At 55.6% G+C, this 57,671-nt stretch carries 38 protein-coding genes and 1 tRNA gene; 23 read left to right on the forward strand and 16 right to left on the reverse strand.

Annotation, left to right across the window (positions count from 1 at the left end):
- Positions 1-359 precede the first annotated feature (359 nt).
- From P273_RS09845 to rfbB, 4 genes are all read right to left on the reverse strand, one after another.
- Complete coding sequence (locus P273_RS09845) at positions 360-1,709, reverse strand: DUF2142 domain-containing protein (RefSeq protein WP_081709311.1); 1,350 nt, start codon at positions 1,707-1,709, stop codon at positions 360-362.
- Positions 1,710-2,666: 957 nt separating this feature from the next.
- Positions 2,667-4,880 (reverse strand): hypothetical protein, encoded by a 2,214-nt coding sequence (locus P273_RS0107045; protein ID WP_155804721.1) that lies wholly within the window; start codon positions 4,878-4,880, stop codon positions 2,667-2,669.
- Between the two features lie 270 nt (positions 4,881-5,150).
- Positions 5,151-6,611: a bifunctional dTDP-4-dehydrorhamnose 3,5-epimerase family protein/NAD(P)-dependent oxidoreductase gene (locus P273_RS0107050; protein WP_029676276.1), complete on the reverse strand. Its 1,461-nt coding sequence runs from the start codon at positions 6,609-6,611 to the stop codon at positions 5,151-5,153.
- Positions 6,612-6,726: 115 nt separating this feature from the next.
- The gene (rfbB, locus tag P273_RS0107055) at positions 6,727-7,746 is read right to left on the reverse strand and encodes a dTDP-glucose 4,6-dehydratase (RefSeq protein ID WP_024627753.1); all 1,020 of its coding nucleotides are present in this window, start codon (positions 7,744-7,746) and stop codon (positions 6,727-6,729) included.
- 84 nt (positions 7,747-7,830) lie between these two features.
- Between rfbB and P273_RS0107060 the strand changes: the two genes are divergently transcribed.
- Complete coding sequence (locus P273_RS0107060; protein WP_029676277.1) at positions 7,831-8,784, forward strand: glycosyltransferase family 2 protein; 954 nt, start codon at positions 7,831-7,833, stop codon at positions 8,782-8,784.
- 50 nt (positions 8,785-8,834) lie between these two features.
- On the opposite strand, the gene P273_RS0107065 is transcribed toward P273_RS0107060, so the two are convergent.
- From P273_RS0107065 to P273_RS0107075, 3 genes are all read right to left on the reverse strand, one after another.
- On the reverse strand, positions 8,835-11,354 hold the full coding sequence (locus tag P273_RS0107065; protein ID WP_253269593.1) for an RICIN domain-containing protein: 2,520 nt from the start codon (positions 11,352-11,354) through the stop codon (positions 8,835-8,837).
- Positions 11,355-11,521: 167 nt separating this feature from the next.
- On the reverse strand, positions 11,522-13,513 hold the full coding sequence (locus P273_RS0107070) for a DUF6541 family protein (protein ID WP_155804722.1): 1,992 nt from the start codon (positions 13,511-13,513) through the stop codon (positions 11,522-11,524).
- A 60-nt stretch (positions 13,514-13,573) separates the two neighbouring features.
- The gene (locus P273_RS0107075; RefSeq protein ID WP_024627757.1) at positions 13,574-14,275 is read right to left on the reverse strand and encodes a metal-dependent transcriptional regulator; all 702 of its coding nucleotides are present in this window, start codon (positions 14,273-14,275) and stop codon (positions 13,574-13,576) included.
- Between the two features lie 176 nt (positions 14,276-14,451).
- On the opposite strand from P273_RS0107075, the gene P273_RS0107080 reads away from it, so the two are divergent.
- The 4 genes from P273_RS0107080 to P273_RS0107095 all read left to right on the forward strand — a co-directional run bounded on the left by P273_RS0107080 (position 14,452) and on the right by P273_RS0107095 (position 19,611).
- The gene (locus P273_RS0107080; protein ID WP_024627758.1) at positions 14,452-15,894 is read left to right on the forward strand and encodes an Nramp family divalent metal transporter; all 1,443 of its coding nucleotides are present in this window, start codon (positions 14,452-14,454) and stop codon (positions 15,892-15,894) included.
- Between the two features lie 320 nt (positions 15,895-16,214).
- Positions 16,215-17,657: a catalase gene (locus P273_RS0107085; protein WP_024627759.1), complete on the forward strand. Its 1,443-nt coding sequence runs from the start codon at positions 16,215-16,217 to the stop codon at positions 17,655-17,657.
- A 126-nt stretch (positions 17,658-17,783) separates the two neighbouring features.
- Positions 17,784-17,871 (forward strand) — tRNA-Ser (locus P273_RS0107090).
- 405 nt (positions 17,872-18,276) lie between these two features.
- The gene (locus tag P273_RS0107095) at positions 18,277-19,611 is read left to right on the forward strand and encodes an MATE family efflux transporter (RefSeq protein WP_024627760.1); all 1,335 of its coding nucleotides are present in this window, start codon (positions 18,277-18,279) and stop codon (positions 19,609-19,611) included.
- Between the two features lie 260 nt (positions 19,612-19,871).
- Here P273_RS0107095 and P273_RS0107100 read toward each other — a convergent pair whose 3' ends face one another.
- Positions 19,872-21,305, reverse strand: a complete 1,434-nt coding sequence (locus tag P273_RS0107100) for an MDR family MFS transporter (RefSeq protein ID WP_024627761.1) — start codon at positions 21,303-21,305, stop codon at positions 19,872-19,874.
- Positions 21,306-21,368: 63 nt separating this feature from the next.
- A complete protein-coding gene (locus P273_RS0107105) occupies positions 21,369-21,818 on the reverse strand; it encodes a MarR family winged helix-turn-helix transcriptional regulator (RefSeq protein WP_024627762.1) in 450 nt (149 codons plus the stop codon).
- 524 nt (positions 21,819-22,342) lie between these two features.
- Here P273_RS0107105 and P273_RS0107110 point away from each other — a divergent pair.
- The gene (locus P273_RS0107110) at positions 22,343-22,780 is read left to right on the forward strand and encodes a MarR family winged helix-turn-helix transcriptional regulator (protein WP_051354168.1); all 438 of its coding nucleotides are present in this window, start codon (positions 22,343-22,345) and stop codon (positions 22,778-22,780) included.
- On the forward strand, positions 22,777-25,050 hold the full coding sequence (locus P273_RS0107115; RefSeq protein ID WP_024627764.1) for an ATP-binding cassette domain-containing protein: 2,274 nt from the start codon (positions 22,777-22,779) through the stop codon (positions 25,048-25,050). The genes P273_RS0107110 and P273_RS0107115 overlap by 4 nt, the downstream gene beginning before the upstream one ends.
- Positions 25,051-25,076: 26 nt before the next feature.
- Here the strand turns inward: P273_RS0107115 and P273_RS0107120 are convergent, their stop codons facing one another.
- Entirely contained in the window at positions 25,077-25,847 is a 771-nt protein-coding gene (locus tag P273_RS0107120; protein ID WP_024627765.1) for a GNAT family N-acetyltransferase, read from the reverse strand.
- A gap of 348 nt (positions 25,848-26,195) precedes the next feature.
- Between P273_RS0107120 and P273_RS0107130 the strand changes: the two genes are divergently transcribed.
- The gene (locus P273_RS0107130; protein ID WP_024627767.1) at positions 26,196-26,816 is read left to right on the forward strand and encodes an isochorismatase family protein; all 621 of its coding nucleotides are present in this window, start codon (positions 26,196-26,198) and stop codon (positions 26,814-26,816) included.
- Between the two features lie 18 nt (positions 26,817-26,834).
- Here the strand turns inward: P273_RS0107130 and P273_RS0107135 are convergent, their stop codons facing one another.
- Positions 26,835-27,581 (reverse strand): SDR family oxidoreductase, encoded by a 747-nt coding sequence (locus tag P273_RS0107135; protein WP_024627768.1) that lies wholly within the window; start codon positions 27,579-27,581, stop codon positions 26,835-26,837.
- A gap of 438 nt (positions 27,582-28,019) precedes the next feature.
- Here P273_RS0107135 and P273_RS0107140 point away from each other — a divergent pair, with 438 nt between their 5' ends.
- From P273_RS0107140 to P273_RS0107165, 6 genes are all read left to right on the forward strand, one after another.
- Positions 28,020-29,345, forward strand: a complete 1,326-nt coding sequence (locus P273_RS0107140) for an MFS transporter (RefSeq protein WP_024627769.1) — start codon at positions 28,020-28,022, stop codon at positions 29,343-29,345.
- Between the two features lie 180 nt (positions 29,346-29,525).
- On the forward strand, positions 29,526-29,972 hold the full coding sequence (locus P273_RS09850) for a (deoxy)nucleoside triphosphate pyrophosphohydrolase (protein ID WP_081709312.1): 447 nt from the start codon (positions 29,526-29,528) through the stop codon (positions 29,970-29,972).
- A 72-nt stretch (positions 29,973-30,044) separates the two neighbouring features.
- Positions 30,045-33,185 carry a DUF3427 domain-containing protein gene (locus tag P273_RS0107150; RefSeq protein ID WP_024627770.1) on the forward strand — a complete coding sequence of 1,047 codons (3,141 nt, stop codon included), beginning with the start codon at positions 30,045-30,047 and terminating at the stop codon, positions 33,183-33,185.
- Positions 33,186-33,377: 192 nt separating this feature from the next.
- Positions 33,378-34,118 (forward strand): SDR family oxidoreductase, encoded by a 741-nt coding sequence (locus tag P273_RS0107155; RefSeq protein ID WP_024627771.1) that lies wholly within the window; start codon positions 33,378-33,380, stop codon positions 34,116-34,118.
- Between the two features lie 112 nt (positions 34,119-34,230).
- Positions 34,231-34,599, forward strand: a complete 369-nt coding sequence (locus P273_RS0107160; RefSeq protein ID WP_024627772.1) for a TIGR02328 family protein — start codon at positions 34,231-34,233, stop codon at positions 34,597-34,599.
- Between the two features lie 89 nt (positions 34,600-34,688).
- Positions 34,689-35,393, forward strand: coding sequence for a hypothetical protein (locus tag P273_RS0107165; protein WP_155804724.1), 705 nt, complete (start codon positions 34,689-34,691; stop codon positions 35,391-35,393).
- Here the strand turns inward: P273_RS0107165 and P273_RS0107170 are convergent.
- A complete protein-coding gene (locus tag P273_RS0107170; RefSeq protein ID WP_024627774.1) occupies positions 35,380-36,636 on the reverse strand; it encodes a sugar MFS transporter in 1,257 nt (418 codons plus the stop codon). The genes P273_RS0107165 and P273_RS0107170 overlap by 14 nt on opposite strands.
- Positions 36,637-36,841: 205 nt before the next feature.
- Between P273_RS0107170 and P273_RS0107175 the strand changes: the two genes are divergently transcribed.
- A complete protein-coding gene (locus P273_RS0107175; RefSeq protein ID WP_155804725.1) occupies positions 36,842-42,247 on the forward strand; it encodes a Spy0128 family protein in 5,406 nt (1,801 codons plus the stop codon).
- Between the two features lie 236 nt (positions 42,248-42,483).
- Positions 42,484-42,900, forward strand: coding sequence for a hypothetical protein (locus tag P273_RS0107180; RefSeq protein WP_024627776.1), 417 nt, complete (start codon positions 42,484-42,486; stop codon positions 42,898-42,900).
- 83 nt (positions 42,901-42,983) lie between these two features.
- Here the strand turns inward: P273_RS0107180 and P273_RS0107185 are convergent, their stop codons facing one another.
- Together P273_RS0107185 and P273_RS0107190 are read right to left on the reverse strand one after the other, a co-directional pair.
- Positions 42,984-43,754 carry an MIP/aquaporin family protein gene (locus P273_RS0107185; RefSeq protein WP_024627777.1) on the reverse strand — a complete coding sequence of 257 codons (771 nt, stop codon included), beginning with the start codon at positions 43,752-43,754 and terminating at the stop codon, positions 42,984-42,986.
- Between the two features lie 239 nt (positions 43,755-43,993).
- Positions 43,994-47,488, reverse strand: coding sequence for an SNF2-related protein (locus P273_RS0107190; RefSeq protein ID WP_024627778.1), 3,495 nt, complete (start codon positions 47,486-47,488; stop codon positions 43,994-43,996).
- A gap of 160 nt (positions 47,489-47,648) precedes the next feature.
- Between P273_RS0107190 and P273_RS0107195 the strand changes: the two genes are divergently transcribed.
- The 4 genes from P273_RS0107195 to P273_RS0107210 all read left to right on the forward strand — a co-directional run bounded on the left by P273_RS0107195 (position 47,649) and on the right by P273_RS0107210 (position 52,414).
- Positions 47,649-49,121 carry a DHA2 family efflux MFS transporter permease subunit gene (locus P273_RS0107195; protein WP_024627779.1) on the forward strand — a complete coding sequence of 491 codons (1,473 nt, stop codon included), beginning with the start codon at positions 47,649-47,651 and terminating at the stop codon, positions 49,119-49,121.
- 101 nt (positions 49,122-49,222) lie between these two features.
- Complete coding sequence (locus P273_RS0107200) at positions 49,223-50,458, forward strand: FtsX-like permease family protein (RefSeq protein WP_024627780.1); 1,236 nt, start codon at positions 49,223-49,225, stop codon at positions 50,456-50,458.
- Positions 50,455-51,450: an ATP-binding cassette domain-containing protein gene (locus P273_RS09590; protein WP_024627781.1), complete on the forward strand. Its 996-nt coding sequence runs from the start codon at positions 50,455-50,457 to the stop codon at positions 51,448-51,450. Before P273_RS0107200 ends, P273_RS09590 begins: the two co-directional genes overlap by 4 nt.
- An 82-nt stretch (positions 51,451-51,532) precedes the next feature.
- Positions 51,533-52,414 (forward strand): hypothetical protein, encoded by an 882-nt coding sequence (locus P273_RS0107210; protein ID WP_024627782.1) that lies wholly within the window; start codon positions 51,533-51,535, stop codon positions 52,412-52,414.
- On the opposite strand, the gene P273_RS0107215 is transcribed toward P273_RS0107210, so the two are convergent.
- Positions 52,393-53,058 (reverse strand): HD domain-containing protein, encoded by a 666-nt coding sequence (locus P273_RS0107215; RefSeq protein ID WP_024627783.1) that lies wholly within the window; start codon positions 53,056-53,058, stop codon positions 52,393-52,395. The genes P273_RS0107210 and P273_RS0107215 overlap by 22 nt on opposite strands.
- Before the next feature lie 233 nt (positions 53,059-53,291).
- On the opposite strand from P273_RS0107215, the gene zwf reads away from it, so the two are divergent.
- From zwf to pgl, 3 genes are all read left to right on the forward strand, one after another.
- The gene (gene zwf / locus P273_RS0107220; protein WP_229133471.1) at positions 53,292-54,773 is read left to right on the forward strand and encodes a glucose-6-phosphate dehydrogenase; all 1,482 of its coding nucleotides are present in this window, start codon (positions 53,292-53,294) and stop codon (positions 54,771-54,773) included.
- A complete protein-coding gene (locus P273_RS0107225) occupies positions 54,770-55,777 on the forward strand; it encodes a glucose-6-phosphate dehydrogenase assembly protein OpcA (RefSeq protein WP_024627785.1) in 1,008 nt (335 codons plus the stop codon). The genes zwf and P273_RS0107225 overlap by 4 nt, the downstream gene beginning before the upstream one ends.
- Positions 55,778-55,857: 80 nt before the next feature.
- Positions 55,858-56,649: a 6-phosphogluconolactonase gene (gene pgl / locus P273_RS0107230; protein WP_024627786.1), complete on the forward strand. Its 792-nt coding sequence runs from the start codon at positions 55,858-55,860 to the stop codon at positions 56,647-56,649.
- A 39-nt stretch (positions 56,650-56,688) separates the two neighbouring features.
- On the opposite strand, the gene P273_RS0107235 is transcribed toward pgl, so the two are convergent.
- Entirely contained in the window at positions 56,689-57,456 is a 768-nt protein-coding gene (locus P273_RS0107235) for a FadR/GntR family transcriptional regulator (RefSeq protein WP_024627787.1), read from the reverse strand.
- Positions 57,457-57,671: the final 215 nt, after the last annotated feature.

Here is a 57,671-nt window from a genome sequence, read left to right on the forward strand (position 1 = left end):
GCATAGAGTTAATTGGAGTTGAATACGAAGAGTTGCCTTATCGCTTATTAAATTGGGAAGGTATTGAAATGACTGAGATCAGGTCGAAAGGTGTGCCTTTTGATAAGGCAGGAAGAGAAATGAATCTTTCTCAACCCACTCGCCCCAACATGGTTCGGCAAACGGCATAAAGTAGAAGCTTTGTCTGTAAATCCCGTCATCACACGGAAGTTGGCCCGATGGCTTTACGCACTTTATTCGTAATAGGGCTTCAATTAGACAGACCAGAAGTCACGAACTGATAAACCTCATTGTAACCTTTCTGAACCTCAGCGATCGAAGAGGAGCATCAGTGTTGAACTTCACGCAGGAATTAATAATCATTGAAATGCTAAACAGTGCGCCAAAAGCATTCCCACATATGACCACACCACAAAAACTACAACAACTTTTTTCATTACTCTGGGGCGGTTAAAATGTATCCCGATATTCGGCATGAGTAAAACCAACACGGAATATAGAGGAATGTAATATCTGCTCTGAAGACCTCCTATATATTTACCCAAAGAAGGAGAGCCCCATGAAGATTCCAAACCCGTTCCTGTTAGAGCAAAAAAGGCCAATACTATAAACACTTCAACCATAAAGCCGATTCGACCACCATGATGTATACCCGCGCATCCTTTGACAATCAGCAGACAACAAACGATAAGCACCGGAACTACAACTCCAGCCGGTAAAAGTGCATCCGGCCCGATGCCTGTAAACAATTGAACGTTTCGTTCGATATCGTGACTGTCTCCTGTTGTGTTAATAGGTTGGATGAAAGATATGAACAAGCTCCGGATCATCAGAAATGGATGCTGAAGAATCCTATTTTTAGCCAAATAGAATCCATGCCGGTCAATTACCGCACTAGGCGGTATTTGCGAAGTCAAATACATCCAAGTCATTGAAGCAGAAATTGTGCATGCAGTGGACAGAACCGCGACTGACCACAAAGTTTTAGCCTTGTCCCTGCCTTTTCTGGAAAGAGGCAACAACCAAACCAGCAGCACCAATATGACGCAGGTGATTTTTATGAAGCCCAGCAATATCGACATACAGCACAGAACTGCTAAAGAACGTGGCTTCAACGGATCAGCTTGTTGAAGGAGATAAAGCACATAGGCTACAAACACAATGCTGAAAGCATTTGTGACCGCATCGGCCGTTGGCCAGCAGATAGAGGTAAATACAATCGGCAAAAGTCCGATGCCCAAGAAGGCAGGGTAGTAGAGGCCTGAGATACGGATACCCACAGCAATGGTCAGAGCGCATATTATCAATGTGAACAGAGCTGCCAAACGCTGGTGCCCGCATCCTAGTACTGCTGGAAAGTAGACAAATGGTGAATTGATAGCTGTATTATTGAAAACACGAAAAACACCGTTTGAATCCAGGCCGCCATACCCACCACTGCCATCAGGATTCGGTTGAGCAAGAAGATGACCACTGACTATTTGAAGTACTCGATGCCAGTGATCTTGATAATCGGGCCATGAACGCCGCTTGTCAAATACAATCATTAACATACCGGAAGGAAGCGTTACTAGCAAATAAAACAAGGCCGGGCAACCAGCCCAACGTCTAAATCTACTCCAGCACGCCTTTATTTGAGAGCTAAAAGCTGTGAAGCTATTTGTCTGTTCCGTAATATTCTCCTCGAGAGTATTGGCAGGGACGAGCACACGCAGTCCTTCCAGATCAGCAACAAGTGTATTAGTGTCAGCTTATCAGGCCTAATCAATCTAAAAGAATATGACAAGACAATAGTTACTTTAAAAAAGCAGCGCCTGTTTGATTAGAACATCTCAGCATCGGATAGCCTTATTCCTAGCTTAATTATTTTCAAGCCGTGACCAGCACGATCATGCAAGCATATGATTCCAGCACATACTGTGGATTGTCTGAATCCCGCCTGGAATCTGGTCTACATCGTTTCGAGCATTTAACTTATCGGTGGCAGCTCTACAAATTGATTTTGCTGAAATATACAACCAATACTCAGGGCCTAATCTTCGCATCAGTATGGTGTATCAAAACAACAGCAGCATAAGCGAAGTATAAAATATCAGCGGTAATCTTACAAGCAGAAGTTTCCTGATAGTTGCCAATAATAGCGACATCCTTGATAGGGGCAGTATCAGCCAGTTCCCGATGACGCTTATATCGACGCGAGCCCTGAGGGGGCACCTGTTTCCTCAAAGGAGTCTGCATCCAGGATGTTTGCACGGTAGAAGACCTGTATGCCTGCATGAATGAGATTCCTGGCATATATGCTTTGCTTTCGTTACCAGTTACCAACGCCAGACTCAATCACATATTGAGAAAGAGATTCTCAACTCCTCAATGACAATTTCACCACTGGCATGTCTAACTTCATCCTGTCAGAGTACATCGGCGTTACATTCAGGAGTTATTGCGCAATCAGGGGTGGGGGCTCAATGATGAAGAATTCCCCTACACCGAAAAACACTGGCAGTCAGTTATGACCATTTCATTCAAAATTGTCAAGTAGATAATTAGCAGATTACACGACTAGCCGCTCAGCAACGTACAGCCTGTGCAATTTTGTGATTTAATCGCTTAATCGAAAAACGAGTTCGTGATCTTCTAATCAGGTGCATGCACTAAGCGTAATTCCATTAATTGACTTCCACCTCATAAAGATTCAGATGATTCTTTGCATCTATCTTGCGCAAGTATCTATGACCGTCTACAAATTCAGTAAGCTCACGGCCGGTCAACACATGCGTGACTCCAATTTTATGCAAATCCTTAATGGGAATGCTAACAATCATCTTGTCGGGCGTCACCAGCTTGAATGCAGGACTTCCCGTATTAGTAAAGTCAATATCTACATAGGCGTATCGGTTATAAACCCATTCACTTGTATGTTGCGGATCAATGACATGCCATCGCTCAAGTTGCGGATAGATATTCACAGAATTGACGGTAGGGATGCCATTGGCAATCAATGCCTGTCCATGAATAGAATCATCTGTTATGAATACCGCGGGTCGCCCTTCTGCTGAATTATGAATTCGCGAAACCTCTTTTAACGCCATATCAACAAATGGGCCCTCACGGATACTCTGGGAACCTTGCTGTATAGGATTAACACAGAATCCAGCAAGAGCCACAATCAAAATTGATGAAAGAAATAGTCGACTTGCGTATCCTCGTCCAGAAATCCATTCAAAAACAGCAAGCAGCATGATAGTCAGTAATGACATTAAAAAAATCAGATATATTTTACGCACCGGGTAAGCTGGCGACAATATTGTTGCGCATGTCAGCAAGGCGGCTAAGACAACAGCTAAAGCAGCATTACGCAAAAGACGTGTTTTAGCTGAATCTTTCTCGGAAGCAATCAACAACGCTCCATCATCCGCATTGTTATGCAGCAAGGACAAAGACCTGAACAAAAGAATCAAATCAATGAATCCCAAAGCAAATTTGACCCTGCCTGTCGTCGTTCGTCCCATCAGAGTGATGCGGCAAAGCCAATCAGGAAAACCGAACAATCCGTAAATCATGAAAATTAAATCACAAATAAGCATAAGTATAATCAGACCGTCGCGTTTTTTTAAGAGGGTCCAAATACTTAGAATCAGCCCGATTGGAAACAAAGTAAAGAACACAGCCCGTTCTGGAGCATTGGGAATAACCTGATGCTCTTCCAAGGGCATAAACAAATTCGCGGTATAATCCATGAGGCATGGAAATAGCCCCTGTCCATGGCTAATACGCGATCCTGGATAAACGGTTGAGCTCTCCATCAAAATTGCCTGCCGGGATGTATAGATAACCAACAGGATACAAGCGATTAGAGCCGCAAATGCCACAGTTATAGGAGCAATCATGGATAACAGCGAACGCTTCGGGAGCCGCACATCACGATGACGACAGACAATGAGCCAGATGACGAGCAATCCATAAACATAGGCCAATGGAATCTGCAGAGGTGGGTACAAGACCAGCGAGAAACCACCGAGGCAGTATACGGTGGCCATTGCCAGAAGCCATATATAGAGCTTTGAATTGGTATGTAGATACTTTCTGAAAAGAAGGACTGCGGCTTGACCAAATATCAGCACCTCGGCTGTGCCGTTGACGGCAAACCACCATTGAACTATTGGCGCCAAACCTATGAGAGCACCATAGGCCGCGGCTAATTGACGATTATCCTCGGTTAGCCATCTGCCGAATTCATAAGAAACAAGCAGAAGGACAACTAACCTCGCGCACCAAAAGAAAGCCAATCCACTATCGCTGCCAAAAAGCATAAAGCCCCATAAAAAAGGTCGAAAGAAGGTGGCCAAAGCCCATGCCGGTTGTGCATAGATCATGGTCATATCGATCGATCCGGCCTCAGGTATGGACGATATCCGTGAATACCCTGAATGTGCTTGTGAAAAAGCCAGCGGAGTAAATACAGACCATTCATCAGAACGAATTGACCGGGGCATGCCAAACAAAGTACCCTTATAAGGCTCACTGCCGATATAGTTGGATATGAATGCCAGTGAAGATCCACTGATACGCAAGAGTGTAAATATAATGATGACCGAACACCCGATCCACCAGCGGTAAGCATGCAGGGCATGCAGAAAACGACGCGCATGAAAATTGAGTATGTATAAGGTGACGAATGCCAGCGTTATCAAAGCTACAAGACGAAGAGCATGTTCGGGTTGACCATGGCCAGAAAAGATCCCTGTAGGCTTATGTGTACGATCTACGTGCGCAACTTCTAAAAACATCTCCAAATAAGTTGCAATAAGCACAGCAATACCGAACACGCCAAGCCTGTGAACCAGCCCATCAACCCTAAATGCTGATAATCTTGAGCTCATAGGTTTCTTCTCCTTTAAAAGCGTTCAAGAGCATGGTTCCAACTTATCTATAGGTTGTAACCATAAACGTGCAGCTACTGCTTGGATGTGACTGTGGCCAGTGGATACAGACGAGCATACGAGCTACCGTATAAGATTATACATTTTATCTGCATCCTTATTCCTTGAAGAACTGTACGACTTGTTTTCTTGGAATATCGATCAGTTTATTATTTCCTTGGCATCTGTTGGAACGGGATGCCAGTTAATGAGAGAGTTGCTTGCAAAGCGTCAACGCCGCGCTCTAGTCAGCCGCGTGACGTAATCCTCAAGTTCCTTCTGCCAATCCCGAGGGCTGTAGCCGATCGATTCAATTTTGTCCAGATTCAAGGCGCTATGAGTCGGCCTGGGCGACACGGGATTCGCTGAGCCGGAATAATATGCCTCTGTGCTCACTGGATGCACAGCATTCCCATTGCCGTTGGCCAGATCGAAGACCGCTCTGGCGATATCAGCCCACGACTGGACTTGACCGGCCCCTGTGAGGTTATATGTTCCATAAGGAGCCTGGCAATCCAAGAGATGAAATATCGCTTCTGCCATATCCTCCGTAAAGGTCAGACGACCAAATTGATCATTCACAACCGTCACATGATCCAAAGCATCAGAGGGATCGGCAACACGGTTGGACAGTCCGATCATAGTTCGTACGAAATTATGACCCTGCCCGATAACCCAGCTGGAACGAAGAATATAATGCCGGGGCGCATTAGCTACGGCGATATCACCAGCAGCCTTGGTCTGGCCATACACGCCTAATGGCGCCAGTGCCTCATTCTCATCATGCATATCCACTTGGCCGTCAAAAACATAGTCACTGGAAATATGAATCAGCGTGATATTGTGTGCGGCCGCGACTTTTGCCAGCAGAGCTGGCCCCTGAGCATTTGCTTTCCAGGCGGATTTTCGTCCTTGCTCACTTTCTGCCTTATCAACAGCGGTAAAAGCTCCCGCATTGATAATGGTTCCATACAGATCCCAGTTATAACGTTTATACGCTTGAGCATCCGAGAAGTCGAAATCATTGATATCGGCGAAATCGAAACCCTGAAGATGATGATCTTCGACGTATTTGTGCACTGCTTGGCCCAGTTGCCCATGAGCTCCTGTCACCAAAGTACGTCGCGGTGTCATGGCAATGGCATCACGGAGCATGGGATGCCGCAAATCAGCCTCGCTCCGTTCGCTTTCATCCAATGGAATCGGCCAAGCAATATTGAGTTCTGGATCAGCTAAGTTGACGAATGTATAATTCTTCTTCTGCTCGGCAGACCAATGAGCGTTAACCAGATAGGTGTATACGGTTCCGTCTACCAAAGCTTGGAAGCTGTTGCCAACCCCTCGGGGAACATAAATTGCCTTCGATGGATCGAGCCTGGTTGTATACACCTGCCCATACGTATCCCCCTGGCGCAGATCCACCCAAGCGCCAAATATCTCACCAGAAGCAATGGAAATATACTTGTCCCAAGGCTCTGCATGAATTCCCCTGGTCACTCCACGCTTGGCATTGAAGCTAATATTGTTCTGAACCGGGCCAAAATCCGGCAGACCCAGCTGCAGCATTTTCGCACGCTGCCAGTTCTCTTTGAACCAGCCACGGTTATCACCATGCACTGAAAGGTCAAAGACCAGCAATCCCGGGATGTTGGTTCGCTCTACACGCAGTTCTTTTTCAAATTCCAAAGACATTGGAAACCCACTAAGCCTTTCCTGCCGCTCTGAATCGGCATTTCCCTGCGAATTAAATAGTTGACAAGCTGAGCAAACTATCCACGCTTACTGAGCTCGTTTGCTCACTCTATTGTCATTGTCCCTGTCGCTTGTACCTGGCTTCTGTTGCAGCTTTTGCTGGCTCCCACCACTCCCGGTGATTTTCATACCAAGCGATAGTCTGTCTCAGTCCATCCTCAAAATCGGTATGTTCGGGCCTCCACCCGAGCTCGGTGCGTAGTTTCGTGGAATCGATGGCATATCTCCGGTCGTGACCAGGCCGGTCTTTGACATGGTCGAAGGCATTCTCTGGCTTGCCCATAACGCGAAGGATATCCTGCAGAACTGTGATATTGTCACGCTCTCCATCGGCGCCGATCAGATACGTCTGCCCCATTCTTCCCTTAGTCAGAATCGTCCACACAGCTGAAGAATGATCCTCTGTGTGAATCCAGTCCCTCACGTTGCGACCATCCCCATACAACTTGGGACGGATACCCTCCAATATGTTGGTGATCTGACGCGGGATGAACTTTTCCACGTGCTGATATGGACCGTAATTGTTTGAGCAATTGGACAGGGTCACACGTAACCCAAATGTGCGATACCAAGCCCTGACAAGCAGATCAGAAGCAGCTTTGGTCGACGAATAGGGTGATGACGGGCGATAGGGGGAATCCTCGGTGAATCTGGCAGGATCGTCCAAGGCGAGATCGCCGTATACCTCATCCGTGCTTATGTGATGATAGCGGATGCCATACTTTCGGGCAGCTTCCAGCAGACGGTATGTGCCAACGACATTCGTCCTGACAAATGGCTCAGGGTCAGCGATGGAGTTGTCGTTGTGGGATTCAGCAGCATAATGCACAATCGCATCATGCCCAGGAACAATTTGATCCAGCAACGCCGCATCACAGACATTTCCATGAACGAACTCAACTCTGTCCTCAGGCAAACCTTTAATATTATTAATGTTACCGGCATAGGTCAGCGCATCCAGAACGGTAACATGTACGTCAGGATGATGATCCACCACATAATGCACAAAATTAGAACCAATGAATCCGCATCCACCGGTGACGATGATGTTGCGCGGAACAAACATAGTAGTCATAACCGCCATAGTACTTCAAGGGGATGAATGACTGACGCTTGTTCCTATCCAGCCTTGTATCCGAATGCCGGTAGACTCTATATTATGACGATTCCGGCAAAACATACTGCCTCGGTGGCTGTACTTCTTCCATGCTTCAATGAACAGCCCACCATCGGCAAAGTGATTGATGATTTTCGGGCAGCGCTCCCTTCGGCGACCATTTATGTGTATGACAACAATTCCACTGACGACACAGCACGAATCGCCACGCAGGAAGGCGCAGTAGTCAAGAAAGAACCACGCCAAGGCAAAGGCAACGTCATCCGTGCCATGTTCGAAGACATCGATGCCGATGTTTATATCATGGCCGATGGCGACGATACCTATCCAGCTGAAGCGGCTCCGTCCATGGTCGATAAAATTCTCGAAGGTTATGACATGGTCATCGGAGACCGCCTAAGCTCGACATATTTCGAAGAGAACAAGCGGCCTTTCCACAACATAGGAAACAGGATGGTTCGTGGAGCAATCAATGGGCTTTTCCACGCTAATATCACCGATGTGATGACAGGCTACCGCGCATTCTCATTCACCTATGTCAAGACCTACCCGATTCAGTCCGAAGGCTTCGAAGTCGAAACGGAAATGACCATCCACAGCTTAGATAAAAACATCCGTATCTACGAGATGCCTATACAATATCGAGATCGGCCGGCCGGATCGGTGAGCAAACTGGATACAGTAGGCGACGGCATCAAAGTGCTATCCACTATTTTCCGCATGATCCGCGAATATAAACCTCTGCCGTTCTTCGGTGGTTTAGGGACCGTCGTTGGCCTTATCGGATTTGGTTTTCTTTGCTCAGTCATGATTGAGTTCTGGCACACTGGTCTGGTGTCCCGCATCCCCACACTGATTGGATCCGTATTGCTCATACTTACGGGTCTTTTGTTGTTCATTACCGGAATCATTCTCGATGTGATGGCTAAGAATGATCGAAAACGCTACATAGAGAACAATAATCTCTTTGCATGCTTGCGGCGGCACTTTGGATGAGTAATTTTGGGATTATTCGTTCCTGCAAAGAAAATTTGCATATTGTTGCTCTACCTGGTGAACTTCCACCGCTGAGCTCCTGTAGAGTTGCTCGCATACAGCTGCAGAGGGTTGCCGTTGGTGATACGCCCTGATGGAATATCTATGAGTTTATCGGTGCTTAAAGCTGAGATAATGCTATAGACGCCATCGGATTCCCGTCTGATGATCCACTTCTGGGCATCGGTGCCGTTGGCGCGATATTGTTGGACTCTTGCACCATTGCTCGAAGCTGCTCCAGCCACATCGAGCACCTTCCCAGAACGTTCATTCACAATAGTGCGATATCCTGATGCGTCCTGGGTCACGGACCACTGCTGGGCACCAGTGCCGTTGTCAGAATATAGCTGTACTGTCGCTCCATCTTCATAAGAGCCTCCAGACACGTCAATGACATACGAGTCATTAACCTTCGAACATATGCGATAGCGTCCGTCCGGCAAATCATTCCGATGCGACAAAGCAAGCCGATCAGATCCAGTCATCTCTTTTGTAAGTTTCCATTGCTGAGCCTTCGAACCGTTTTGGGTGTATATTTGCAGTCCTTTTCCAGCCATTGCCAGACCCGAGGGAACATCCAAAGCCTTATTCGAGGCACTGCCTATGAAACCAAACGATTGTCCACCGAAATCTCTGATCATCCACCGCTGAGCCTGCGTACCATTACCAGCATACTGCTGAACTTTCGCACCGTTACTATTGCGACCACCCTGCACTTCTACCTGTTTGCCGCTCGCAGCATTCTTGATAGTATAAACACCATTGCCCACCTGCGTGAATGCATAAAGCTGTGCATCGGTGCCATTCCAGTCATACAGCTGCAGACCAACGTCATTGTTGTGGGAAGCACCCGGCACATCAAGGACAAGATCTGCACCTGCCGCCGATTCCAGCCTGTAGTGCGATGAGACATCCACTGATGTCGTGGACGCCAGTTGGAAGCGCTGACAATCACTACCATCAGGCGAAGAAAGAACGATGGTCGAACCATCCGCAAAGGAACCAACAGTCACATTAAGCACCCAATTGCCTAGTGCTGACTGCAAATAATAGGCATTGCCAGCATCGCGCAAATACCAGCGCTGCGCAGCAGTACCATTGAAGTCATATTGCCACACAGTGGCTCCGTTATGAGCTTGGCCACTGGAAACATCCAGCACCTTGCCGGAATTCACATTGGTAATTACGTAGCTTCCGTCACCCTGCCGCCTGAATTCAAACTGTTGGGCTTTAGTGTTGTTATAGGAATATATCTGCAAGGGAATTTCTCGGCTGAGACTGCCGCCGGCTATATCGATACTTGAGGCATCACGTTTGTGCAGATTGATGTAGTATTGCCCATTAGGAAGATTGACGGATTCCAGACGATTCATATCAATGGAGGCCTCTGGAGTCAGTACTCCGCATGCATTAAGATCTACCGCTCCGCCGATACCCGAAATTCGTCCATTGTCAGCGTACTGCCAGCACCGACGATTTGCAGGAAAAGCAAATCCTGTTCGGGAACCATAACTGGCGACCCAGTTAGTCCTTTGATGAATCCGCACGCTGTTAAGCGCTGTATTCAAATAGCTGGTATACGAGTACACGGAGAGCCGGGCGAAACCTGATGCTTGTAGCTGTTCGTACCAAGCTTCGACAATGCTGTCGTAGACTGCTGGGCTAGTGGGCGGCACATGACCTTTCCAGGCCCAGTGTTCAAGGTCATAATATATCGGCATGCTCAAGTCAGAAGGCTTTACCCCTGCCTGTCGAAGCAGATCTGCAGTGCCTTCCCCTTCTTGCCGGGCAGTAGCGGCATCATAGGCATATGAATACAGGTAAAGGCCGAAAGGTATACCCAACCTTTTGCATTCGTTGATGTTACGACGAGCCTTGTTGTCAAGACCATTTCCCCATCCGTACCCTAAGCGGATGATGGCCGCCTCGACTCCAGCGCCTCGAGCCGCATTCCAGTCAATATCCCCCTGCCATTGGGAAACATCAATGACTCCTTTGGCCTGCTGTGCGAACAAGGTGCCATCGGCCTCGAAAAAGGCCTGTGAACCTCCGTATGTTCCCCAATGAGCGCCATAGCCATTGTTTTGTAATGACAGAACACCGATCTGGGCAGATTCAGGCACGCCGACAGAAGGAGCTATTGATGACCTCTCGAAAGATGCAGACGCATGGTTATCATGCTCAATCCCCTCTCTAACCTCGCTTACCTTATGGGGAATGAACCCTGTTCCACCTGTTCGGTAGAGAGGATCAGCCGGATGAGCATTCGTGCCGATAATTTTCGGATCACCGACTGTCTCACCTGTAACGATATTCTTCACTTCTCCATTTGTTGTTACTGCAAAATTTTTGGACACCATGGTCGCATTGTCCGGAATATTGTCAGCGACCGATCCCGCCGACTGGCTGTCGTTCATCCCAGACACCCCATTGCTGCCAGAATATCCATACTCAACATTCTGCTGATGAACGGTATCGTTTAATCCCTGAAAGGCAGAAGAAGAAGTCGGCGCAAATATCATTCCTAACATAAGGAACAATGCACACCATCTAGACATCATTTACAGAGCCTCCCAAGCCAATGGGCCAAGCGTCACTAAATGTCCCTTATCGAACATAGCGCATGCGCGACACCATAGATGCGAATACCCAAATCCAACTACACTTTGACCGCTACATCTATCTCAATCATACTTCATCAATGACAGGAGAATCTGTATAACGCCCAGTCTTCGTGAGCCTCTGGTGGCGCAACATATTTCTGCACTTTATGCATAGCACCCGACTGTACATAATCATCTATCAGACGTTTATTATGAAAAGGATTGTACTGAGCCCTATAGGTGAACATCTGCAGACTAGGTGCCTGCGGCCCCATATCCAGGAAATATTTGGGATCGGATCTGGCTGATTGATGACTATGGCTGGTATAAGAAGGATCTACTGGACAAACAGTTTCCAGAAGCTGCTTATCGTCTCCTGAAGCAAACGCTTTTTCTACATCTGCAAAAACTTTGCCATTTTTGGTGTCCATAGGGTTATATACCGGATATAGCATATTCAGCCCGTAGAGGGTCATGCCGTACATGGACCCATTCAGGGGATCAGCAATGATCACTCCACGCGTGCCAACAGCCGCACGAACACGTGTTAAAACAACATATTTGTTACGGGTGAGCTGCTCGTTCCAAGCCGTCTGCCAATTGGTATTACCTCTCGCGATATCAGCTTGCAAAGCCCTGGTACCATTGCCGGTGTTGGCCATTACCAGTAGGAGACCGAGCATTGCGCAAGTCACGGTTCGCAATAACTCGATAAAACCCGGAATTTTATATAGTTCGTCGGAACTTGGCTCGATGCCAATTCGATGGTTATGAGCATTGACCGCCTGGGCAATTAGTCGTGGACCGTGGGCATCAATTGACAGAAGCAGGCAGCGGCACCCGAAGACAAGAAGCGGAATCGTTGCCAGGGGAATCATTGTCAGTGGTCTAGTTTCACCTCGATACCAAGCCGCAGTGATGACGTTAGCCAATGGTCCAGATAGGGCAGCGCTGCATACGAAAATGACACCAGTCAGCACATATGAGCAGACCAGAGCCAACCCATCCTTGAGCCTGTCTCCCGACCATAGCAATGCAGCAATGACTGCCAGCCCTACGCATAATGACATCACCCAGCCGCTAACGCCTGGCAGATAATTGGTTACGACAATCCGTAAGGACTCACCTACGCTACGCGTAGGACGAAAGGTATGGAACCATGTTGCGGGTTGGGAGAAGTTCTTGCCGTGGTCACGGTGGGATACATACCAGTAAAAGGCAATTCCAGCGAAACCTACTGCGCAAAGCATAGATAGCACCGACTGCCAACTTGATTTGAATAATATAAAGAATCCCATAAGTACCAAGTAAGTAAAAGCTATACGTGGATGAGCAAGCAACACGACGAGCCAAAGCACGAGATTCACTACAAGCCAGCAGGCTATATTATGCAGTGAACGGTCGGACACCGTTGTAGCCGCATCAATCAGCTGCCATCCCGCATACAACAAAAATGGAAGTAGCGACATAGCTAAACCATAGGAAAACAGAGGCCCAGCATTGAAAAGCCAGTAGGGATGAGCTGCCGAAGAGACCGATAGACCAGGGATGAGCAGGGCCAACATGGCTTTATACCTGATTCTCAGATCTTTAAAGAAGCAGGAGCACCATAGCAGCATCCCGACGGGAAATACAAGACCTGAAGTGACGATCCAAACCAAATTGACCGCTGCGAATAGCCCCATTCGAATTCCAAGTGATTCACTCAACCGCATCAATCCATAGACGATCAGATGAAATAGCGGAGGATAAAAGCCATCGTTGGGGTTAAGTCGAATCGCTGCAGAAAGCCCATCATTAAGCAGCTTTCTGACGAAATAGTAATGCGAAGGCGCATCAATAGCATGTATAGGCTGGGTCCATACTGCAGAATCTTTCGGAAACCAAGCAAGCACTATTAACAGTGCAACAAGCGTGCCACAAAAACAAGCTGTGGGCATCGCCCAAGCACGGAATGCAGCAAGAATCCGCGGACGCATCACATCACTGCAAGAGGAGCAAACTGGTCCGCGCTCTTCAGAGAAATCAGCTGTACCAGTCGAAGATATTCGTTGGAGCTCCTGCCGGTCATCCGTACATGGATACATCCCGTGATCCTTCATCTTGTATCGTTGACGTATTCAAACTGGTATGAGCCTACACCTCGTTCACAAAAGACTGACCTGAATCAGGGCAGCATGCTCTGCAGACAAGACCAAGGGATCCTTCAACGAGACCTCGGAGTTGAAGCGTAAACCTGCAAGACTCACGACGAATCCATCATTTGTCTGCCGAGTCCCAATCTTTACCAAGCAACCAGGCCGTATATTGTGATCGCTGAGCGTACGAAGTATTTGTGGATCCTCGTCGCTGACTCGTTGCACCCTTACCGTCGCCCCGTCGGCTACATCCGAGAGAGGTCTGATGGTTGTTGGCATAGGCGGCAGATCTCCGTCAGCCGACGGTATAGCATCACCATGCGGATCCGCAGTGGGGTGTCCCAGATATTCGTCGATGCGGTCCACCATCTTGTCAGAGACGGCGTGCTCAAGGCTGTCCGCTTCCTCATGCACCTCATCCCAGCCGTAGCCGAGGACCTGCACCAGGAAGGTCTCCAGCAGCCTGTGGCGTCGGACCATAATGACCGCATAGCGACGACCGGTCTCGGTCAGCTCCACCTTGCCATAAGGCCTGTGAGTGACCAGACCGGCATCGACCAGACGCCCCAGCGCACCCGAGACCGTCGACTGTTTCATGCCCGTCCTTTCGGCCACCGCAGTGGGCTGGACAGGGCCCTTGTCCCATTCCTGAAGGTCCCAGATGACCTTGAGATAATCCTGGGCGCTGGAAGACAGTTCGGCAATTCCCATGTTCCACAGTCTATAGCACAGATCCATGGCGCGACCCGCGAGCAAACCCTGCAGGCATATTTTGAGATTGTCACAGATCACCTCTGGTATTCTTCATCAAGCGCCATTAGACTTCGAAGGGTCGAAGTCTATAGACAGCCGCGCGACCGCCATGGTCCAGAATCAAGGAAGGTGACATGCCGAACACTCAGACCCGACCCGCCTCAGGGTCCGCCAGCCCAGCCGGATCCGAAGTCAGGACTCCGCCGTCCAGTCGGCAGCACCAGTCCCATCCCATTATCGAGACGGCCAACGGGCGCTCCCTGGAAGAGATCAACGCCACAATCTCCGTGCCCAACTCAACCTCCTCCTTCTGGAAGAATCTGGCAGCCTTCTCCGGCCCGGGCGCTCTGGTGGCAGTCGGCTACATGGATCCAGGCAACTGGATCACCTCCATCGGCGGCGGCGCCCAGTATGGCTACCTGCTCATGAGCGTCATCCTCATCTCTAGCCTGATCGCCATGATGCTGCAGTACATGTCGGCCAAGCTGGGAATCGTGACTGGTCTGGACCTGGCCCAGGCCACCCGCCAGCACACTAGTCGCCGGCTCAGCTTCGTCCTTTGGATCTGCACGGAACTGGCTGTGATGGCCACCGACATCGCCGAGGTGATCGGCGGAGCCATCGCCCTGAAACTGCTCTTCGGCATTCCTCTGATCCTGGGCGTGACGCTGACAGTCCTGGATGTGCTCATCCTCCTGCTGCTGACCAAGATCGGCTTCCGGCGCATTGAGGCCATCGTGGCTACGCTGATCATGGTCATCATGGTGGTCTTCCTCTACGAGGTCTTCCTGGCCAAGCCTGACATGCCCGCGGTCTTCCGTGGGTTCATCCCTGACAAGGCCATCCTGGGCAACGGCCAGTTGACCATGGCTCTGGGCATCGTGGGCGCCACGGTCATGCCTCACAACCTCTACCTGCACTCATCCATCGTCCAGACCCGCGACTTCGACCGGAGCGACGACCGTCAGGTTGCCAACGCGGTCCGTTTCGCCACCTGGGACTCCAACATCCAGCTCACGGGCGCCTTCATCGTCAACTGCCTCCTCCTGGTGCTGGGTGCCGCCATGTTCTTCGGCCACGGCGAGGGGCTGGACACCTTCACCGCCCTCTACAACGCCCTGGGCGACAAGACCATCGCCGGGCCGGTCGCCTCCGGCCTGCTCTCCACCCTCTTCGCCGTAGCCCTGCTGGCCTCCGGTCAGAACTCGACCATCACCGGCACTCTGACTGGGCAGATCGTCATGGAGGGCTTCATCCGCATGAGGATCCCTCTCTGGCTGCGCAGGCTGGTCACCCGTGTGATCTCCATCATCCCCGTGCTGATCTGCACCATCGCCTTCGGCGGCAAGGAGTCCGCCCTGGATAGTCTGCTGGTCTACTCCCAGGTCTTCCTGTGCGTGGCCCTGCCCATATCCATGATCCCCCTGGTCTGGTACACCTCCTCCAAGAAGATCATGGGCAAGTATGCCAACCCTCGATGGATGGCCTTCCTGGCCTGGATTGTCGTGGCTGTCCTGACCGGGCTCAACCTCCAGCTGGTCATCCAGGATGTGGGCGAATTGATACAGATGCTCTGAGCACCAGTGCTCTGATGAGAGCCGTCGCCGTTTGCCGATTGAATGAGGCATCGTCGGCGGCTCTCTTGCAGTTCCGCCCGCAACAGACACATCACTCTTTGTCGTCATCAACATCTTGCTCGATTAGTGACATATCTGACTCTCGCTCAGCGCGCATATCCACCAACTCCATCCCCTGTCAGATACGGTGGAGAATAGCAGGATTTTATCAAGAGTCCTGCTATCAGCGACCGGACAGTCGACCAGAAGCAGGGTCGCAGACCAGGCCCGCATGGAACTGCCGATCGCAAAATCATAGATGTCACAGGAATCGAGCAGATATGAACGATAAACTCACTACCAACGAAGGGCAGCCCTGGGCAGACAACAACCATAGCCAGACGGCGGGCACCCGCGGACCCATCCTCATGCAGGACTACCAGCTCCTCGAAAAGCTGGCCCACTTCAACCGCGAGCGCATACCAGAGCGCGTAGTCCACGCCAAGGGGGCTGGGGCCAAGGGAACCTTCACCTTGACCAAGGACATGAGCGCCTACACCAAGGCCGACGTATTCAACGGAGCCGGCAAGACCACGCCCATTCTGCTGCGCTTCTCCCAGGTGGCCGGCGAATCCGGCTATCCCGACACCCTGCGCGACGTGCGCGGTTTCGCCCTGCGCTTCTACACGCAGGAGGGCAACTACGACGTGGTGGGCAACAACACGCCCATATTCTTCGTCAACGACCCCCTGAAGTTCCCCGACTTCATCCACTCACAGAAGCGCGACCCGGCCACCCACCTGCGCAGCCAGGAGATGCAGTGGGATTTCTGGTCGCACTCCCCCGAGTCTGTGCACCAGGTCACCTATCTGATGGGCGACAGGGGCAACCCTGCCAGCTACCGGAACATGAACGGCTATGGAAGCCACACCTTCAAGTGGGTCAATGCGAAGGGCGAGCAGTTCTGGGTCAAGTACCACTTCCTGAGCGAGCAGGGCGTGAAGAACATGACCGACGAGACCGCCGCCAAGGTCGCCTCCGAGGACACGGACTTCCTCCTGCATGATCTTTACGATGCCATCGACCGGGGCGACTACCCCAAGTGGAAGGTCTGCGTGCAGATCCTGCCCTACCAGGAGGGCCTGGACTACAAGGACGATATCTTCGACGTGACCAAGGTGGTCTCCAAGAAGGACTATCCGCGCATCGAGATAGGCGAGTTCGTGCTGGACACCAACCCGACCAACTATTTCGATGATGTAGAAGAGGCGGCCTTCTCCCCCGCCAACTTCGTCCCCGGCATCGAGCCGTCGCCCGACAAGCTCCTGCAGGGCCGGCTATTCGGATACAAGGACGCCGAGCGTTACCGTCTGGGCGCCAACTACGAACAGCTGCCCATCAACCGCCCGGTCAACGAGGTCCACAACTACGAGCGCGATGGGTTCATGTCCCAGGGCCAGGATGGATCGGTCAACTACGAGCCCAACAGCAAGGGCGGCCCCGTGGAAGACAACGATGCCCGGATGCATGGCGATGCTGTCCAAGGGCAAACCGAGTACTCCCGTCCCTACGACAAGGACTATTACTCTGCAGCCGGCCGTCTCTACAGGCTGATGAGCCCGGAAGAGAAGGACCGACTGATCCAGACCATCAAGAACACTCTGGGCTCTGTCGATGACCAGGAGATCCAGGTTCTCGAGACCAGGCAGTTCTACCAGGCCGACCCAGATTACGGCCAGCGCGTGGCTGAGGCCCTCGGCCTTTCCATGGATCAGATCAAGTAATACAGCAACAGGGCGGGAACTGCCGGCGACACGTCTGAACTGGCCTGCAATCCCCGCCCTGTGTTACTATTTCCTAGTTGCCTTGATAAGGGTCACGTAGGCTACGGCCCCGTTCATTGCAGCCTTGGAGGATTCGCCTAGTGGTCTATGGCGCACGCTTGGAAAGCGTGTTGGGTTCACGCCCTCACGAGTTCGAATCTCGTATCCTCCGCCAGCAGAGTCTTGGACAGTGGCCCAAGACTCTTTTTGTATGCAGAATATCGGCATTGTCATCCTTTGCGCTGTCGATCCTGTTCCTTTCCCACTTTGCTTGGTCTTATCGGTTTGTTTAATATAGTGAGCTAAGCGATCTTGTTACCATACAGGGCCTCATCGCCTAAGTGCCGCGCAAGACAGGGATGTCCGGAGGCGACCAGAAGCTGCGAGCAGAGGCGAGACAAAGAAAGTTCAGGGCCATGCCTTTGAAGACTTACTGCAAATGCAGGCGAGGATACACTCAGGCCCGTGACCAGTTACAAGTTGGCACCCGTGCATCTTTGCAGCAGGTAGGCTTACTCAAGCGAATCGCCTGTCACTTCTCCACCAGGTTCGAGACCGGGGTAGAGCAGTGACTCGGCGCATGAGCGACACTATCAAAACATGCCTACGCAATGCGGCCATTGGAGTCCCCCTATTATTTCAGAGCATTCTTTTTAACGTCATGTTCTATTGCGACTCCTTCCTGCTCGGCTTTGTCGGCGAGCACGAGGTGTCAGCAGTCTCGGCAGGCTCTCAAGTCATCTGGTTGTATGAAGCCCTGATAACATGTCCAGCCTACGTCTGCGGGACTATAGTCGGCAGACTTGAAGGAGCAGGCCGAAGATCAGAGATACGCACTGCTATATCGAGATGTTTCGCCTTTACAGGTGCTCTTGTTTTGATCGTGGGTTCGGGACTCTTCATAACATCGCAAACCGTTTCTTTTGCAATGATTCATAATCCGGATGCCACAGACATGATGACCATCTATGTCAGGTGGGCCACGGTCGCATTTGCCTTAAGCACCTTGGGCACGGTCGCAGAATATGCCCTTCAGAATATGAAAGAGCAGAGAAAAGTATTATCTATCTACATCTGCGAATTCGCGATTAAACTGTCGGCTTCGGTCTTCTTCCTTTTCTATATGCATCTGAGAATTTTTGCCATTATCCTGGGAATGCTGCTATCAAAAATGGCAAGAGTCGTGATGTTGCTTTTCACGCTCTTTCGTAAGATGCGTGGATTGGCCTCCGCCAGGGGACATGCCTATGAATACTCGTGGCAATCCTATACGAAGCAATGCGTGCCACTTGGCCTCTCAGTACTGCTGTGGAACATATCCACCATCATCATCTCTTCAAGCTTCGGCAGACTCGATATTTCCGCATATACTGCATACGCGCTGTTGAACAACGCCGTGTACATCATCCTTATTCCCACCGAGGCATATACAAAGTCACTGGCAGTTCTGGTGGCCCGGCTGATAGGCGCCTCTTCCGGGCTCGGCTCGGAGTACGTCCATAGCAGACTGCAGGTTATGCGATCTGCAAATGTGATGATCGGCGTCATATCCGTTTGCATTTCGTACATCTATATAAGCGTCATACCTTTGATGCAACCAGGCATCAGCACAAGGGTGTGGTCGCAGGTGCATGTAATCGTTCTGCCCTTTTTGGGATATATAGCCTGCAAGAGCATAACTGATTCGATTACCGAGGGCTTCCTTCGCCCAGTATTGGATAACGCTTTTCTCTTCCTTGTCGAATTCCTGGCCTTGCCCTGCACAATAGTCGTTTTCTACGTCCTCAGCATTTCCCTGCTTGACGGATTCTGGTATCTCTTCGGGCTTGAGTTATTCAGGATGTTGCTGGTCTGTGCCCGAGAAGCAGTCTGGGTCCGAAAAGGGCTGCCAAATGCTACAAAAGACGATGGATAAGTCAATTCCCTTATTTTCGTCGTCTCTTATGCATACGTGTCTGGGGATCTGCAATGAATCTCTTAATTCTTGTATTCTCCGGCAACAAAGGTTCTCTTCGCCGATCCAGAATCCTGTTCGCATTATGCAATTATGCAGTTGGCGTTTCCAAGAGTTTTAAGTATCAAATTATGACCGATGTATGTATCCCTGCTCGTTGGCATTATGAGCCAATCGCTGTCAGCAATGGCCCCTGCTTTGAAAGCGAAAAGATATCTTTCTTACTCATTCTCAGTTTTATGCCGCTTAAGGAAAAGCGAGGCACACAGGCCGATTAGGGCTACGAGCATAAGGAAGATGAAGGCCCACTGGTAGCCCTGGTCGAGAGCTTGGGCTGGAGTGGCTCCGCTGAGACTGCCGCGCTGAGCGCCGATGGTGACGATCATCATGGCTGCAGCTGTACCCAGCGAGCCTCCCACCTGGCGGACAGTCGAAGCAGCAGCGTTGCCGTGGGCTGTGAGTTCTGCGGGCAGTGCGTTGATGCCCTCGGTGAAAGTGGTCATCATGACCAGTGCCACTCCTGCCAGGCGCAGAGCATAAGAGGAGGCGATCACAATAAGACTGGTAGTGGGGCCGAACCATATCATCGGCAAGGTTCCGGCCAGCAGCACTGTGTACCCCAAAAGGGAAATCTTCCTCGCTCCGATTCTTTGATAGATCAGACCAGAGAGAGGGTTGAATATGCCCATGACAATGGCTCCCGGCAGCATGACCAGACCAGAGGTGAGCGCGCTTGACCCGCGCGTATTCTGGAGGTACAGGGGAAGCACCAGCTCCACCCCTACCATGGCAATGTTGCTCAAGGTGCTGAGCAGACTGGTCAGGTTGAAAGTAGCGTTCGTGAAAACACGCAAATTCACCAGCGGCGACTCCAGACGCAGCTGGCGCCGGCAGAACAGGATTACTACCAGCACGCCAGCAAGCAGCAATCCCAAGTCAAGCACTGACGCACCACCCGCGTCCCCTATGGCGGACAGGGCATAAAGAATGAGCCCGAAACCTAGGCAGGAATATACCACGGAAGGCACGTCCAGCCGGGTTCTCACCTGGCGGTTGACCGTGTAGACCAGGAAAAACGACGCCACCAGGATCGCGGCACTCAAGGCGGCAAGCAGCACAAACAAGGCCCTCCAGGACCAGTGCTCCAAAACAAACCCCGAGAGCGTGGGGCCAACCGTGGGACCCAAGGCCACCACCAGACCCACCACGCCAAGGGCCACACCGCGCCTGTCAGGCGGGAAAAGCAGCAGTACCACATTCTGAATGAAAGGCATCAGCGATCCAGCGGCCACAGCCTGGATGATTCTGCCCACCAACAGCAGCGGGAAATGCCCTTCGGAGAAGATACAGACCAGGGAGCCAGTCAAAAAAATAGCCATCATGGCCATGAAGGTGTGCTTGGACCGGAAGTTAGAAAACACCCAAGCCGATACAGGTATCATCAGCCCCACCACCAGCAGATAGGAGGTACTCAGCCATTGTGCGGTGGATTGGGACACATGGAATTCCGCCATAATGGTTGGCAGAGCATTGTTAAGGAAAGTCTCCGCCATCAGGGCCAGGAAGGCCCCTGCCAAAAGCGTGCCCATCATCGCAGTACGACTTCCCCTAGCCCCGCCTTTGCTGCCTTTCCCCTTGCCGCCATCCTTATTCATACCGCATCCTCCCCGTCCTTCACCGGCTCGGTCCAAAGCCTGCATGCTCCGACTAAAAACAGATCAGGATTCCATGTTTCTAATGATCCGTTCCAGGTAGCTGACCAGCTGTCTGCTCTCCCGCTCATCGAACCCTTTCAAGGCAAGCTTGCCCGTGGTCTCTAATACATGCCGGATCTCGACCTGGTGGGCGTTCAGCTCCTTGCGCGCATGTCCGGTAAGCTCAAGAACCATCTGACGTCGGTCATCAGTCTGAGGCTTTGCCGTCAACCATCCTGCCTTGACCAGCCGTTTAACAACCCCCCGAACCGTGGGATGGCTCAAACGGAACCTGTCGCCCACCGTCTTCTGCGTCACCTCCAGGCCCTCATGCTCATACAGGTAATAGACCATGACAAATTGGGGACCAGTCAGATTGGGAAAGATGCTCTGGACACACTCATTCATGTGCTTTTCCAGCAGGGTGTTGGCTATTTTGACCAATCCCTCTGGCCGCTTCTCCGAGAGCTCCAAAAGATACCACCTCTCCAAAATGTAGCATGCTACATTCTTAACAAAGAAGGCCTAGCTGTCAAATCAAGGAAATACAAGAACCTATTCATCAACGTTCTTAATACAGGAGGCTCGAGCAAAAGAAGGGCCTTAGCTCAGCCTCTCCGACCGGTGGGCATGCTGGTTTACCTAGCATTTAGGCCTCAGTATCGTCGTTCTGCATAGCCGATTGGCTAAGCAATGCTGATAGGATGATAAGTTGACACTCCATCCCACCGCCGCTGTCAACAAATCACGAGCCTTTAGTCCAATAGACCTCCTTTACCTTGGAGCGACCAGCAGAGAAAATTGCTAAACCGCATCAAGGGATCCACCAGGCAGACACACGCCTGCTCTCATGCAAGAAGCTCTTTCAACAACACAAGGCCAATATTGAACCTCCTGAGACGTGGCCTCATCAGTCGATACAGTCAGACAAGAACGAATTCAGAGAAAGGCAAGCTATCCGGGCAATAGATAGTTTCCGATATGATATAGTTTCTATAATGAAATCATATAATCCGTCCTCCCTCTACGATGCTCTCATGTATCTGCAGTGCGAATTCGTAGCAGAGCGCAACAGGGTCAATCCGGGGAACATCACCTGGCAACAGTTCGACATCCTCACCGTTCTGCGCACAGGAGCGTCCACGCCCTCACAGATTGGTCAGCGACTCGGCATGAGCCGATCCAAGGTCTCCAAGAACCTCAGCACTCTGCGCGATCTCGGATACATCAGGCAGGTGCCTGACGCCCACGACCGGCGAGAGCTGGAGACCAATCTGACCCAGGATGGCCGGGACATGCTTGACATCATCGATCAACAGCATAAAACCCTTGAGGAAGATGCCCGACAGGTCTGGTCCAAAGACGAACAGGAAGAGTTCGCTACTCTTGCCAACAGGCTTATCAACAAGCTACGCCAGGAGCGAGTCGCCCGATGAGGACCGAGTGCATTCTTATTGATCGGGCCTCCACGCACAACCTCAAGCAAGTCTCGCTGGCCATACCAAAGCGGGCCATCACCGTGGTCACCGGCCTGTCGGGTTCGGGAAAATCGTCACTCGTGTTTTCCACGCTGGCAGCCGAATCACAGCGCATGATCAATCGCAGCTACAGCTCCTACATTCAGCAGCTCCTGCCCAAGTATGAGCCTGCGGAAGTCGCCCGAATCGACAACCTGCCCTTCTCCATTGTCGTAACCCAAAAGCAGCTCTCGGGCAATGCTCGCTCAACCGTAGGCACCTACACTGATATCTACACTGCCCTGCGCCTGCTATTCTCCCGCATGGCCCAGCCATTCATCGGGTACTCCATGACGTACTCCTTCAACAATCCTGCGGGAATGTGCCCGACCTGCCAGGGCCTGGGAGCTATACGCAGCCTAGTGCTTGATCGCCTGCTCAACGTGGATCTCTCACTGAATCAGGGCGCCATCAACTTTTCCACCTTCCAGCCGGGCGGCTGGAGACTGACCAGGTATACGGACTCAGGCTATTTTGACAACGATCTGCCCTTACGTGAGTGGACCAGCAGTGATCTTGACCTCCTGCTCTACGGGAAGAAGCAAAGACCGGCACACCCTAGTCCCAACTGGCACAAGACGGCCATGTTTGAGGGATTGGTGCCCCGAATCACCAAGACCTTTATCAACCAAAACGCCGACAAATACCAGCATGAGCTCGAGCAGGTTACACGAATCGCCCAGTGTCCTGACTGCCAAGGGGCCAGGGTCAACGCCAAGGTCCGCTCAGCCAAGATCGGCGGACTGAACATAGCTGACTGTTCTGCCATGAGCGTGGCTGACCTGCAGGACTGGCTGGGAAAAATTCATGACGATCAGGCTGACACCATTCTGCAGGACCTGAAGCGCAAGATAGTCAACCTGATAACGGTTGGTCTGGGCTACTTGAGTTTGGAGCGTGGCACCTCTACGCTTTCCGGAGGAGAGGGACAGCGTCTGAAAATCGCCAACTGCCTGAACAGCCCTTTGAATGATGTTCTCTACATCTTTGACGAACCGAGCGTTGGCTTGCATCCCCATGACCTGACTGGGATCAAGAAAATCTTCAAGGGCTTGCGGAACAAGGGCAATACGGTGGTGATCGTGGACCATGACCCCGAGCTCATCGCCATCGCCGATCATATCGTCGACATGGGGCCAGGAGCAGGCAGGGCAGGCGGACGCATCGTCTTCGAGGGGAGCTATCAGTCTCTGCTGGCAAGCGAAACAACCACTGGCAGAGCCTTGTCAGATCCAGGCACTGTAAACGAACCGGCGGCGCCTTCGGAAGGCTTCTATGCAATAGACAAGGTCACTGCCCATAACGTCAGAGAAGCCCGCGCCAAAATACCCAGGCATATGCTGACTGTGGTGACCGGAGTGGCCGGCTCGGGTAAGAGCACGCTGATCCGGGAAGGCTTCATGGCACAGCATGATGCCATACTCCTGGATCAGAAGCCGATCAAGGCCAGCGGACGCTCCAACTTGTTGACCTACTTGGGTGTCTTCGACCCGCTGCGTAAGACCTTCGCCAAGGCCACAGGCGAATCCCCTTCACTCTTTTCATTCAACGCTGCTGGAGCCTGTCCGGTTTGCAAGGGCAAGGGAGTCGTCACCCTGGATATTGCTTACATGGGTGATACCAGCACTGTCTGCGAAAGCTGCCATGGAACCAGGTATTCAACGCAGGCTCTGTCCGCCAGATACCGCGGTCTCAACATCGCCCAGGTGCTGAAACTGACTGCCAGCGAAGCTATGCACCAATATCGTGAAGTGCTGGGGCCAGCCATGAAGGCACTGGAGGACGTCGGGCTGTCTTACCTATCCATTGGGCAAGCTCTCGATACGCTCTCAGGCGGTGAGTTGCAACGCCTCAAACTGGCCAAGCTGCTCAAAGACGGAATTCGCGAGACCTTGATTTTGGATGAGCCCACCAGTGGCCTGCACGAATCCAATATCTTGCAGCAGATTGCGCTCTTGCGCAAACTCATCGCAAGCAAAGGACTCACTATCATCGCCATAGAACACAACCTGCGCTTCATAGGTCAGGCTGACTGGGTGATCGACATGGGCCCAGGAGCCGGGAGCGCGGGCGGCAAGGTGCTGTTTGAAGGGGCTCCTCTTGCACTGCTGCGCCGCAATGACACTCCCACAGCCCGAGCCATGAATGCCTATTTCGGCTTTATCAAGGATGCAGCGGTGCAACCATAAGCAGCTGCATTCAGATCAACAAGAGTTCAGCAATCTTGCAGACGACGCTTCTGCCTGCCAACCTGATCGAAATTGTCATCTTCAAGCCAGGTCTCCAGCCGCTCTTTCATTGCTGGCCATTCACTATCTGTTACGGAAAACCAATCCGTATCCCGAGTTCGGCCCTTGTAGACCATGTCGTTTCTGAACCGGCCTTCAGCCTTGAATCCCAGCCTCAGCGCAGCCGCCCGGGAGGGCGCGTTGAGGCTGTCGCACTTCCACTCGTATCGGCGATAGCCCAAGTCCTCGAAGACATGCCGAGCCATCAGATACTGGGCTTCAGTTGCCTGTCTGCTTCTCTGCAACTCCTTGGTATAGATGACATGGCCCATCTCGACGCTTCCCATATCCGCCCGAATCCGCATCAAGGCATACATGCCCAACAGATCCGACGAATGATCAAGCTTCACCAGCTCCCGTAAATCCGGATCTTCCCCGCCCGCAAGCCGTCCAATACCAAGATCGGATGCGGAGGGCTTACGCAGAATGGCAAAGAAGAGAGGATCCCGGCTTGCAATCATCGATGCAAAGCCTGAGTCGAATGCTGGTCTATCAGGGTAGAGATCGTGGGTGCTATAGGTCATGATGGATTCGTCGCATTCCGGACTGAAAATCCGCTCATAGAAGGCATCACCTTGGTTTTCGTCCAAGGGCACTACCAGAACGGTCCTGCCAGTCAAGTTGACAGGCTCCGGCATCATGGCCCCGGCAAACGAAATCGCATCCCCAATAGGTTGACCAAACTCATTGGTCCTCATACCCGCATCTCCTCCCTTGGAACGATGCCCGCTCCGTCATCGTACGGAAGAGGTGGCCCCAAAAGCATAAGCTATAACTCCGTACAATCCTGGCACTTAGGCTACCAAGCAGACACCCAAAAAGTCCGTATGGATCCGCCTCACGCAACCATGTATGATCACCCTTGCTACCTCCTTATCATCTCGTGCACAAAATGCTGATTCGCCGCCATATTTGTCCACATGCATTCAAGCTGGAGAACCGACGCATCTGCGAGAATTAGACTGATACGCACGAGGAAATGATCGAGGAGCTCCATCCGGTATTCCCTCTGCCTACCGTCAGCATCGACCAAGGGAGTGATCACCATGTCCAAGGCTTTGATTGTCGTGGATGTTCAGCCGACCTTCTGCGAAGGAGGTGAGCTGGGAGTCGAGGGGGGCAACGCCACAGCCGGCAAAATCGCCGACTATGTCCACAGCCATGCCGGGGACTACGCCTACATGGCCACCACCCAGGATTGGCACATCGAGCCTGGATCTCACTGGTCCGATCATCCGGATTTTGTGGACACCTGGCCCAAACATGGGGTGGCCGGATCGCCCGGGGCGGAGCTGCATCCCAGTATTCGTGGGCTGGGCATCACCCATCACTTCAAAAAGGGTCAGTATTCCGCCGCCTACTCCGGATTCGAAGGCATCGAAGACAACACTGATCGGATCCAGAGCAGGGAGGAATTCGCTGCGACCAAGTCATCAGGCGTCACCCTGGCCGATGCCTTGGCGCAAGCTGGCGTCAACCAAGTGGATGTAGTCGGCATCGCCGAATCGCACTGCGTCAAGGAAACGGCCCTAGATGCCGCGAAGCTGGGCTACCAGGTCACGGTCTTCGAGGATCTGACTGTCCCGGTCAGCGAGGATCAGGGCGTCGAGGCTCGAAAGGCCATGGCCCAAGCCGGCATTCGTCTTCTTTCCTCCAACGGCGACTGAAGGCAGCGACGGAGGAATTCACCAGGGCTGGATGGTGGGGCCTACGGTGAATTCCGATACATTGGTATCCTCAGGCTGATCAATGGCAAAGGCCACCACCTGAGCCACCCGTTCGGGATCAATCTGGTAGCTGTCGTAGGTCTTGTTCATATCAGCCAGGGTCTGCTTGTCTGTGATGGTCTCCAGTAGTTCAGTCTTAATGGCCGCCGGATAAATGGTAGAGGTGCGAATATGTGTCCCCTCCTGGGCGGACTCCATCCTGAGCACCTCCATCAGATCACGCAGGCCCCACTTGGTTGCCCCGTAGACCGCTCCGCCAGTATAGGCTTTGAGCCCAGCAACCGAAGAGGTGGCGATGAACTGCCCGTGGCGCTGCCCGGTGAACTCCGGCAGGGCCGCAGCAATGCCATACAATGCGCCTTTCAGGTTGACGTCAATGGTGCGGTCCCACTCGTCCACATGCAGGGCCGACAAGGGCGAGTTAGGCATGAGTCCAGCGTTGAGGAATACCACGTCCACTCCGCCAAACTGCTTCTTGGCAAAAGCCACGAAATCCTCATTGGCCTGCCGATCGGTCACATCCAGAGCCATGGAGACCGCATGGCCACCGGCCTGAACGATGTCGTTCACGATTGCATCCAGCCGATCCTTGCGGCGAGCGCCCAGCACCACCTTGGCCCCTCGCTGCGCCAACAGCCTCGCTGTGGCCTCCCCGATGCCGGACGAAGCTCCGGTGATCAACACTGTCTTATCTGCAACTGTCATAACAGTCCCACCTTTCCTTATCTTCAATCGGCCTGATGGTACAACCTCGAGTCGCTGGAAGTGCAAGTCTTGACTATAACCAGGTCCACATCGACAACCATGACCAAGCGCATGACAGAGCTGAATCTTTTGAGAAGGGCAGGTCAGTCAGGACTGCGCTGGCCAGTCACATGTAGAATCGACGCAGTAATCCACGAAGAAAGGCGGCTGTCAGCCAAAAGCGGACTCGATCACCTCATTGCAAGAAGTAAAAAAGACAGTGTCGCAAAACTACTTAATCTGTATTGTAACGATAGGTGAGGGTCAAATATTGAACTACAATTAGTTCTTAAATTTCCTCTAATCAACATTCAGAGCAGACAAACCGCGAATCATTGGGATCATAAGAACCAAACAGCAGTTAGTTTGTCCCGATTCGGCGAGAGAAAGGTCGCAGTTATGTCGACCACACCGATACAGTCTTCATCACGAAAACAGGCTGTTTATCCGTACCTGATCGTGTTGTCGGGCATCGTCTTCACGGCCATCCCCGTATCGCTGGTATGCAGTTGCGCAGGCATCTTCTTCACTCCTGTCAGCAACTACTTCCATGTTCCCAAGGCCGCATTCACTGGGTATTTCAGTATATTCAGCATCACCATGGTCATCTTCCTGCCAGTGGCCGGATGGCTGATGCACCGCTACGATCTGCGCATCGTCCTGACGGCAAGCACTATTCTGGCCGGACTGGGCTGCCTGGGTATGTCTCGATCATCCGCCATGTGGCAGTTCTATCTATGCGGCGTGGTTCTGGGGATCGGCATGCCGCCCATCCTCTATTTGTCAGTGCCCACTCTCATCAACGCTTGGTTCCGCAAACGGGTCGGGTTCTTCATCGGCCTGTGCATGGCCTTCACCGGAATAGGCGGCGTGATCTTCAACCAGATAGGCACCATGATCATCAGATCCGCCCCTGATGGATGGAGGCAGGGATACATGGTCTTTGCCATTCTCATTCTGGTGGTCACCCTGCCCTTCACCATCTTCGTGATTCGCAGCACGCCCGAACAGATGGGTCTGCATCCCTACGGCGCCACCGACCAGGAATCTGCTGCAGCTGAGGCGGCCACCACCAGCGCAGACACTGGAAGCAAAGGCAAAAAGAGCTCAGAGCCTGCAGCGTCGACCGTGGGCATGACTGCTTCCCAGGCCTTGCGCTCCCCTGCCTTCTGGGCGCTGGCAATCTTCTGCGGCCTGATCACCATGAATCAGACCATCTACCAGTTCTTGCCCTCCTATGCGGCATCCCTGCCGTCCATGGCGGCCTACACGGGACTGATCGCCTCCTCCTGCATGGCCGGCCAGGCTATCGGCAAGGTCATCCTGGGCATGGTCAACGACGGCAGCATCGTGGGCGGGCTCTGTCTGGGCATCGGCGGCGGCGTTCTCGGCGTCTGCCTTATGGTCGCCTTCCCCGGATTGCCCGCACTCCTCCTGCTGGGAGCCTTCGCCTTCGGTCTGGTCTACGCATGCACTACAGTGCAGACACCCATCCTGGTTACAGCCGTCTTCGGCTCGCGTGACTATACGAACATCTATGCACGCATTCAGATGGTTGGCTCCTTGGCCTCAGCCTTCGCCGCTCTCTTCTGGGGCGCCATCGCTGACCAACCTCACGGCTACATCATCATGTTCGGCCTGAGCATCCTGATCATGATTGCAGCCTTGTTCCTGGGCATTATTCCTTTGAAGGGTACGCGCAAGTCGGCTACTCAAACCAGTTGATCGAACCTTGCCACAATTGGCCCTATAACTATTTCGCCACCCTGCCTCTTTCTCAGAAGACGGGTGGCGAATCCATATCCTCTCCCCCAGTCATAGACCTTGGCCTTTGAACATTTATTGGAAGTCACCAAGTTGTATCCTGGACCTGGCTCCCAAAGGCGGAAAGGCAATTGAGCACTCATGACCACACTGCAGACCAACCGGACAAAGATAACGAGCGTAGCAGGCGGAGCTGTTCTCGAAAAAGGGCTGATCCTATGTGCTCAACGTGGACCAGGTCGCACCCTCGAAGGTTGTTGGGAGTTTCCTGGAGGAAAGATCAAGCCCGGCGAATCAGCCTCGGAAGCCCTACGCCGTGAGATTTTCGAGGAACTTGATTGCGCGGTCCAAGTATTGGAACCAGTTTGCACGACCATGTACACCTATCCGTTCGGCCGCATTGCCCTTTGCGTTCAACTTTGCCGCCTTACTAAAGGACAGCCGCAACGCAGTGAACACCGAGCTCTTCGCTGGCTGGCTCCAGAAGATCTTCCATACTTGAACTGGGCTCCGGCCGACAGACCGGCTGTGGCTATTCTTGCAGCCACGAGCCAGTGCTTTGGCAGTCCCCACCATGGTCATCGATGAACGCTCGAACAGCCAATCTGCCGAGTCGGTCAGACTAGGGAAACTTAAATCTGCAAAGGTATCGAGGAAAACATGGATTCTAATTTGAACGCGGACATTCATCTACAAATAGATCCTGATTCGACTTCGATATTCGAAGGCGTGGTTACAGGCCTTATAGGCGACGATCCGACTCGGGAACTATCTGCTGGAGCCCAGGACTTCACACCCCGACTAATCACCAACCAGCCTGGTGACAATATGGAGGACGCGCTTTGCCAAGAGCTCCAGGAAAGCGAGACTTTCGACATCTCAGTTGCATTCGTATCTGCCGAGACCCTGCTTTCCTTTTTCCAAGAGTTTAAAAACCAAAAAGCCAGATCCGGCAGCCGACCTGGGCGAATCATCACCTCCACTAAGAACTATTTCAATCCTCCAAGAGCTTTTTGGGAACTGCTTAGGCTCAAGAACGTTACCGGAGCCGACGTGAGAGTCTGGCAAGGCGAGCAGAGATCAGAGTCAGAGGATTCAACCACTCAAGTCATACCGGAGGGCCAACCCTTCCACCCCAAAGGCTATATTTTCGCCAAGCACCTAAAAAACGGCAAACCATATTATGACCTCTACATTGGCAGTTCCAACCTCACCCAACAGGCCCTGACGAATCAGCGTGAGTGGAACCTGCGCCTGTCCTCCTTGGACCGAGGAGCGCTGATCGACCAAATCAACCATGAAATTAATCGACAAGTAGCTGAATCTCAGCCTTTGACAGAAGACTGGATCGAGCAATATGAAGAGGATTTTCGCCGCTACGCCCCACCCAGAAAGCAACTCGAGACTGCACGCCGGCACAGACACATACGCCCCAATTCCATGCAGCGGGAGGCCCTGAAGAACCTGAAAGAGCTGCGAGCGCGGGGCGAACATCGGGCCATCATCATCTCAGCCACAGGAACAGGTAAAACCTTCCTGTCGGCCCTGGACGTCAAGCAAGTAGGTCCCGCCAAGATGCTCTACCTGGCTCAGCAGGAGCAGATATTGACGAAGGCGCAGTCTTCCTATCAGGAAATTCTGGGTTGCCCCAAGGAGGAGACCGGCCTCTTTACCGGTAGGGATAAGAAGAAGGACAGCCGCTACCTGTTCGCAACGGTGCAGACCATGAGTCGTCCGGATATTCTGAAAGAGTTCCCAGCCGATGCCTTTGACTACATCCTTATCGATGAGGTCCATCATGCCGGAGCTAAAAGTTATCAAGCAATCCTCGACCACTTCTCCGCGGCAGACTTCATTCTAGGTATGACGGCTACTCCTGAGCGAACCGACGGTTTCAACATCTTCGAACTCTTCGGATACAACGTAGCCTACGAGATACGACTGCAGAAGGCATTGGACGAGGGTATGCTCTGCCCATTCCACTATTACGGGGTGACCGAATACCTGGGGTCTGACCCCTCTAGCGGCAATGGTCGGCCCAGCATTACCGTCGATGATGATACCAACAGCCGAGACCGCGGCCAGTTGACATACGAAATAGGACAGCTAACCACTCCAGGCAGGGTCAGATACATTATCGATGTCCTGCAACAGTACAGCCCCTATCACCAGCAGATCACCGGCCTCGTCTTCTGCAGTAGACGGGAAGAGGCTCAACAACTGTCAGAGCTGTTCAACCGCCAGTTCAATCAGCAGGCCGAACGAAACTATCGTACCCAGGCTGTAACCGGAGATACCCCGGTTTCGCAACGCGATAAAGCTATCCAGGACTTGGAAAACGGCGACCTGGACTACATCTTCACTGTTGACCTGTTCAACGAAGGCATCGATATTCCGGCGCTCAACCAAATAGTCATGCTCCGCAATACCCAGTCCAGCATTGTCTTCACTCAGCAGCTGGGAAGAGGACTACGGCTTTACGATCATAAAGAGAGCGTCGTTGTCATAGACTTCATCGGCAACTACACCAACAACTATCTAATCCCCGTGGCCCTGTACGGAAATACGGGCGATCGCGACATGGCCCGTCGCAACTTGCAACGCCACACCATAGGCCTATCATCCATCAGCTTCGACCCCATCGCACGGACACGTATCCTGCGATCTCTGGACACAGCAGATTGGTCGGCTATGAAAAAGTTGACCGAAGCATATCGCCAGCTAAGGTTCCAGCTAGGACGCATCCCTATGCTCACTGACGTCCACGCTCACGATCCATCGCTCACGCGTACCATGGCCACAAAATTAGGTGATTATCACTCTTTCGTATGTTCTCGCGAGCGTAACCTGGGCGCGGATGGCACTCCGCCTGACCCAGTCAGCCCAACCGAAACGGGCATTCTTAAAATGGCCACCGAAGTCTTGCTACCTGGTTTAAGGCCTCAGGAGTTGATCATCCTCGAGCAACTGTGGCAACTTTCCAGAAGCGAACCTACAAACACAGCGACCGACATTGGAAGGCTCAAAGCTACCCTGACTGAACGGTTCCCGCAGTCCTATCGGGATCCCACCCAGATGGCATCGGCTCTGCGCGTGCTGGATGGCAGTTACTTCACACCGACCCAGGCCCGCCGGTTCGGCGGCCTTCCGCTAATCAGCCGTATGGAGAACGGATCCATCCGACTCAACTCGACCTTCGCCGGGCTGATTGAGGAGCACAGCACCTTCCGTAACTTTTTCGTGGATACCCTGAAAACTGGTCTGCTCAACTGCCAGGATGCCATCGGGAATGTTCCTGCCCAGGAACTGCAGTGTGAGCACGGATTCCTTAGGGGAAGGCAATACACTATGGCCGAAGTCGTGCGCCTGCTGGGCTGGAATCACGAGGTCAACGGCCAGAGCATCGGCGGATACATGGTGGATCGGACTACAGGCACCATGCCCATCTTCATCAAGTACGCCAACAGCCAGTACCAGGACCAGTTCCTGAGCGACCAAACTTTACGCTGGTTCAGCAAGAACCATAGAAGACCTGAATCCAGGGAATTCCAGTGGATGCGTCAGGGTCTGGAGCGGCCAGGCTGGCAGGAAACTCACTTCATTCCGCTTTTCGTCATGCGCCGACAAGAGGCGGCAGACCGTCGCTACTACTATTTGGGTCATGTCACCGCGGTAGGGCCATCACGAGCCACAGAAAAACCAGGGCCAGACGGCAAGGGCCGAGTGCCTGTCACCATCACCGATCTCAGTCTTGACCGACCTGTGGATCATCAACTCTATCGCCACCTGCTCGATATCTAAGCGCAGCCCAGTCAGCATAAGAGGCGCACTGTTTCAGTGGAAAATATATTGTGGCCCCTGCAGAACTGTTGGCGCCTGATGGATAACTTCGAAGTGTCAGTGGGACGAGAGTCATCCATACGTCGGTCATCAGCATGGGCATGCCATCCCATAAGATGGAATATGACAGCACATCTCTATAAAGGAGTGGATATGACTGATCGTCTACAAGGTAAGGTAGCCATCATCACCGGAGGAACCGGCGGCATGGGCGTGGGCGTAGCCGAATGCTTCGTCCGCGAGGGAGCCAAGGTGGCCCTTACCGACATCAAGGAGAGCGATGCCTCCCGCAGCTTCATGCAGGAGCACCCCGGGCAGGTCGTCTTCCACACCCTAGACGTGACGGACGAGGACCAGTGGGTCTCCACCATCGACACCGTTGAAAAGGAGCTGGGCCAGCTGACCACCGTGGTCAACAATGCTGGTATAGGCGGCAGCGGTGCCACCATGGACGAGGAGAGCTACGAGGACTGGAAAAAGGTTATCGCCATTAACCTGAACGGAACCTTCCTGGGCACCAAGCATGGCATGAGGGTGATGAAGGGCCGCGGCGGCTCCATCATCAACATCTCCTCCATTGAGGGCTTTGTGGGCCTGAGCCGGGCCGGAGCCTACAACGCCAGCAAGGGCGGAACCAGGTTGCTGACCAAGTCCGCTGCTCTGGATTCCGCCAACAACAACTACGGTGTTCGCATCAACTCGGTCCATCCCGGATTCATCAAGACCCCTCTGATCAGCCAGAGCCTTGAAGACAGGATGAGTAAGCTGACACCTCTGGGCCACATCGGCGAGCCACAGGACATCGGCGAGATCTGCGTCTACCTGGCCAGCGACGAATCCAAGTTCGCGCTGGGTGCCGAATTCGTTGTGGACGGTGGATTCATCGCCCAATAAGGAACTGCAGTAAGAGATTACCGGAACCCCCTCCTTCCGCCTGTCACTTCATAGTGATGCAAGTGTCTAGGCTGAAGGAGGGGTTCACTTATGCCCCGACGAGGGGGGTGTCATGCGATTGTGGCATCAGGGTCTGATTCGACTGCTTCCCAGACAGCAGCTGCTGGGTCAGCATCGGGAGATCACCGCTCTGCGTGGACTGGGCTGGGGACGGCGGCATGCCACCGTTGACTATGTCTTTCTTCATTCCCCATACAAGCTCTTTCAATTTCATCTACTAGTCATGACAACGATGCGCGAGCGCGGCTACCATCCTGATCCTGCCTGGTATGACCCGCTCTACCGCGGCAGGCACTGCCCGCCATACAAGGATTTAACTGCAGTGCCGTTGACGGACCCCATCTACCCCGAGCATGATGCAGCCTATCTGCAGGAGTGCTTGGAGAATCTGGCAGGAAAAGGCATCCATCTGACCATCTGACAGTCACCCTCTAGACGGCATAGGATCACTTATGGCAACGATGTACGATCATGCTTGGGACTATGTTGCAGATATTCAGGGGAGTGTCCATGCCCATCATCGACGTTATTAATCTCGTCATTAACTCCATTACAGCCATAGCCACAGTTGTAGCTATTCCTGCAACCATCGTGTACTCCGCTCGGCAGATGAAGATGACCTTTGCAAGGGACGACGAACGGCGCAACTATGACCTCTACCAGACCTTGCTCAAACAAGCTTCACGAGTTGATGTTTGGGAGTCCAAGACTGCTCGGAACGACAATCAGAAGCAAGGGGCAGACGAATACCTGATCATCACCAACCACAGCGAAGGCACCATTCGCCAGGTCTCAATCCTGGTCCATTGGGATTTGTTGAAGCAGACCCGTTTACAAGCCATCAACCTCCAGCACAACGAAGCCGACTATTACCGGGTGCCTGGATTCGGCCATCATCACGCCTGGCGCACACTACCAACGGCTGACTGGGTTATATCCATGGATCCTAACAGACGATTTGTCTGGAGCCTGCCTACCATCTGCCCTAAAGACATCTTCCAATCCCCCCGCTTTTTAGACAAAGGCGACCCTCAGGGCCGGTGTCGACTGGCTGCTGTGGCCATAAAATTCACAGACGTGTACGGCAATATCTGGGAACGGCTGTTTGAATCCGAGTATCTGCCCAAAGACCGTACTGCCGGTCTCCATCTCTTGTATTCGCCCGACAATCGGTTGGCGGAGTTTTGCCAACCGAAGGGCGTCATTCCCGAGTGAGCCTGGACACCGTGGGCACCATGAGGGTAACCGCCGCCAGCAAGAACGCCAAGGGCAACAGAGCAGGCCTGACACCGGTATGGTCGGCCAGAAACCCGATAGCCGGGGGAATGATCCAAGAGACCCCGTAGTAGGCAGTGGAGATGACCGAAGCACGCTGGGCTGCCACGGCTGGATCCTTGGTTGCCAGCGTGGTAACGATAGGTACACCCAGAGCAGCTCCGACGCCCCAAATTCCAGTGCCGACAAGGCTCAACACGAAAGAGGGAGCAAGAGCATAGACCAGGATGCCCAGAGCCGAGACCAGAAGGGTCAGGACCAGCGAGCGCATGTTTCCCAGTCGTTCGATCAGATGCGTACCCAGCAATCTTGAGACGATCATGGCTGCAGCGAAGATCGTGGGAGCAAGACCGGCTTGGGACTCGGGGACGCCAAAAGCATCGACCAGGCCGATCCCGGTCCAATCATTGACAGCACCCTCGCTGGCCTCCAGGGCCACATTAATCAGGGCAAGCATGAGAACCAGTGCATCGCCCCAAGCAGCCAACTGCTTGCCGAAGGCGGACGATTGCTTTGACTCCGACCCCGCCTGCTGATCCGAACGTTGGTCGTCAGCGCCGCCCTTGTAATCCCCTAGAGGCTGAGCCGGGCAGAGCAGAACGCAGGCGATCACCAGAGCCAGGCTAACTAGCGCATTGACTGCTAGGTGCGCACCTATGGCCACACCCAGATGAGACAGGAGCGAGCCCAGTCCCAAGGCAAGAAACATGCCCAAGCTATATGAGGCATGAAAACGCGGCATTATGGACCGGGAGGAGAATCGCTCCACTGCACCCGCCTCGACGGTGTTGACCGTTCCCCAGAGGCTGATCCCCGCCGAATTGAAGAGCAGTCCCAAAACCACCCCGGGCACTGAGCACAAAGTGACAGCCAGTGCCGCGATTATCATGCCCAGACACCAGGTGGAGGCTGCCAGCAGCATGGCCCGGCGCACGCCCAGCCGATCAGTCAATACACCCGAGATCAGCATGCCAACCAGAGCGCCGCAGCCGCCCAGGATGGTCATCAGAGCCAGGCCCGAGGGCTGCAGACCGAGGCTGGCCTTGACTGTTGGCAGTCGAGAAATCCAGGCCGAGGTACCGATGCCCATGATGATGAAGAACCCGTAGACAGCCAACCGCTCGCGCATTCCGTGACCCGGAAAATCGGCAACCGAGCGCCCGCGATGATCCCGTTCACTCATGCAGACCTCCCTGTTCTGTCCATAGTTGACCCTTTACTCCGGAGGCGCATATCAATAGCGGAATTATAATCAATGACTTTGTATACTATTCTGTAAAGCTAGTATCGAATGACTCGAGAACCATCGTAGACAGTCGACCGGATGATCTGAAGGGGATGCCCCGGCCCGACGCCCCAGTCGGTCGTCGGCGCTCAAAAGGAGAAACGTGGCAAAGGGTAATTTGAGCGGAAAAGTCCTGGCCGGCCTGTTGGCTATGGCCACGTTAATACCCACTATGGCCTTAGCCGATGGTGGACAGACAGCTGATGCCCAGACCACCGCCTCCACATCAACATCTGCAACAACACAAGCACAGCAGACATCGTCCACGTCGACCCAAACCTCGACTCCACAGTCAGGCACCGCCGCGTCCGGAGCAGCCCAAACCACTCAGAAGTCGGAGTCGGCCACCCCGAACCAGGCCGCACCCATACAACCCAGCACAGGGCCGACCACCAAATCGGCAATCAAGGACATGTTGGACACCGACGACGCCGTGGTCACCACACTGTCCCAGGCATCCCGCTCCACCGGCACGGCTCCTTTCGACAACGACAACAACCCCGGCGACGACCACGATGCAGACAATGACATAGTGCGCACTTTCGATAAGGTGTCCTACACCTACTCTTTTGCCGTAAATACCCGCAGCGAGACCACCAGCTATCGCCGAGGCCGAATAGGCTTCCAATTCAAACTGAGCCAGCCTGAGGACCAGGTCACCTTTGATGTGAATTCCATGGGCTGGGTGGACACTACGCCGGAATACCAGCCAAAGCAAACTACAGAGACTATCGACGGTCATCCGACACAGGTGCTTACCGTTTACAGGCTACTCACCGCCCCACAGAATGTGCCTACCGTTATTCCGGGATCCTCCAGCGTCACTCTGGTCCTTCGGGTCCGAAGCATGCCCAATGGCAGCAAATTCGCCCCCGAGGTCCAAGCCTGGGGCGCTCCGAATACCACCACCAAGACCGATCCTGCTTCAGCCACATCCGATCAGGTCACCGTGTCGGCCAAGCTTAATCTGAACCTGCGAATCACTGGCGGGACCAATGAAGGCTCCGGCAACCAAACATTCGACTTCAACACCCCAGCCGCCAGCAATTACCCCAACCATGAGCTGGGTAAGCGCAAGGGGATCATCAGCAAGTTCAACTGGGCCGTTGACATGCGTTGGCCCGATCGGACCAAGGGCCTCAAGGGTCTGGATGTTCCCACTGGCCCCATTACCTTTTCCCTGTCACTGAGCAATTTGTGGCAGACCGCTGGCGGAGATGCCTACCCGAAGATAGCGGATCTGCAACCCTACTTCTGGGACATCGGCACCATCGACGGCGACTTCAACAACAGCGGACGCAACACCGGCGATCAGGGCTGGAGACCCACTCTCAGCAACTATGGCTATGCCCGATCCACGGGTGGCACGGCTGGGAAGGACCAAGTCCAAGGCAATGGTCAATACACCGTGGCTGAACAGCGCAACAGCCAGGGCCTCAGGCTGGACCTGACTTTGAAGGACTATAAAACCAACGACCCCTTCCCCTATCTGGGACACACCTATGCACCAGACGCCAGGTGCACGACTGCCCTGGCCTCGACTGACTGCACGCGACAGGAAGTGGCCGAAATCTCCACTGGTTACCTATATGTCTTCAACCCCTCCACTGTCGGCGACAAGGACGTGGCCAACTACTATGGACAGACCGGTCTCAGCTTGCAGAGCAAGGTCGACGACGGCAACCTGAGTGCGAAATCGCTATCAAACCAGTCTTTACCCTCTGCCACCGGCCCCACGGACACGTCAAACCAAACCGACCAATCCGATGACATGTGGCACAACGTCATCTTCACGCAGAGCTCCAGCACAATAAAGGCAGGCATCAGCAACATCATTCAGTACAGTTGCATGACGGCTCCTAACTTTTTTGATGACGGCGTGGACTGCGGGTGGTGGACTGCTCCTGACAATCTACGGGGTACCGACTCAGCAGTCGCAGGGACCAAAGTGCGGGTAACGGCCGGCTTCAACTTCAAAACCAGCAAGGCCGATCTGCCTCTGCTGGGAATGTCCTTGGTCAAGATCGACCCAAAGGTAGTTGGACTGCCAAACTCCGACGGTCTGGATCTTCCCTGGGGCAACGGCATCTGGCAGAACGGCAAATACAATGATCCAACGAGCGATAAAAACCCGTTGCTGGATCTGGTCATGTACGCCACCAAACCCGACGGAAAGGACTGGAAAAACGACACTGAGCAAGCCAATGCCGACATAGAGGATCTGAACTTTTATAGCACGCAGGAGGAAGCAAAGAAGCATGGCACGGTTGTAGGCATGCTGCTGGGCGGGCGCACCGCCGCGCCCTCCAGGTTTGCCGAAGAGAATTCCCGATTCGGCTTCGGCGGATTTGTGATCAACGTCCTCCCCGATGCCAAAGTAAGTTCGGTAGCCCAGCTGACATCAGTTTCGCGCACTTTCACCCGCAGCCAATTAGCAGCTATGGCCGGGTTAAGCCCCGAGAACTCCAGCGATCAGGAATGGGAGGAGTGGGCCAAGAAACAGAACCCCTACGAGCTGGCCAAAATCAAATCTCCCGTCTTAGCCACGTCAGTCGGAGGCTATACCAAGGCCAACTATGACCAAATAAACGGTTACCTGGGCGGAGACACCGGCGGCAATGAACACGGGGACAGCCTCTATGTAGCCGGCGAAACCAACACCATCTCCAACGCCGTGGCACAAACAAGCACCAATTCCAAACCCAAAGAATACTTTGACATAGACAGCGATCAACGGTTCGTTGACTGGCGGCTAACCATCAACACCGGCACATCAGCTTCCCAAGCCAACAAGGGCGCCAAAACCGAACTCTACATCACCGACAAACTGCCAGCAAAGCTCCACTACATCCCCGGCAGCGCCCGATTGGGTGGCACATATACGGAAGCCACGCCTGAAATGGGCCACATAGAGGGCGGAACCGCCTGTGAGCCATCAGTGAGCACGGACTCCGTAACCGGAATCACCACTCTGTCCTGGACATTGACCAACATCCCTGTGGACGGCAACAACCGCGTCATCCACTTCTCCACCTCCCTGGGTGACCTGACTGACCCTAACAAAGACATCGGCTCCAACGAAGACCTGACGACCTCTGCCACAGTTCAGTCAAAACAGAATATGTCCCAGCCCAACACATACTTGAAGACTGCCGATTCCTTCACCATCCACGCTTGGCGGACCAACACAACCACCCTTTCCACCTCGGCCGTACAGGACACTAATGAAGTCGGTGCACCAATCGGCTTCACCAACATGCTGAGCAGCACCTCAGGCAGTGGCAAGCAGCATCACTATGCCATCGACATCATGCCGTACAAACAGACAAGCGGTAAACCCGACTTCCACGGGGAACCTACTTTTGCCGATATGAACGTAAAAGCTTCGGCGGGAGCTAGTCTGAGCGGAATCACCATCCGCTACACCACAGATTCTCGATGGCGGGTCAATGACACGAGTTCCATACAATCCCAGGAATACCTCTCTTGGGACGAGGCTGACTTCAACACAACAAGTGGCGAAGTGAAAATGCCTGCAAACGTGGTGGCCTGGGCCTTCATCATCGATGGGCAGCCCAACCAATTCCGCTATGACATTACTTTCCATATAAATCCCGGAAACAACTCCTCCGGCGACCTCTATCGGAATCGCTGGGGCAATGCACTGAACCAAATGCCTGCCCAGGCCATGGTTGTTCAACGTTCCATCAGTGGCATCGTATGGTACGACGTCGATGGGGACGGCACCCGCTCTTCGGACGATATTCTGCTTAAAGATGTCAAAGTGACCCTGCTCAACGATACTGACGACAAGCCCGCCAAGTCGGTCGTCACCCCACATGATGATCTGAGCACAAAATCTGATTCCCAGGGCAAGTACGAACTGACCAATATACCGGCAGGGCAATTCCACCTGCGGTTCGACCCCGCTCCGAATACGAACTGGACCCACCTGACTACAACAATCCAAAAGGCCAGCGGAGCCAGCCCGAGCGAAAACTCCTCAGCCAGCGACATACTGGAGGACGGAGCCATGAAAGGCGCCGTCATCAAGGATATTAAGTTCCAGAAGGCCGAGGATATGGTGGACACAGCCAGCCAATCCCTGGATTTCAACAACTGTGGCCTGACAGGAACAATGGACACCAATGAGGTGTCTGCAGGAGTCAAAGTACAGATCCAAGGCAGGAACTGGCTCAACTCAGACTCATTCACGTTAACTGCCGAGCCCCTGAATGGCGCACCGTCCGCAGCGTTGCCCAGCCAAATCACCATAGACGCCGACAACAAAAATGCCCAGGTGCCCGTCAACGTGTCTGCTCTGCCCGACGATGGCAGCTACCAGTATCGTATACACCAGGAAACCGGCTCCATTCCTGGCCTGACGTATGATCAGAGCACTGCAATCCTGACCATCACTTTGACAACCGATGCAGCTCAGCTACACCGTACCGCCAAGGCGCAGTGGACTGACAGCAAGGGCAAGAAGATAGACACGGCGGTCTTCACCAACACCTACCAGGCCAAGCCGGCCAAGCCCGTCATCACCGCCACCAAGCGCCTGCAGGGCCGGAACCTGAAAGCCGGGGAGTTCACCTTCCACCTGTACGACGGGCAGACCGGCCATGAAGCGGGCTCGGCATCCAACGACGCCCAGGGCAGGATCGCCTTCAACGACCTGACCCTGACCAAGGCCGGCGACTACCACTACACCATCCGCGAGGACCAGGGCAGCCTGCCCGGCATCACCTACGACCGGCACGCGGCCACGGTCGACGTCCACGTCACCGACGACCTCAACGGCCAGCTCCAAGCCACCGTCACCAGCAAGGACACCACCTTCACCAACACCTACCAGGCCAAGCCGGCCACGGTCAGGCTCACCGCCTTCAAGCACCTGGAAGGCCGGGGCCTGAAAGCCGGAGAGTTCGACTTCCTCCTGCAGAACACCAAGGGCGGGAAGCCGACCCAGGCATCCAACAAGGCCGACGGGACCGTCGCATTCCCCGACCTGACCCTGACCGAGGCCGGCGACTACACGTACTCCGTGAGCGAGGCCCAGGGCAGCCTGCCCGGCATCACCTACGACCAGAAGACGCACCGGATCACCGTCCACGTCACCGACGACCTCAACGGCCAGCTCCAAGCCACCATCGACGGCAACAACCCCACCTTCACCAACACCTACCAGGCCAAGCCGGCCAAGCCCGACCACCCTGGCAACTCCGGAGAACATGCCAAGCCGATCCCGCCGGTAGAACCGAACAAGCCGGGCGAATCTAATAATGCACTCAGCAAACCGGGCCAAACCAGCGATAGTCGAAAACCTGCGCCAGGAAACCAATCTTCTGATGACCAAGCAAAGCCATCTGCAGATTCCCAAGCCCTAGCCGCCTCAGGCTCAGACATGGTCATGCCTGTAGCGCTGGCTATCGGCACTGCCGTCCTCGGCCTGGCACTGATGTGCTTGTTGCGGCATCGCAGGGATCAGGATGCTGACCTGGGCTAATCGTTCCCCGCATGAGAACACAGCTGGGCCTCTTCTTCACTGGTGACAGCCACCTATGGCGAACCTCACGGTTCCCTGCCCCTATCTGCAGACGAAATTTGCTATTCTTGCAAGTGGAAGGAATCTTGCATCCAGAGGTCACCGTCGACGATGGACGGTCACCTGAACGGTCATGGCTCTGCACGGTCATGATGTCGATTGTCACACGTGCAGGCCGTCACACAGAAAGGTCAGTCATGGCAGACGATACAGTCATTGTTGTTGATACTTCCATGTTCGAAAAAGATGCCGCCGCGAAGACCGCCAAGGCCAACGAGGTCGCCCGTAAGTACGGCATCAGCGAGGAGGCCCTCAAGAAGGTCGAGGATTACAAGGATCAATTGAGCTACCACCAGGCATGGGATCTGCCATTCCTGGGCTACGTGGACGAGGACGGCTATGGATATGCCTACGTACCCAACAAGGCTGTCGCTGCCGACGGCTGGGATGCCCACAAGGCCTTCCTGGATCTGCCCGATGACGTTCAGACGGCTTTCGCCATCCGCATGCTCTTCACCCATCGCGACGTCGACCGCCACGGTGCAGAGATGTTCCTTCACCACGGCCGCGGGCTGACAGTCCGCTTCCAGGAGCCCACCTCAGCCAGCTACTGAGCTTGAGCTACCTCAACTAACTCGACCCCCGGTCCTGTCGTAATAACCCCCTGACAGGTCCAGGGGCTTTTCCATGCCGACAATCAAGGCAGAAGCCCCATCCAGGCAGGAGCTAGCACACCAATGCAGGCTCCGATGATCGGCCCGGCAAAGGGAATCCAGGCGTAGTTCCAGTCCGCATCCTTCTTGCCGGACATGGGCAGAAGGCAGTATGCCAATCGAGCGGAAAAGTCACGTGCCGGATTCATAGCCGCACCAGAAACCCCGCCGAGGGCCATGACCAGAACCGTGATGACCAGGGCCACGCCCAAGGGCCCAACCTGGGTAGGAGTCCCCCCATTGAGGAAAACCCAGGTAACCAGAATGGCCGTGCCGATAGCCTCCGACGTCAGATTCCAGAAATTCGAACGTATAGCAGGCTTGGTACAGAAAACCATAAGTTTGGTATCTGTATCGGTCGGAAGTTCGAAATGCTTGCGAGTGCCCAGGTAGCCCAGGCAGGAGCCAAAGAAAGCCCCCAGGAACTGGGCGGAAATAAAAATGGCTACGTTGGCTGAGGTAACCGGAATGCCACCCTTGCCCACAGCCAGACCATTCAAAGTCGCTTGTGGATCAATCCAGTGACCGACCACCCTGGCCAAGGTCACAGCCGGATTAAGATGACCGCCCGTTCTCCACCCCGCATATACGCCTACATAAACAGCAAGACCCCAACCCAATGAAGCGTTGATCCAGTCGGCCCGATAGGCCCCCGTCTTGGGGAGTGACCTGCTGGCTGCGACCATGACAGCGATGGCCATCATGATGGCTGTACCCATAAACTCTGAGCAGAACATCTGCACACCGCTGATCATGCTTTCCCTCCAAGCTTCCTGCCATCAAAGGAGCTGAAGGTGACCAGACTCCCAGAACCGAATAGTCAACTGCTGTCAAACCGACAAAACCACCGGCGGAGCAACCAACAATCTGCTCATACATATAGTCTTTCGATTTGACTAATACATCAAGAATAACCGAGGCCGTGACCCAAGGGTCTCGTCACCATGATGCTGTATTCATGACCATTGACTAGTAGATCAGCAGCCGTTTCGGATCAGCTCAGAAGGGCCAGAAGGTCTTTTCTGCTCAGCCTGGCCACGCTGGCTGCACCAGTGGATGCGGCCGAGTCGACAAAGCGCGAGGCCAGGTCGCTCTTGCTATGCTGCAGGTTGAGGATGCGTTCCTCGATGGTGTCCTTGGCTACGATCTGGTAGACGTTGACGTCCTGGGTCTGACCGATCCGGTGGGCGCGGTCATTGGCCTGCTCCTGGGCTGCGGCATTCCACCAGGGGTCCGCATGGACCACCACACAGGCTCCAGTCAGGTTGAGTCCGGTGTTGCCGGCCTTCAGGGAGATCAGAAAGACCGGCGTAGCATCCCTATTGAACTGTTCCACCAGCTCCAGCCGCCGCTTCTTGGAGGTGGCGCCGGTGATCAGATCGTAGGGCACGTCCAGCCGACGGAGCCGTTGGGCTATCAGGTCCAGGTAGGAGGTGAACTGGGAGAAGATCAGCATCTTCCGTCCGGCATCCTGACAGGAGACCACCAGATCCTCGATGGCATCCAACTTGGCCGAATCGCCGCGCCGGTCCCGGCCTTGATCCTGGTAGACCAGACGCGGATCGCAGCAGACCTCCCGCAGCCTGGTCAGCTGGGCCAGAACCTGGATTTTGCCGACCTCATACTCCTGATCCCTTTCCTTGTTGAGCGTGGCCCTCAGCTCCTGCTCAAGGGCTGCATAGAGCTTACGCTGCCGGCCCTGCAGGGGCACGCTGATCACGTTTTCGATCTTCTCGGGCAAATCCGTCAACACCTGGGACTTGAGCCGGCGCAGAATGAAGGGTCCCACCAGGGCCTGGAGCCGGGACTGGGCATCCTGGTCTCCGCTGAGTATGGGCATTTCGAAGCGGTCCCGGAACCGAGAGTATGGACCCAGCATCCCCGGCATCAGGAAGTCAAAGATGCTCCAAAGCTCGGACAGCCGGTTCTCGATGGGTGTGCCCGTCAGAGCGAACCGGTGCAGGCTGTCCAGAGCACGTACGGCACGGGCGGCCTTGGTGGCGTGGTTCTTGATGTACTGGGCCTCATCCAAAACCAGGGCATACCAGGGCAGACTCCGATACCGATCCAGATCCCGCCTGAGCAGATCGTATGAGGTAATCAGCAGATCGTAGGAACCGGCCTGATCCAGCAGAGCCTGACGCTGGCTGCGTCCTCCCGCCAGGACCGCTACCCGCAGATCCGGCGTAAAGCGGCGGCACTCGGCCTCCCAGTTGTAGACCAAGGAGGCCGGACAGACGATCAGCGAAGGTCCTCGATCTCGGGCCTGATCCCGACGGGAGAGCAGGTAGGCCAGCATCTGTATGGTCTTGCCCAGACCCATCTCGTCGGCAAGAATGCCGCCGAAGCCGCGGTCGCTCAGAGTGCATAGCCAACGCAGCCCTTCTGCCTGATAGGGTCTGAGCTGCCCGCGCAGCCCATCGGGGATCCTGAACACCTGAGGATCGGGCTTGCGCTCCTTCAGATAATCACGGAAACTGGAATCGCGATCCTGCTCGGGCACCAAAGCATCCAGGTAGCCGAGCTGGAAGTCAGGCACCCGGACCGGCCCCTTGGCCAGATCAGCAGGGTCAATGCCCAGGTCTTCAGCCAGGGTGTCCACAGCATCCGTATTCAGATCAGCCAACTCGACGAAGGCCCCGTTGCGCAGCCGATGGAAACGGCGCCGGCGGCGATGGTCAGCCAGGATGGCAGCAGCCTCCTCGGGTCGTACCTCATCGGCGATGGGCGAGATCTCGACCAGACCGGAGCGCACCCTGACACCCACGCGGATCTGCGGATGAGAGACGACGCTCAGTCCGTCGAAGGCCGGGGTGGAGAAGACCCGTCCCAGGCCCTTGAGCACGGGCAGGCCCCGGGTCAGCAGGGTGTGGATAGCCTCCTCGTTCTCCTCGGGGATACGGGCCAGCCCCTCCTCCATCAGAGGGAAATAACGGCGGACCGTCTGCCGGGCCAAAGACTCGCTCTCCCGATCCCTGCCGGGTTCATCCTCCGAGGCGGGATCAGCACCGACTGGCAGTAGACGGTCCCCATAGCGGGCCTTGAGATCGCAGCTGACCCCCTGCCGATCCCTGTCCAAGTAAAGTTCAATCCTGCAGGGCATCCGCCGCCGGGCATCCAGCTCTTCGGGCAGGCTGGCGGAGAGTCCAGATCCTTCCTGGGAACCCTGATTCAGGTCAGGCAGGACGGTCCGGGCGAACAGATCCAGGTCGTCGGCATCCAGATGCAGATCCCGATCTTCGCCAGGGCGGCAGAGGGTCTCCAGCAGGTCCCGATGACGCATGAAATGCGCGCTGCAGCGGTGGATGACCGGTCCCGGATCCAGCCCTATGCCGGGCTGTGAGGGGCGCACGATAACGAAAGAATGTGCTTGGCCTACGACGAAGCGTTCCACGGCCAGGGCATGGGTGATCCGGTAGCCATCCGCCTCCTTGCTGACCGCGATGCCAGGGTCCGGATCCCCGCCAACTACAGGGGCAGGCATGGTCTGCAGGAAAGAATCCTCGGGAGGCGTGTAGTCCAGGGTGAGTCCAGAGTCCACGAACAGGTCGAGGATCTGAGCCACCTCGTCGTCGCTGAGCCGGATCCCCGACAATCCTGCACGGGTAAGACGGCGGCGCATGCCCCCCTCCTGCTCAGCCAGACTACGGCGGATGGCACCGGCCCTTTCCAGAATGGTCAGCAGAGCCTGGGCCCGGTCATCAAAAGTGTCACGAGAATGGATGAAGGCCAACCGCCGTCCGTAAGACATGAATTCGCCCTGGTCCACAGCGCGCAGCAGGGCCGGCAGGTCCTTGACCAGGTAGGCGACCCCGTGGGATGACAGAGTGATGTGCAGACGGACCAGCCAGCCTCCGCGCTCGCTGGTCAGGTCGGGAATCAGCCCGACCGAGCCGATGGGCAGGTGACGGCCACCAACCGGCCCGTTCTCCTGCTTGAGCAGGCTCAGCTGGCGGTCACGAAAGGCCTGCCGCCGCCGACCCTCCTGCCGATGCATGTAGGCTGCCAGAGGTCCCGAAGTTGACCGGGCGGAACCGGACCGACCCTGTTCGCCGGCCCAGTCATCCGATCCTGCAAAGGACTGGCTGGACTCGTTGTAGGCCATGATCAGGGCGACCACATGCTTGCAGGCAGGACCCTGGCGCCCAAATGCCCGGCAGGTGCATGAGGAGTCAATGACGCGATGGGCCTGCTCATCCAGCCGAGCCTGGACCATGCAGTCACCGTCCGGCTGATAGGTGGCGGGCACACGCCCCTTGAGGACGGTCAAAGCTCCCAGGTGCCGCAGGCGCAGGTCTGTAAAGCGGCGGTCATCCAGCAGTTGATGGGCACGGAAGTAAGCCTTGCCCCCCAATCGACGCAGAGCGGCATCGGAGATGGTGTCTGGATCACCGAAAGTCCGCCCCTCCTCGTCGTCGCCCGAATCATAGAAACCATGGCCTCCTGAACCAACGGCTCTTGACCCGTAGACCGCTGCATGCCAATCCACACGCACCCTCCTTATGGTCTCTGACGACCATTCCCGAGCATAACCTTTTCCGTTCCGATGCGGCACGCCTTCGGCGAAGCGAGTAGACATGCCGACTTACGAAAAAATGACCGCCTCCCTAAGATGGCGTGCTGTTTGTCTGAAGAAGGAGATCATTATCGTGCACAACACGTCCACCCCTGTCTCTGTTCACCGGTCACGACCGGCCGTCCCCCATCCCTGGCCGGCCATCGCCGCGCTGATGATCGGGGCCTTCGTGGGCATGCTGAGCGAGACCTCGCTCAATATCGCCCTGCCCAACCTGATGGAGAGCTTCCAGATCCCCGCCTCAACCGTGCAGTGGCTGGTCACGGGGTACATGCTGGTCATCGGCATCGTCCTGCCCTTCTCCAGCCTGATCTCCAAGTGGTTCACCACCAGGCAGACCGTGATCTTCGGCCTGGTCGCCTTCCTGGCGGGCTCAGTGGTCTCGGCCATGGCCCCCACCTTCCCCGTTCTGCTGACGGGACGGCTGATCCAGGGCATCGGCACTGGCCTGATCCTGCCGCTCATGTTCACCGTGGCCATGCTGATCTTCCCTCCTGCCCGTCTGGGCACGGTCATGGGCATGTGCGCTCTGGTCATCATGTTCGCCCCGGCAATCGGCCCGACCCTGACCGGGATCATCCTGGGCAAGCTGACCTGGCACTGGATCTTCTGGTTCTTCACCCCCTTCCTGGTGGTGGCTCTGATCTTCGCCGTCTGCTTCCTGAAGAACGTAGGAACCATCACCCACCAGCGTCCCGACCTGGCCTCTATTCTGGAGTCCATTGTCGGCTTCGGCGGACTGGTGGCAGGAGTCAGCCTGGCCAGCCGTTATGGATGGCTCTCCCCGGTCACCCTGATCATTCTGGTTGTGGCCCTGGCTGCACTGGTCCTCTATATTCGTCGCCAGCTGGGCCTGGAGCACCCGGTGCTCAACCTGCGCATCTTCTCCATCCCGGCCTTCCGCTACGGTGCCACCCTGGTCATGCTGGACTTTGCAGTCATCCTCTCCTCCATGTATCTGCTGCCCCAGTTCCTGCAGCGGGGACTGCTTCTGCCCGTAGCCATGACCGGCATCCTCATGCTGCCCGGCGGCGCCATCAACGCCCTGGTCTCAGCCTTCGCCGGCCGGCTCTATGACGGCTTCGGAGCCCGGATGCCCGTCCGCTGCGGATTCCTTGTCGCCCTGCTTGGCACGGTCATCCTCCTGTTCACCGGCCCGCACACCCCTGTGGCCTTGGTGGTGGCTGCCCACATTATTTTGATGATCGGCTGCCCCCTGGCCATGTCGCCGGCCCAGACCTACGCGCTCAACTCACTGAGCGGCCCGCAGTCCGGCGATGGAAGCACCATCATCAACACCATGCAGCAGATCGTAGGAGCCGTGGCCACAGCCATCACCACCTCCCTGCTGGCCATGGGCGAGGGGCAGGCAACCGGTGTTGATAAAGCCCAAGCCTTCACCAGGGGCACCCACTACGGACTGGTCTTCACCTTGGTGCTGATTCTGGCTGCCCTGGTCGTCTCTTTGAAGGTGCGCAACTTCTCCCACGCCGACCAACAGGGGGCCGAGCGAGACATTCAGCAAGCTCCAAGTTCGCACCGCTAGCTTGGGAGCGTCCCTGGCTAGACTGGAGGACGGCGACCGGACTTTAGGCCCGCCATTGTGGGCCGCCCGGTCATCCCTGGAACGCTATCAGGAAGGGTGTCATGTTCGTTCTCAAGAACGCCTGGTTCACCATCAGGCGGCATGCGGCGCGGAGCCTGGTCATGGTTCTGGTCTGCCTGGTCGTGACCGCTCTGGCCACGACGGCGGCTACCGTGCTCCAGGCTGACACCAAGGCACGTACCACAGACTACGAATCCCAACAGGTGGATGCCGTCATCAGCCCGCGCAAGGGAACCAAGGCCTCTCCACTGGGCTGGAACGAGTATTCCAAGTACGCCCAGCGCCTGCAGATGGATGGCATGCAGTACAAGGCCTACTTCCATGAGACCGCCGACATCAGCCCGGAGGGACTGCCCCAGTCAGGCACCTACTCCCTGGTGGGGGTCTCCGACAAGGAGGCCGAACCCACCCTGCCTCACGGCCCCTTCGCAGTGGATCAGGGCAAGGGGCTGGACTACGCCTCCCAGAATGCCTCCGGCACCCAGACCGTGCTGATCTCCAAGCAGATGGCGCAGGCCAACAAGCTCAAGGTGGGCGACACCCTGACCATCAAGGATCCTCGCCAGCAGGATCAGCAGGTCAAGCTGACCATCTCCGGCACCTACCACTATCGCAAGGCCGCGGATCAGGCCGCCAACCGGGCCATCTACACGGCCTATCCCACCTTTGCCATGCTGGGGCTGGATGCAGCCAGCAAGCCTGGAGACCCCGGCCATGAACTGCTCGTCGCCTTCGTCCTGGATTCGCCAAGCACCTACCAGAAGTTCATCAAGGAGCTGCGCAAGGACGGACTCAAGGCCTCGCAATATGACATCGACTCCCCCAGCCTGAAGGACTACCAACGGCGGATGGAGCCTGTTCACCGGGCCGCCGAGCAGGCGCGAACCACCATTATCCTGGTTTGCCTGCTGGGCGGACTGATTCTGCTGGGCTGTCTGTTCCTCATGCTGCGCAACCGTGCCAACGAAATCGGCATGGCCATCACCATCGGGGTCCACAAGGCTCGGCTGGGCTGGCAGTTCGCCTTGGAGACCCTCTTGCTCACCCTGCCCGGGCTGGTGCTGGGCCTGGTGCTGGGCGCCGCGATCAGTCGGCCGTTGGGCCGGTCGCTCTTCCGGCTGGGGAACCTGGCCAGCATGCCTCATGCTGGTCTGATCTGGAAGCTGACCCTGATTGGCCTGGCCGTCTGCCTGGTTCTCGCCCTGGCAGCAGCTGCCAGGGTAGCGGCCTTTAGAACCGCCCAGCTATACACCAACGACCTGGAGGACGAGGCATGAGCGAAAAGACATCGGACCAGCAGCCAGACGAAGAATCCCAGGAAAAAGCTGCAGCCAAGGCCGCCGACCAGAAGCAAGCCCCTCAAACAACAGCCGATGCTGAGCAAAAAGCCGACGAGAACACCGGCGCCGAACCGCTGCCCGAATCCGAGGAAGAAGCAGCCACTCAGACGGGCGAACAGTCCGAGGAGGATGGTTCTTCGGAAGAAGACGTGTCGATGGCCGCTTTCAAGGTGGTCATCGAGCAGGAAAATGCCGAGGATCCTGACGATGATCAGGAGGAGGACCCACTGCTGGAGACCGATGGCCAGCGGGTGTTGGTTCCTGGCGGCTACCCGGTGCTCTCCCTGAAGCATGTGGATTACACGCGCAAGGTCCAGGGTCGTCCCGAACAGATCCTGGATGATGTCGATCTGGAATTCCAGCGTCGCCGCATCTACTCGGTGGAGACCACTTCGCCTTCCAGACGAGCCGCTCTGATGGCCCTGATGACCGGTCTGCGCGCCCCCACCCAAGGCAGCGTGCTCTTCCGTGGCACGGACCTGCGCCAATTGCTGGCCTCCGACTATCGCGGCCACCAGATCGGAGCCATCTTTGGTACCGATGCCTTAAGGCGCGACCTGACCGCCGTACAGAATCTTGTCTACACCATGGATGCCAGCGGGCGCACTTTCCTGGGCCCCAAGGACAATCTGGCCCGTCAGCTGCTGGACGAGGTGGGCTTCCCGGAGCGCCTGCAGGACAAGCTGACCGCTGATCTGGGCCACTTGGACTTCCGCCTGGCTTCCGTGGCCCGTGCCCTGTGCTGCGAATGCGACGTGCTCATCGCCGACGAGCCCACCGAAGGTCTTGAGCCAAGCGACTGGGACACCCTGCTGGCCACACTAAAGAGGGTCTCCCGCCGTCATGACTGCACCGTGATCATCCTGACCTCCGGGGGTTCTGACACCGTGGACGAGGGCACCTACGACGACCGATTCATCGTCGATTAAGCCGCAGCCTTCCGGGCCGGGGATGGACAGCACTGCACTGATTTGTTCGGTCATTACCCATGAGGAGTGGATACCCCGGGTCATGACCGAACAAATCGATTTAAGCAACAAGGATCCACGCCGGCAACGGAGGGTTATCCTGCACCATCACCATGGATTCGGACCAGTTCGGGAGATCGGTGTCAAGGAAGCCATATGGATTACCCCAGGGCTGCTGATCGCCCAGAACGCCTGGCTGGCCTCCCATGGACGTCCCTCCTGGACCCTGTCAGCACCACTTACTTTGTGGCTGGATGAGCTGGATCAGTCCCTGACCGAACGCAGGATTCTGACTGTGACGGCCGAGACCATTCTGAACTGGCGTCGGCTGCCATCTGGCTTGGGACAGCGCCCCTGGTCGCAGCTGGCCGCCGGCCGGGTATCGGGCCTGCCGGCAGCCCGACGAACCCTTGAAGACTTGCAGAGTGGTCTGCGAACAGCCCCCGCGCAATCGATGATTCGCCTCCAGACCCACTTGCCCGATATCCATGAGGAGTGGCGGGTCATCGTTGACAGAGACCAAATCGTAGCCTCCAGCGGATACTGCCTGCATGAGGGCGAGGAATCTCGAGCCATCACCACGGTCTTCGACGGCGCCATCTTCAATCCCAGTCATCGAGCGATCGCCGAGAACTGCGCCCTCCGGGCAGCCAAGGGTCGATCGCCTGCTCCGATCAGCGTGGATCTGGCCTTCCTCCGTGGGTCGGATCGACCTCTCGTCCTGGAGGGAAACCCAGTCTGGTGTGCAGCTCCTTACGCTTACGGGCCTCAAGGCATGGTCTCTTTCTTGAAAGTCGTTGCGGCCTGCCGGACCGATCCAGTTGACCCCTATCAACCAGACCCATGGATGCTGCGCGAATTCGGTGGTCGCTTCCGCAGTTCCTGGGGAGCAGCCCGGCCGGATCAGACGATGGTCATGCCGTAGTAATTAGCCAGAGGCTGCAGATCCGGTACTCCATACCGGGCCACCAGTTGCTTCCAGCGGGCCAGGTTGTCGGAACCATACTTGGCCGTGCGCTTGGCGGCAGTGGGCTCGGAGACGAAAATGGGCGGCTGGTGCTTGCTGTGGAACTTGTCCGCATACATGACCACCTCCTGCTCAGGATTGACCGGCAGGTAGTCGTCCGGCGGCAGATTCAGATGCTCCTCCTCCACCTGGCGGCGGGTCAGTCCCACTCCGGTGTGGTTGCGGGCGAACTGGGCCACCGACTCGTCCACCCCGGCATCCAGCAGCAGGTGGTAGCCCTCCAGCCCGTGCTCGATGTACCGCTCGCCTTGGAAGGTCAGGGGCCGACCCTGGGAGCCGTCATCCTTCAAAATCCTGTAGGTGCCGATGTCATGCAGCAGGGCACCTATGCGGACCAGGTCACGATCCAGGGGACGCTCGGGTAGGACACCGTCAGGGTCATCGTCACGCAGCAGGCGTTCGTTGACCTGGTCAGCCATACGCACCGCGAGGGCGGCAATGATCTGGCAATGGGTGTGTATCAGTTCATAGGCGGCTTGGGAGGGCGCATACTGACGGTGCAGGGCCTCGGCCATGGGAACATTGGGAATCATACCGACCATTCTAGGGATCCTTGCCGCAAATGTGACCTTTGCGACGCTTATGCACTCTTCAGCGGATAATCAGCCCTGCCCTTCTACTGCCGACAGTACACTGGGAGCCACGGTATTTCACGAGGAGCACTATGGACACTTCACCACTTGCGCGCTCCGCCGACCAGCCCGCTCCTCCCGACGAGGACGGCGGCCGACAGGCGCCCTGGCACAACCCCCTGCTGGATCCGCGCGATCTGCGCATGCCGCGCATCGCGGGCCCCAGCTCATTGGTCATTTTCGGCGTCACCGGCGATTTGGCCAAGAAAAAGCTTTTGCCGGCTGTTTATGACCTGGCCAACCGGGGGCTGCTTCCAGCCAGCTTCGGGCTGATCGGCTTCGGACGGCGCGACTGGAGCGACCAGCAGTTCGTCGCCTTTGCGGAGGAGAACGTCCGCGCCCACTGCCGCACCCCCTTCAACGAGTCCACCTGGCGACATCTGAGCCAGGGCATGCGCTTCGTCAAGGGCAGCTTCGACGATGCCGAGGCCTTCCGCCGCCTGTCGGCTACTGTCTCGGAGCTGGATCGGGTCCGGGGCACCCGTGGCAACCATGCCTTCTACATGTCGGTACCACCCAAGGCCTTCCCCCAGGTGGCCCGTCAGCTGGCCGAGTCGGGGCTCTCCCACTCCACCGAGGGGGCCTGGCGCCGCGTCATCATCGAGAAGCCCTTCGGTCGTGACCTGGCATCGGCCAAGGAGCTTGACCGGGTGGTCTCCGAGGTCTTCGAGCCGGATTCGGTCTTCCGCATCGACCACTATCTGGGCAAGGAGACCGTGCAGAACATCCTGGCCCTGCGCTTTGCCAACATGATGTTCGAGCCGGTCTGGAACTCCAACTATGTCTCCCACGTGCAGATCACCATGGCTGAGGACATGGGCATTGGCGGCAGGGCCGGCTACTACGACGGAATCGGAGCAGCCCGGGACGTCATCCAGAACCACCTCCTGCAGCTGATGGCCCTGACAGCCATGGAAGAGCCGGTCTCCTTCTCGGCATCGGATCTGACGGCCGAGAAGACCAAGATCCTTTCGGCAGTCCGCATCCCCAAGGACCTGGCGGCCCACACCGCCCGGGGCCAGTACACGGCCGGCTGGCAGGGATCCCAGCACGTGGTCGGCTACCTGGACGAGGACGGAATCGACCCCTCCTCCACCACCGAAACCTATGCGGCCATCAGGCTGGATGTGGACACCCGCCGCTGGGCCGGCGTCCCCTTCTACCTGCGCACGGGCAAGCGCCTGGGCAAGCGGGTCAGCGAAATCGCCATCGTCTTCAAGCGTGCCCCCCACCTGCCCTTCGAGGCCACAGCCACCCGGGAACTGGGCGCGAACGCCGTGGTCATCCGCGTACAGCCTGATGAGGGCGTGACCATGCGTTTCGGGGCCAAGACTCCCGGCTCGGCCATGGAGGTGCGCGACGTCAACATGGACTTCTCCTACGGGCGTTCCTTCACCGAGGCCTCCCCTGAGGCCTACGAGCGGCTGATCCTGGACGTGCTCCTGGGAGACCCGCCCCTCTTCCCCACCACCGAGGAGGTCAATCTGTCTTGGAAGATCCTGGACCCCATCGAGGAGTTCTGGGCAGGACAGGGCCAGCCCCAGCCCTATCGCGCCGGCACCTGGGGACCGCGAGAGGCTGATTTGATGCTGGCCCGCGACGGATACCACTGGAGGATGCCATGATCGTCAGACTGAACAACACCACTACCTCCGCCATCGCCAGGGAGATCGACGAACTCCACGTCGAACGCGGTGAAGCCGCCCAGGGACGGGTGCTGACCCTGGTCATCGTCACCGAACAGGCCCATCTGGAGGCGGCCCTGGAAACCGTCAACGCCGCAAGCCGGGAACATCCCTGCCGGGTCATCGCCATAGTGACCAATGCCGAAGACCATCAGGCCCAACAGGAGGCGGATCAGAGGACGGCTGCGGCACAGTCCTCAGAAGACTGCGTTTCCTACAAGAACACCGACCATAACGGGGATCACACGCTGGATGCCGAAATACGTTTCGGCTCGGATGCCGGTGCCGGCGAAGTGGTGGTTCTGCGACCAGTGGCAGCCCTGCTGGACCATTCCGATGCCCTGGTCATTCCCCTCCTGGTGCCGGATGCACCTCTAGTAGTCTGGTGGCCCACCAATCCGCCCCTGGACCCCTCGCAGGATCCCATCGGGACCATGGCCGCCAGCAGAATCACCGATGCCATGGAGGCCGACGATCGCCAGGCCACCTTCGCCGGGCTGCTGGCCCATTCACGCGATCAGGACGTTGATTTGTCCTGGACCAGGATCACCATCTGGCGAGCGCTGTTGACCTCCATGGTGCAACAACCGCCCCACCTGCCCATCCGTTCGGTCAGGGTGACCGGCCAAGCCCACTACCTGCCATTGGAGCTGCTGGCCTCCTGGCTGGCTCTGAAGCTAAAGGTGCCGGTCACTGTCGAGCGCGATCCAAAGGCTCAGGCGGTCACCGGTGTCTACTTCGAACGCCCGGACGGGGTCATGAGCATGGAGCGCCACCACGACGACCAGGCCCGGATCAACCAGCCCGGTCAGGCCTCACAGACCATCTCCATGCCCCTGCGCTCTGCCGTGGACTGCATGAGCGAGGAACTGGGTCGACTGGATCCTGACGAGGTCTATCAGGAGGTTATCCACACCGGCTGGGGAATGGTTGACCACCAGTAGACCTCTGCAGTGACTCAATTCATATGCAAACGTCTGGGTGTAGGCTGAAGCCAGCTTCACCTGCATGCAAGGAGGATCAGATGACCGATCGTCGCGTCGTGACTTATGCCACAACCAAGTTGCTCAATCAAGCCACCGCAGCTCGGATCCTGCTGGAGCTGGGCGACCTCCTGGCCCGTCAGGATCGGGCCGACCTGGCGCTGACCGGTGGCCGGGACGCGGCAGATGTCTATGCCCTGATGGGTGCCGATCCCCTGAGCCAGAGCGTGGACTGGAGCCGGGTCCATCTCTGGTGGAGCGATGAGCGGTTCGTGGGTCTGGAAGACCCGGATCGCAACGACGAACAGGCACGGCAGGCCTGGTATGGCTCGCTGATCGACCAGGGGCTGCTGCCCCAGACCAACGTGCATTCGATGCCCGTGGACACCCGTAGCCCAGCCCAGGTTGAGGCCGCCGACCAAGAGGAGAACGAACGGGCCCTGACCCAGGCGGCAGCCGCCTATCAGCAGGAGATCATCGACCAGCTGGGCCCTGAGGGCCGCATGGATCTGGCCGTCTTTGGCGTGGGCCCCGACGGCCACTATGCCTCCCTCTTCCCCGACCGGTCCGAGGTCAGATTGCAGGATGACGATATGCTGGTGACGGGCGTCAGCAACTCCCCCAAGCTGCCGCCGCTCAGGGTCACCATGACCACGCCATTCATCCGCCGGACCCCCAAGGTCTGGCTCTTCACCTCAACTGCCGAGAAAGCCTCAGCCGTGGCTGCTGCACTGGGAACTACAGACGATCCCCATGTGCCCTCCTCTTATGCCAGGGGCACCATGGAGACCCTCTGGCTCCTGGACGCTGATGCCGCCTCGAAATTGCGCTGAGCCTTCGGCAACAAGAGCCTTTTTCAGATTTCAGGACTCCTAAGATTCCTTATCCTCAGCATGGGTCGAGTCTTCGGGGTCTTTTCGAGTCATTTGTTCGATAGCCCGATCAGATTCGTCGACGATCCAATCCATGGCGTGACGGGCCCCCTCTGCATCGCCCCGACGTATCAGCGCAGCCACGTCGCCGTGCAGCCGCAAAGCCTTCTCATCAGCCTTCCTGGGCATAAGCTCATGCCGGGTCCGCCCAGACAGCACTGAGGCAATCACATCGCCCAGCGCCGCAAACATAGCGTTGCCGGATGCCTCAAGCAGGGTTCGATGGAAGGTTTCGTCAGCCCGAAGATAGTCCGGTCCGTCGGCCCGGTCGGCGTTGGCCACCATGTCAATGGCGGCCCGTGTCAGCTTCGCCCATTGATCCCGATCAGCGTTGCTGGCCGCCAGCTGGGCAGCCATGGGCTCCACGCATGCCCTGAGCTCGGACAGTTCATGCAGGGTTCGTCCCCGGCCAGATCCGCGCAGCCTCCACTCAATCACCCGCGGATCAAAGATGTTCCAGCATTGACGGGGGTTGACCGTGGCACCGACCTTGCGTTTGACGGTGACCAGACCCATGGCCTCAAGAACCCTGGTGACCTCCCGGGTGACCGTGCGCGAGGGCCTCTGGCTATCCAAATCCGGGGCGGGCAGCCGGTCGCCCGGAGCGATGGTGCCATCGACAATGGCCGCCCCCCACTGGTCCAAGAGCCGGTCATGCAGGGTGCCTTCTGTAGCCGTTTTGTCATCAGGCTTGCTCGCGCTTTCCACGAATTCCACTCTAGCAACCGGGCTCGTTTCCAAAGGGATCAAACGATTCTGCAAACATGTTGAGGCTCCATCCTGCTCTTAGCATGCCATCTTCCAAACCGTCCCAGGTTCGTGTAAGATATGGTCTGTTAAGGCATACGTAATATCACACTGTCGATATTATGTAATGCAAAAATAAGAGCCGGAAAGCTGCTCAGGCCGAACGGTTCGCATCC

The sequence above is a fragment of the Bifidobacterium sp. A11 genome (assembly GCF_000499185.1).
GTDB classification, from domain to species: domain Bacteria; phylum Actinomycetota; class Actinomycetes; order Actinomycetales; family Bifidobacteriaceae; genus Bombiscardovia; species Bombiscardovia mizhiensis.

What these genes read in the sequence shown, in the direction of transcription:
- P273_RS0107075 (WP_024627757.1), bottom strand. Translation starts at nt 14,275, where the DNA reads ATGGGAATTGCCGAACTGTCTTCCAGCGCCCAGGATTATCTCAAGGTC.
- P273_RS0107215 (WP_024627783.1), bottom strand. Translation starts at nt 53,058, where the DNA reads ATGGTCGGTATGATTCCCAATGTTCCCATGGCCGAGGCCCTGCACCGT.
- P273_RS0107060 (WP_029676277.1), top strand. Translation starts at nt 7,831, where the DNA reads ATGACGATTCCGGCAAAACATACTGCCTCGGTGGCTGTACTTCTTCCA.
- P273_RS0107130 (WP_024627767.1), top strand. Translation starts at nt 26,196, where the DNA reads ATGTCCAAGGCTTTGATTGTCGTGGATGTTCAGCCGACCTTCTGCGAA.
- P273_RS0107160 (WP_024627772.1), top strand. Translation starts at nt 34,231, where the DNA reads ATGCGATTGTGGCATCAGGGTCTGATTCGACTGCTTCCCAGACAGCAG.
- P273_RS09590 (WP_024627781.1), top strand. Translation starts at nt 50,455, where the DNA reads ATGAGCGAAAAGACATCGGACCAGCAGCCAGACGAAGAATCCCAGGAA.
- rfbB (WP_024627753.1), bottom strand. Translation starts at nt 7,746, where the DNA reads ATGACTACTATGTTTGTTCCGCGCAACATCATCGTCACCGGTGGATGC.
- zwf (WP_229133471.1), top strand. Translation starts at nt 53,292, where the DNA reads ATGCCGCGCATCGCGGGCCCCAGCTCATTGGTCATTTTCGGCGTCACC.
- P273_RS0107180 (WP_024627776.1), top strand. Translation starts at nt 42,484, where the DNA reads ATGGCAGACGATACAGTCATTGTTGTTGATACTTCCATGTTCGAAAAA.
- P273_RS0107155 (WP_024627771.1), top strand. Translation starts at nt 33,378, where the DNA reads ATGACTGATCGTCTACAAGGTAAGGTAGCCATCATCACCGGAGGAACC.
- pgl (WP_024627786.1), top strand. Translation starts at nt 55,858, where the DNA reads ATGACCGATCGTCGCGTCGTGACTTATGCCACAACCAAGTTGCTCAAT.
- P273_RS0107200 (WP_024627780.1), top strand. Translation starts at nt 49,223, where the DNA reads ATGTTCGTTCTCAAGAACGCCTGGTTCACCATCAGGCGGCATGCGGCG.
- P273_RS0107050 (WP_029676276.1), bottom strand. Translation starts at nt 6,611, where the DNA reads ATGTCTTTGGAATTTGAAAAAGAACTGCGTGTAGAGCGAACCAACATC.
- P273_RS0107080 (WP_024627758.1), top strand. Translation starts at nt 14,452, where the DNA reads ATGCCGAACACTCAGACCCGACCCGCCTCAGGGTCCGCCAGCCCAGCC.
- P273_RS0107150 (WP_024627770.1), top strand. Translation starts at nt 30,045, where the DNA reads ATGGATTCTAATTTGAACGCGGACATTCATCTACAAATAGATCCTGAT.
- P273_RS0107170 (WP_024627774.1), bottom strand. Translation starts at nt 36,636, where the DNA reads ATGAGTGAACGGGATCATCGCGGGCGCTCGGTTGCCGATTTTCCGGGT.
- P273_RS0107045 (WP_155804721.1), bottom strand. Translation starts at nt 4,880, where the DNA reads ATGAGCTCAAGATTATCAGCATTTAGGGTTGATGGGCTGGTTCACAGG.
- P273_RS0107140 (WP_024627769.1), top strand. Translation starts at nt 28,020, where the DNA reads ATGTCGACCACACCGATACAGTCTTCATCACGAAAACAGGCTGTTTAT.
- P273_RS0107110 (WP_051354168.1), top strand. Translation starts at nt 22,343, where the DNA reads ATGAAATCATATAATCCGTCCTCCCTCTACGATGCTCTCATGTATCTG.
- P273_RS0107210 (WP_024627782.1), top strand. Translation starts at nt 51,533, where the DNA reads ATGACCGAACAAATCGATTTAAGCAACAAGGATCCACGCCGGCAACGG.
- P273_RS0107135 (WP_024627768.1), bottom strand. Translation starts at nt 27,581, where the DNA reads ATGACAGTTGCAGATAAGACAGTGTTGATCACCGGAGCTTCGTCCGGC.
- P273_RS0107165 (WP_155804724.1), top strand. Translation starts at nt 34,689, where the DNA reads ATGCCCATCATCGACGTTATTAATCTCGTCATTAACTCCATTACAGCC.
- P273_RS0107100 (WP_024627761.1), bottom strand. Translation starts at nt 21,305, where the DNA reads ATGAATAAGGATGGCGGCAAGGGGAAAGGCAGCAAAGGCGGGGCTAGG.
- P273_RS0107225 (WP_024627785.1), top strand. Translation starts at nt 54,770, where the DNA reads ATGATCGTCAGACTGAACAACACCACTACCTCCGCCATCGCCAGGGAG.
- P273_RS0107085 (WP_024627759.1), top strand. Translation starts at nt 16,215, where the DNA reads ATGAACGATAAACTCACTACCAACGAAGGGCAGCCCTGGGCAGACAAC.
- P273_RS0107095 (WP_024627760.1), top strand. Translation starts at nt 18,277, where the DNA reads ATGAGCGACACTATCAAAACATGCCTACGCAATGCGGCCATTGGAGTC.
- P273_RS09850 (WP_081709312.1), top strand. Translation starts at nt 29,526, where the DNA reads ATGACCACACTGCAGACCAACCGGACAAAGATAACGAGCGTAGCAGGC.
- P273_RS0107115 (WP_024627764.1), top strand. Translation starts at nt 22,777, where the DNA reads ATGAGGACCGAGTGCATTCTTATTGATCGGGCCTCCACGCACAACCTC.
- P273_RS0107120 (WP_024627765.1), bottom strand. Translation starts at nt 25,847, where the DNA reads ATGAGGACCAATGAGTTTGGTCAACCTATTGGGGATGCGATTTCGTTT.
- P273_RS0107070 (WP_155804722.1), bottom strand. Translation starts at nt 13,513, where the DNA reads ATGTATCCATGTACGGATGACCGGCAGGAGCTCCAACGAATATCTTCG.
- P273_RS0107065 (WP_253269593.1), bottom strand. Translation starts at nt 11,354, where the DNA reads ATGTTAGGAATGATATTTGCGCCGACTTCTTCTTCTGCCTTTCAGGGA.
- P273_RS0107185 (WP_024627777.1), bottom strand. Translation starts at nt 43,754, where the DNA reads ATGATCAGCGGTGTGCAGATGTTCTGCTCAGAGTTTATGGGTACAGCC.